This window comes from Microbacterium sp. SLBN-146 (genome assembly GCF_006715145.1).
Lineage (GTDB): Bacteria > Actinomycetota > Actinomycetes > Actinomycetales > Microbacteriaceae > Microbacterium.
Map to the genome: position 1 here is coordinate 2,860,013 of NZ_VFMR01000001.1, position 56,940 is coordinate 2,916,952.

50 protein-coding genes, 4 tRNA genes and 1 other RNA gene (1 of these 55 running past the window's edge) are annotated in these 56,940 nt (G+C 67.3%); 31 read left to right on the forward strand and 24 right to left on the reverse strand.

Annotation, left to right across the window (positions count from 1 at the left end; genetic code table 11):
* Positions 1-344: RNase P RNA component class A (gene rnpB, locus FBY39_RS12780), an RNA gene on the forward strand; it begins 24 nt to the left of the window's first position.
* An 11-nt stretch (positions 345-355) separates the two neighbouring features.
* Here rnpB and ppgK read toward each other — a convergent pair.
* Positions 356-1,117 carry a polyphosphate--glucose phosphotransferase gene (ppgK, locus tag FBY39_RS12785; protein ID WP_141932648.1) on the reverse strand — a complete coding sequence of 254 codons (762 nt, stop codon included), beginning with the start codon at positions 1,115-1,117 and terminating at the stop codon, positions 356-358.
* A gap of 98 nt (positions 1,118-1,215) precedes the next feature.
* On the opposite strand from ppgK, the gene FBY39_RS12790 reads away from it, so the two are divergent.
* The 4 genes from FBY39_RS12790 (at position 1,216) to FBY39_RS12805 (ending at position 6,275) form a co-directional block, all read left to right on the forward strand.
* Positions 1,216-1,431, forward strand: a complete 216-nt coding sequence (locus tag FBY39_RS12790; protein ID WP_141932649.1) for an SPOR domain-containing protein — start codon at positions 1,216-1,218, stop codon at positions 1,429-1,431.
* Positions 1,432-1,433: 2 nt separating this feature from the next.
* A complete protein-coding gene (locus tag FBY39_RS12795; protein ID WP_141934185.1) occupies positions 1,434-2,771 on the forward strand; it encodes a glutamine synthetase family protein in 1,338 nt (445 codons plus the stop codon).
* Positions 2,772-2,781: 10 nt separating this feature from the next.
* Entirely contained in the window at positions 2,782-5,784 is a 3,003-nt protein-coding gene (locus FBY39_RS12800; RefSeq protein ID WP_141932650.1) for a bifunctional [glutamine synthetase] adenylyltransferase/[glutamine synthetase]-adenylyl-L-tyrosine phosphorylase, read from the forward strand.
* Positions 5,785-5,873: 89 nt separating this feature from the next.
* Positions 5,874-6,275, forward strand: coding sequence for a hypothetical protein (locus FBY39_RS12805; protein WP_141932651.1), 402 nt, complete (start codon positions 5,874-5,876; stop codon positions 6,273-6,275).
* Positions 6,276-6,364: 89 nt separating this feature from the next.
* On the opposite strand, the gene glnA is transcribed toward FBY39_RS12805, so the two are convergent.
* Complete coding sequence (glnA, locus tag FBY39_RS12810; RefSeq protein ID WP_141932652.1) at positions 6,365-7,789, reverse strand: type I glutamate--ammonia ligase; 1,425 nt, start codon at positions 7,787-7,789, stop codon at positions 6,365-6,367.
* A gap of 136 nt (positions 7,790-7,925) precedes the next feature.
* Between glnA and FBY39_RS12815 the strand changes: the two genes are divergently transcribed.
* The gene (locus FBY39_RS12815; RefSeq protein WP_141932653.1) at positions 7,926-8,327 is read left to right on the forward strand and encodes an RDD family protein; all 402 of its coding nucleotides are present in this window, start codon (positions 7,926-7,928) and stop codon (positions 8,325-8,327) included.
* 42 nt (positions 8,328-8,369) lie between these two features.
* Here the strand turns inward: FBY39_RS12815 and FBY39_RS12820 are convergent, their stop codons facing one another.
* Positions 8,370-9,077 (reverse strand): DUF4191 family protein, encoded by a 708-nt coding sequence (locus FBY39_RS12820; RefSeq protein WP_141932654.1) that lies wholly within the window; start codon positions 9,075-9,077, stop codon positions 8,370-8,372.
* A 113-nt stretch (positions 9,078-9,190) separates the two neighbouring features.
* On the opposite strand from FBY39_RS12820, the gene FBY39_RS12825 reads away from it, so the two are divergent.
* Positions 9,191-10,501 (forward strand): hypothetical protein, encoded by a 1,311-nt coding sequence (locus FBY39_RS12825; protein WP_141932655.1) that lies wholly within the window; start codon positions 9,191-9,193, stop codon positions 10,499-10,501.
* 6 nt (positions 10,502-10,507) lie between these two features.
* Here FBY39_RS12825 and sucB read toward each other — a convergent pair whose 3' ends face one another.
* The 3 genes from sucB to FBY39_RS12840 all read right to left on the reverse strand — a co-directional run bounded on the left by sucB (position 10,508) and on the right by FBY39_RS12840 (position 15,172).
* Positions 10,508-12,268 (reverse strand): 2-oxoglutarate dehydrogenase, E2 component, dihydrolipoamide succinyltransferase, encoded by a 1,761-nt coding sequence (gene sucB / locus FBY39_RS12830; protein ID WP_141932656.1) that lies wholly within the window; start codon positions 12,266-12,268, stop codon positions 10,508-10,510.
* Positions 12,269-12,332: 64 nt separating this feature from the next.
* Positions 12,333-13,706 carry a dihydrolipoyl dehydrogenase gene (lpdA, locus tag FBY39_RS12835; RefSeq protein WP_141932657.1) on the reverse strand — a complete coding sequence of 458 codons (1,374 nt, stop codon included), beginning with the start codon at positions 13,704-13,706 and terminating at the stop codon, positions 12,333-12,335.
* The gene (locus tag FBY39_RS12840; RefSeq protein ID WP_141932658.1) at positions 13,703-15,172 is read right to left on the reverse strand and encodes a leucyl aminopeptidase; all 1,470 of its coding nucleotides are present in this window, start codon (positions 15,170-15,172) and stop codon (positions 13,703-13,705) included. The genes lpdA and FBY39_RS12840 overlap by 4 nt, the downstream gene beginning before the upstream one ends.
* 86 nt (positions 15,173-15,258) lie before the next feature.
* Here FBY39_RS12840 and FBY39_RS12845 point away from each other — a divergent pair, with 86 nt between their 5' ends.
* The 4 genes from FBY39_RS12845 to FBY39_RS12860 all read left to right on the forward strand — a co-directional run bounded on the left by FBY39_RS12845 (position 15,259) and on the right by FBY39_RS12860 (position 19,832).
* The gene (locus FBY39_RS12845) at positions 15,259-16,179 is read left to right on the forward strand and encodes a proteasome assembly chaperone family protein (protein WP_141932659.1); all 921 of its coding nucleotides are present in this window, start codon (positions 15,259-15,261) and stop codon (positions 16,177-16,179) included.
* A 226-nt stretch (positions 16,180-16,405) separates the two neighbouring features.
* Positions 16,406-17,776, forward strand: a complete 1,371-nt coding sequence (locus FBY39_RS12850; protein WP_141932660.1) for an RNA polymerase sigma factor — start codon at positions 16,406-16,408, stop codon at positions 17,774-17,776.
* The gene (locus FBY39_RS12855; protein ID WP_141932661.1) at positions 17,773-19,080 is read left to right on the forward strand and encodes a MurT ligase domain-containing protein; all 1,308 of its coding nucleotides are present in this window, start codon (positions 17,773-17,775) and stop codon (positions 19,078-19,080) included. Before FBY39_RS12850 ends, FBY39_RS12855 begins: the two co-directional genes overlap by 4 nt.
* Complete coding sequence (locus FBY39_RS12860; protein WP_141932662.1) at positions 19,077-19,832, forward strand: type 1 glutamine amidotransferase; 756 nt, start codon at positions 19,077-19,079, stop codon at positions 19,830-19,832. Before FBY39_RS12855 ends, FBY39_RS12860 begins: the two co-directional genes overlap by 4 nt.
* Before the next feature lie 48 nt (positions 19,833-19,880).
* Here the strand turns inward: FBY39_RS12860 and FBY39_RS12865 are convergent, their stop codons facing one another.
* Positions 19,881-20,105 (reverse strand): hypothetical protein, encoded by a 225-nt coding sequence (locus FBY39_RS12865; RefSeq protein ID WP_141934187.1) that lies wholly within the window; start codon positions 20,103-20,105, stop codon positions 19,881-19,883.
* Positions 20,106-20,275: 170 nt separating this feature from the next.
* On the opposite strand from FBY39_RS12865, the gene FBY39_RS12870 reads away from it, so the two are divergent.
* A complete protein-coding gene (locus FBY39_RS12870; protein WP_260837969.1) occupies positions 20,276-22,345 on the forward strand; it encodes a type IIA DNA topoisomerase subunit B in 2,070 nt (689 codons plus the stop codon).
* Positions 22,346-22,374: 29 nt separating this feature from the next.
* On the opposite strand, the gene FBY39_RS12875 is transcribed toward FBY39_RS12870, so the two are convergent.
* The gene (locus tag FBY39_RS12875; protein ID WP_141932664.1) at positions 22,375-24,828 is read right to left on the reverse strand and encodes a DNA topoisomerase (ATP-hydrolyzing) subunit A; all 2,454 of its coding nucleotides are present in this window, start codon (positions 24,826-24,828) and stop codon (positions 22,375-22,377) included.
* Between the two features lie 69 nt (positions 24,829-24,897).
* On the opposite strand from FBY39_RS12875, the gene FBY39_RS12880 reads away from it, so the two are divergent.
* The gene (locus FBY39_RS12880) at positions 24,898-26,013 is read left to right on the forward strand and encodes an alkaline phosphatase family protein (protein ID WP_186336953.1); all 1,116 of its coding nucleotides are present in this window, start codon (positions 24,898-24,900) and stop codon (positions 26,011-26,013) included.
* 2 nt (positions 26,014-26,015) lie between these two features.
* Here the strand turns inward: FBY39_RS12880 and sepH are convergent, their stop codons facing one another.
* Positions 26,016-27,044, reverse strand: coding sequence for a septation protein SepH (gene sepH / locus FBY39_RS12885; RefSeq protein WP_141932665.1), 1,029 nt, complete (start codon positions 27,042-27,044; stop codon positions 26,016-26,018).
* A gap of 206 nt (positions 27,045-27,250) precedes the next feature.
* Here sepH and FBY39_RS12890 point away from each other — a divergent pair, with 206 nt between their 5' ends.
* Complete coding sequence (locus FBY39_RS12890) at positions 27,251-27,544, forward strand: DUF4193 domain-containing protein (protein WP_141932666.1); 294 nt, start codon at positions 27,251-27,253, stop codon at positions 27,542-27,544.
* A 19-nt stretch (positions 27,545-27,563) separates the two neighbouring features.
* On the opposite strand, the gene FBY39_RS12895 is transcribed toward FBY39_RS12890, so the two are convergent.
* The gene (locus FBY39_RS12895) at positions 27,564-28,046 is read right to left on the reverse strand and encodes a DUF3093 domain-containing protein (RefSeq protein WP_141932667.1); all 483 of its coding nucleotides are present in this window, start codon (positions 28,044-28,046) and stop codon (positions 27,564-27,566) included.
* An 18-nt stretch (positions 28,047-28,064) separates the two neighbouring features.
* Between FBY39_RS12895 and dut the strand changes: the two genes are divergently transcribed.
* From dut to dxs, 5 genes are all read left to right on the forward strand, one after another.
* A complete protein-coding gene (gene dut, locus FBY39_RS12900; RefSeq protein ID WP_186336954.1) occupies positions 28,065-28,514 on the forward strand; it encodes a dUTP diphosphatase in 450 nt (149 codons plus the stop codon).
* Complete coding sequence (locus tag FBY39_RS12905) at positions 28,511-29,107, forward strand: DUF3710 domain-containing protein (protein WP_141932668.1); 597 nt, start codon at positions 28,511-28,513, stop codon at positions 29,105-29,107. The genes dut and FBY39_RS12905 overlap by 4 nt, the downstream gene beginning before the upstream one ends.
* On the forward strand, positions 29,104-29,889 hold the full coding sequence (locus tag FBY39_RS12910; protein ID WP_141932669.1) for a DUF3159 domain-containing protein: 786 nt from the start codon (positions 29,104-29,106) through the stop codon (positions 29,887-29,889). Before FBY39_RS12905 ends, FBY39_RS12910 begins: the two co-directional genes overlap by 4 nt.
* A 141-nt stretch (positions 29,890-30,030) precedes the next feature.
* Positions 30,031-32,865, forward strand: coding sequence for an aconitate hydratase (locus FBY39_RS12915; RefSeq protein ID WP_141932670.1), 2,835 nt, complete (start codon positions 30,031-30,033; stop codon positions 32,863-32,865).
* A gap of 95 nt (positions 32,866-32,960) precedes the next feature.
* On the forward strand, positions 32,961-34,919 hold the full coding sequence (gene dxs, locus FBY39_RS12920) for a 1-deoxy-D-xylulose-5-phosphate synthase (RefSeq protein WP_141932671.1): 1,959 nt from the start codon (positions 32,961-32,963) through the stop codon (positions 34,917-34,919).
* Between the two features lie 18 nt (positions 34,920-34,937).
* Here dxs and FBY39_RS12925 read toward each other — a convergent pair whose 3' ends face one another.
* From FBY39_RS12925 to FBY39_RS12950, 6 genes are all read right to left on the reverse strand, one after another.
* Positions 34,938-35,471, reverse strand: coding sequence for a hypothetical protein (locus tag FBY39_RS12925; RefSeq protein ID WP_141932672.1), 534 nt, complete (start codon positions 35,469-35,471; stop codon positions 34,938-34,940).
* The gene (locus FBY39_RS12930) at positions 35,468-36,151 is read right to left on the reverse strand and encodes a TetR/AcrR family transcriptional regulator (RefSeq protein WP_141932673.1); all 684 of its coding nucleotides are present in this window, start codon (positions 36,149-36,151) and stop codon (positions 35,468-35,470) included. The genes FBY39_RS12925 and FBY39_RS12930 overlap by 4 nt, the downstream gene beginning before the upstream one ends.
* A 154-nt stretch (positions 36,152-36,305) precedes the next feature.
* Positions 36,306-38,447, reverse strand: a complete 2,142-nt coding sequence (locus FBY39_RS12935) for a 3-hydroxyacyl-CoA dehydrogenase NAD-binding domain-containing protein (protein WP_141932674.1) — start codon at positions 38,445-38,447, stop codon at positions 36,306-36,308.
* 9 nt (positions 38,448-38,456) lie between these two features.
* On the reverse strand, positions 38,457-39,662 hold the full coding sequence (locus tag FBY39_RS12940) for a thiolase family protein (protein WP_141932675.1): 1,206 nt from the start codon (positions 39,660-39,662) through the stop codon (positions 38,457-38,459).
* 74 nt (positions 39,663-39,736) lie between these two features.
* Entirely contained in the window at positions 39,737-40,936 is a 1,200-nt protein-coding gene (locus FBY39_RS12945) for an HRDC domain-containing protein (RefSeq protein ID WP_141932676.1), read from the reverse strand.
* Positions 40,929-41,519: a DUF3000 domain-containing protein gene (locus FBY39_RS12950; RefSeq protein ID WP_141932677.1), complete on the reverse strand. Its 591-nt coding sequence runs from the start codon at positions 41,517-41,519 to the stop codon at positions 40,929-40,931. Before FBY39_RS12950 ends, FBY39_RS12945 begins: the two co-directional genes overlap by 8 nt.
* A gap of 25 nt (positions 41,520-41,544) precedes the next feature.
* On the opposite strand from FBY39_RS12950, the gene FBY39_RS12955 reads away from it, so the two are divergent.
* On the forward strand, positions 41,545-42,750 hold the full coding sequence (locus FBY39_RS12955) for a S9 family peptidase (protein ID WP_141932678.1): 1,206 nt from the start codon (positions 41,545-41,547) through the stop codon (positions 42,748-42,750).
* Here FBY39_RS12955 and FBY39_RS12960 read toward each other — a convergent pair.
* Complete coding sequence (locus FBY39_RS12960; RefSeq protein WP_141932679.1) at positions 42,747-43,187, reverse strand: SufE family protein; 441 nt, start codon at positions 43,185-43,187, stop codon at positions 42,747-42,749. The genes FBY39_RS12955 and FBY39_RS12960 overlap by 4 nt on opposite strands.
* 31 nt (positions 43,188-43,218) lie before the next feature.
* The gene (locus FBY39_RS12965; RefSeq protein ID WP_141932680.1) at positions 43,219-44,121 is read right to left on the reverse strand and encodes a sulfurtransferase; all 903 of its coding nucleotides are present in this window, start codon (positions 44,119-44,121) and stop codon (positions 43,219-43,221) included.
* A gap of 119 nt (positions 44,122-44,240) precedes the next feature.
* Between FBY39_RS12965 and zapE the strand changes: the two genes are divergently transcribed.
* From zapE to FBY39_RS12980, 3 genes are all read left to right on the forward strand, one after another.
* The gene (gene zapE, locus FBY39_RS12970; protein ID WP_141932681.1) at positions 44,241-45,269 is read left to right on the forward strand and encodes a cell division protein ZapE; all 1,029 of its coding nucleotides are present in this window, start codon (positions 44,241-44,243) and stop codon (positions 45,267-45,269) included.
* A 191-nt stretch (positions 45,270-45,460) separates the two neighbouring features.
* A complete protein-coding gene (locus FBY39_RS12975) occupies positions 45,461-46,711 on the forward strand; it encodes an ammonium transporter (RefSeq protein WP_141932682.1) in 1,251 nt (416 codons plus the stop codon).
* 72 nt (positions 46,712-46,783) lie between these two features.
* A complete protein-coding gene (locus tag FBY39_RS12980) occupies positions 46,784-47,299 on the forward strand; it encodes a type II toxin-antitoxin system PemK/MazF family toxin (protein WP_141932683.1) in 516 nt (171 codons plus the stop codon).
* On the opposite strand, the gene FBY39_RS12985 is transcribed toward FBY39_RS12980, so the two are convergent.
* Positions 47,258-47,746, reverse strand: a complete 489-nt coding sequence (locus FBY39_RS12985) for an Lrp/AsnC family transcriptional regulator (protein ID WP_141932684.1) — start codon at positions 47,744-47,746, stop codon at positions 47,258-47,260. The two genes, FBY39_RS12980 and FBY39_RS12985, sit on opposite strands and share 42 nt — an antisense overlap.
* 71 nt (positions 47,747-47,817) lie before the next feature.
* On the opposite strand from FBY39_RS12985, the gene FBY39_RS12990 reads away from it, so the two are divergent.
* A complete protein-coding gene (locus FBY39_RS12990) occupies positions 47,818-48,447 on the forward strand; it encodes a hypothetical protein (protein ID WP_141932685.1) in 630 nt (209 codons plus the stop codon).
* Positions 48,448-48,462: 15 nt separating this feature from the next.
* On the opposite strand, the gene FBY39_RS12995 is transcribed toward FBY39_RS12990, so the two are convergent.
* The 3 genes from FBY39_RS12995 to FBY39_RS13005 form a co-directional block, all read right to left on the reverse strand.
* On the reverse strand, positions 48,463-49,710 hold the full coding sequence (locus tag FBY39_RS12995; protein ID WP_222115691.1) for an RNA polymerase sigma factor: 1,248 nt from the start codon (positions 49,708-49,710) through the stop codon (positions 48,463-48,465).
* Complete coding sequence (locus FBY39_RS13000) at positions 49,707-50,057, reverse strand: YciI family protein (RefSeq protein WP_160133128.1); 351 nt, start codon at positions 50,055-50,057, stop codon at positions 49,707-49,709. The genes FBY39_RS12995 and FBY39_RS13000 overlap by 4 nt, the downstream gene beginning before the upstream one ends.
* A 178-nt stretch (positions 50,058-50,235) precedes the next feature.
* Positions 50,236-50,311 (reverse strand) — tRNA-Val (locus tag FBY39_RS13005).
* Positions 50,312-50,461: 150 nt separating this feature from the next.
* On the opposite strand from FBY39_RS13005, the gene FBY39_RS13010 reads away from it, so the two are divergent.
* The 7 genes from FBY39_RS13010 to FBY39_RS13040 all read left to right on the forward strand — a co-directional run bounded on the left by FBY39_RS13010 (position 50,462) and on the right by FBY39_RS13040 (position 54,679).
* Positions 50,462-50,534, forward strand: a tRNA-Gly gene (locus tag FBY39_RS13010).
* A 53-nt stretch (positions 50,535-50,587) separates the two neighbouring features.
* Positions 50,588-50,658: transfer RNA gene (locus FBY39_RS13015), tRNA-Cys, on the forward strand.
* A gap of 28 nt (positions 50,659-50,686) precedes the next feature.
* Positions 50,687-50,758, forward strand: a tRNA-Val gene (locus FBY39_RS13020).
* Between the two features lie 98 nt (positions 50,759-50,856).
* On the forward strand, positions 50,857-51,360 hold the full coding sequence (locus FBY39_RS16475; RefSeq protein ID WP_160133130.1) for a hypothetical protein: 504 nt from the start codon (positions 50,857-50,859) through the stop codon (positions 51,358-51,360).
* Between the two features lie 30 nt (positions 51,361-51,390).
* On the forward strand, positions 51,391-52,071 hold the full coding sequence (locus FBY39_RS13030) for a DNA alkylation repair protein (RefSeq protein WP_141932687.1): 681 nt from the start codon (positions 51,391-51,393) through the stop codon (positions 52,069-52,071).
* A gap of 56 nt (positions 52,072-52,127) precedes the next feature.
* On the forward strand, positions 52,128-54,134 hold the full coding sequence (gene thrS / locus FBY39_RS13035) for a threonine--tRNA ligase (RefSeq protein WP_141932688.1): 2,007 nt from the start codon (positions 52,128-52,130) through the stop codon (positions 54,132-54,134).
* A gap of 29 nt (positions 54,135-54,163) precedes the next feature.
* A complete protein-coding gene (locus FBY39_RS13040) occupies positions 54,164-54,679 on the forward strand; it encodes an HIT domain-containing protein (RefSeq protein ID WP_141934195.1) in 516 nt (171 codons plus the stop codon).
* Between the two features lie 15 nt (positions 54,680-54,694).
* Here FBY39_RS13040 and pdxY read toward each other — a convergent pair whose 3' ends face one another.
* Together pdxY and FBY39_RS13050 are read right to left on the reverse strand one after the other, a co-directional pair.
* Positions 54,695-55,546: a pyridoxal kinase PdxY gene (gene pdxY / locus FBY39_RS13045; protein ID WP_141932689.1), complete on the reverse strand. Its 852-nt coding sequence runs from the start codon at positions 55,544-55,546 to the stop codon at positions 54,695-54,697.
* A gap of 7 nt (positions 55,547-55,553) precedes the next feature.
* On the reverse strand, positions 55,554-56,888 hold the full coding sequence (locus FBY39_RS13050) for an aminotransferase class I/II-fold pyridoxal phosphate-dependent enzyme (RefSeq protein ID WP_141934197.1): 1,335 nt from the start codon (positions 56,886-56,888) through the stop codon (positions 55,554-55,556).
* Positions 56,889-56,940: the final 52 nt, after the last annotated feature.

The following is a 56,940-nucleotide window of genomic DNA, read 5'->3' on the forward strand; positions in this document are numbered from 1 at the left end:
CGGGTGGTTTCCGCTCGTACCGAGGAACGTCCGGGCTCCATAGGGCAGGGCGGTGGGTAACACCCACCCGGAGCAATCCGCGAGACAGTGCCACAGAGAGCAGACCGCCAGGACGCGAGTCCCGGTAAGGGTGAAAGGGTGGTGTAAGAGACCACCGGGTTCGCGGTGACGCGAACCGCACGGCAAACCTCGCCCGGAGCAAGGCCAGACAGGGGATGCAGACGCTGCCCGCCGAGTCCCCGGGTAGGCCGCTAGAACGGCATGGCAACGTGTCGTCGAGAGAGATGACCGTCCACGAAGCGCGAGCTTCCGGACAGAACCCGGCGTACAGGTCGACCCATTCGCCGCCCTCGCGTCAGCTCAGTGCGAGGGCCGCCGCGCCGATGATGCCGGCGTTGTTGCGGTGCACTGCCGGCACGATCTCGGTCTTGAGCTTGAGCAGTGGCAGGAACTTGTCGGCATGCTTCGACACGCCGCCGCCCACGACGAACAGGTCGGGGCTGAAGAGGAACTCGATGTAGTCGTAGTACCACTGCAGCCGCTCGGCCCATTTCTCCCACGAGAGCTCGTCGCGCTCCATGGCGGAGTACGCGGCATAGGCCTCGGCGTCCTTCCCATGCTTGGCCCGCTGGACGTGACCGAGCTCGGAGTTCGGGATCAGCACGCCGTTGTAGAGAAGCGCCGATCCGATCCCCGTCCCGAGCGTCGTGAGGATCGTGAGCCCTTTCCGGCCCTTCGCCGCCCCGTAGCGCACCTCGGCGACCCCTGCGACATCAGCGTCATTGGCGAAGTGGATGTCACGACCCAGACCGTCTTCGAAGAACTTCTCGGCTTCGAATCCGATCCACTTCTTCGAGACGTTGGCCGCCGACAGCGTCTGACCGTTCTTCACGATCGCGGGGAACGCGACCCCGAGCGGGATCGCATCGTCGGCGATCTCGAGACGGTCGAGTACTTCGCGCACGGCGCCGAGGACGTCGGGCGGCTCAGCGCCCTCCGGGGTGAACACCTTGACGCGATCGCTCAGCAGGATCCCCTTCTCGAGGTCGACGATGCCCGCTTTGATGCCCGTACCGCCGATGTCCACACCGACCGCGCGTGTTGCCTCTGTAGCCATGCGCCCAGCCTATCCAGCACGCACCTCCGGATCAGTAGGATCGTGGTGGCGGGATCATCCGCAGGCCCGCGACGCGGGCACCCCAGGGAGGAGACACGGTGTCCGGCGACAGCGAGAAGTACTGGTACAACCTCACGACGGGTGAAGTGGAGAAGGGCTTCGCGTCGCCGGCAATCGACCGCGCCGGCCCCTTCGACACGGCTGAGGAGGCCGCCAAGGCGCCCGAGGTTCTTCGGGAGCGCTCGCGGGCATGGTCGGAGGACGAAGCACGCGACGACAACTGGGGCGCGGGCGACGCCGGTACGGAGCGATGACGATGGACAAGCAGCGCGATTTCGTCCTCCGCACGATCGAAGAGCGCGGCGTCAAGTTCGTCCGCTTGTGGTTCACCGATGTCATCGGAACCCTGAAGTCGGTCGCGATCGCGCCCGCCGAGGTGGAAGGCGCCTTCACGGAAGGCCTCGGGTTCGACGGATCGGCGATCGAGGGCCTCACTCGCTCCTACGAGTCGGACCTGCTCGCCCACCCCGACCCGACGACGTTCCAGACGCTGCCGTGGCGCGGAGAGATCGATCCGACCGGTCGCATGTTCTGCGACATCACGACACCGGACGGTCAGCCCGCCGTGGCCGACCCCCGGCACGTCCTGAAGCGCTCGCTCGCGAAGGCGGCGGATGCGGGCTTCACGTTCTACACGCATCCCGAGATCGAGTTCTATCTCCTGAAGTCGTCGGCCTACGGTCAGGAAGGCCCCGAACCGGTCGATTCCGCCGGGTACTTCGACAACGTCCCTGGCGGCACTGCGCACGACTTCCGGCGCAGGTCGGTGCGGATGCTGGAAGACCTCGGCATCTCCGTCGAGTTCAGCCACCACGAAGGCGGCCCCGGTCAGAACGAGATCGACCTGCGATACGCGGATGCGCTCGCGACGGCCGACAACATCATGACCTTCCGCACCGTCATCAAAGAGGTCGCGATCGAGCAGGGTGTGTACGCCACTTTCATGCCCAAGCCCCTCAGCGGAAAGCCCGGCAGCGGGATGCACACGCACATGTCGCTTTTCGAGGGCGACCAGAACGCGTTCTACGAAGAGGGCGCGCAGTACCAGCTCTCCAAGATCGGGCGCCAGTTCATCGCGGGTCTGCTTCGTCACGCCAACGAGATCTCGGCCGTCACGAACCAGTTCGTCAACTCCTACAAGCGCCTCTGGGGCGGGGACGAAGCACCGAGCTTCATCTGCTGGGGCCACAACAACCGCTCGGCTCTCGTCCGCGTGCCGATGTACAAGCCCAACAAGGGACAGTCTTCCCGTGTGGAGTACCGGGCCCTCGACTCGGCGGCGAACCCGTATCTGTCGTACGCACTGCTCCTGGCCGCTGGGCTCAAGGGCATCGAGGAGGAGTATGAACTCCCCGCCGAAGCCGAAGACAACGTCTGGTCGTTGACGGACGGCGAACGACGCGCACTCGGGTACGCACCCCTGCCGCAGAGCCTCGACCACGCCCTCAGCTTCATGGAGGAGTCGGAACTCGTCGCCGAGACGCTGGGGGAGCAGGTCTTCAACTACGTTCTGCTCAACAAGCGGCGCGAGTGGCAGGAGTACCGCTCGCAGGTGACGCCGTTCGAGCTCAAGAGCAACCTCGAGATGCTCTGAAGCAGACAGCATGACAGCGACCGAACGAGCGAGTTCCCTCACCCACCTCGCTCGTCTCGGGTTCAGTCAGCTCACCGAGACCGAGGCTCTCGCACAAGAGCTGGAGGAGACGACGGGATCCCGCCGGGACGACCTTCTCGCCCCGGCATCCGTCGCCGCTGACCCCGATTCCGCTCTGGAATCGCTGGTCAGGATCGCACGTCGCAATCCGGAAGCGGTCATCGGGCTCCTGTCCGACGCGCCGGGTTGGCGCGCGCTGTGGGCGCTCCTGGGAGCATCGACCGGGTTCGCAGACTTCTACTTCCGGCATCCCGAAGAGCTGGAGCACCTCGCGGGCGGTGCAGCACCGCTCCCGACCCCCGAGGAGTCGCTGGCGACGCTGCACGAGTCTGTCGGGGTGGAGGACGGTTTCGCCGCAGACGGCGGGGAGGGTTCCTGGGTCGCTTTGCGCGTCCGGTATCGCCGGCTGCTCGCCCGCATCGCCGTGCACGATCTTCTGAGCACCGATCCCGTCGATCGCATCGCGGCCGTCTCAGCGAGCCTTGCGGATGCCGCGGGTGCGGCGCTCGACGCATCGCTCTGCGTCGCGCGGACGCGCGTGTCGGGGGGCATCGCGGGTGCGGGGATGTTCCCGCGCGAGCACGTCGCACGTACGCGGCTCGCCGTCATCGGGATGGGGAAGACCGGCGCACGCGAATTGAACTACGTCAGCGATGTCGACGTCATCTTCGTCGGCGGTGCCGATGAAGGCCTCGCGGACGACGTGGGCGAGAGCCGTGTCGTCGACATCGCGACGCGCCTCGCCGTGCAGATGATGCGCGGGGTATCCGGCGTCGAGATCGAGCCGCCGCTGTGGGAAGTCGACCCGAACCTGCGGCCCGAAGGCAAGCAGGGTGCCCTCGTGCGCACGCTTGACTCGCACCTGTCGTACTACGACCGGTGGGCGAAGAGCTGGGAGTTCCAGGCGCTGCTGAAAGCCCGCCCGATCGCCGGAGATGAGGAACTCGGCCGCGCGTACGTCGCCGCCGTGCAGCCCAAGGTCTGGACGAGCGCGGCCCGCGAGAACTTCGTCGACTCGGTTCAGCGCATGCGAGAACGCGTCACCGATCACATCCCGCCCGCCGAGGTGCAGTACCAGCTCAAGCTCGGGCCAGGAGGAATCCGCGACATCGAGTTCACGGTGCAGCTCCTGCAGCTCGTCCACGGACTCTCGGATGATCGGATCCGCCAGCGCGGTACCCTCGCGGCGATCGACGCGCTCGTCGCCGAGGGATACATCGGGCGTGCCGAAGCGGCGGCCTTCTCGCGGGACTACCGCGAACTGCGCCTTCTCGAGCACCGCGTGCAGTTGCGCCATCTCAGCCGCACCCACCTCATGCCCTCGCGTCCGGAAGAGCTTCGCGTGCTCGCGCGGTCCTCAGGACTCGCTGAATCCGGCGACACCCTTTGGCAGCGCTGGGAGGGCGTCAAACGCGAGGTGCGTGACATCCACGTCCGGCTCTTCTATCGTCCGCTTCTGTCCGCGGTCGCGGCGCTCCCGGCCGATGAGCGCGCGCTCTCCACGGCGCAGGCTCACGACCGGCTCGCGGCGATCGGATTCACCGACCCGGCGGGCGCGCTGCGACACATCGCCGCGCTCACGACGGGGCTGAGCCGCAAGGTCACGATCCAGCGCCACCTCATGCCCGTCATGATCCGCTGGTTCGCCGACGGGGTCGATCCGGACTACGGCCTGCTGACGTTCCGCCGACTCAGCGAGCGGCTCGGCGACACACCGTGGTTCCTTCGGATGCTCCGCGACTCGTCCGGCGCCGCGGAGCGCTTGACGATGGTCCTCTCGGGATCGCGCTACATCGGCGAGCTCATGGAGTGGATCCCGGAATCTGCGGCGTGGCTCGACGACCCCGAACTCCTGCGTCCCCGCACCGGTGTCTCACTCCAAGCGGAGGCACGTGCCATCCAGACCCGGCACACCTCGATCAACGATGCGATGCGCGCCGTGCGGGCCCTGCGACGGCGGGAGCTGCTGCGGATCGCGATGTTCGCGCTCGTCGACGACACGTCGATCGACGAGGTGTCCGAGGCGCTGACGACCGTCACAGAAGTGACGATCCAAGCGACCCTCCGCGCGGTCCGCCGCGACATCGTCCCCGAAGAGGACAGGGCACTGGACTTCTCCGTCATCGCGATGGGGCGGTTCGGGGGGAGCGAGCTCGGGTTCGGCTCCGACGCGGACGTCATGTACGTGTACCGACCAAATGGCGTCGACCCGCAGCGCGCTCACCAGTACGCACTCAAGCTGGTCGCCGCGCTCCGCGACCACTCCGAGGATCAGCGCGTCCCTCTCGATCTCGACGCGGGTCTTCGACCCGAAGGCCGCAACGGTCCGCTCGCGCGCTCGCTCGACGCCTACGCCGAGTACTACCGCCGTTGGTCGCAATCATGGGAGGCGCAGGCGCTCCTTCGGGCGCGCGGCGTCGCGGGGAGCGTCAAGCTGATCCGCGAGTTCATGGCTCTCGCCGACGAGGTCAGGTACCCCTCGTCCGTCGATGCGAACGCCCTGAGAGAGATCAAGCGCATCAAGGCCCGGGTCGAGAACGAACGACTGCCCCAGGGCACCGACCCCGCCCGCCATCTCAAGCTCGGACCCGGTTCGTTGAGCGACGTCGAGTGGCTCGTCCAGCTTCTCCAACTCGAGCACGCGCATGCCGTTCCCGGCATGCGGACCACGTCGACGCTGACAGCACTCGCGCACGCGAGGGATGCCGGCCTCGTTCCGGCATCCGCCGCGGATCGACTGGAAGCTGCCTGGCGCCTCTCGAGCCGGTTGCGGTCGGCGAACACCCTGCTCTCGGGCCAGACGAGTGACGTCCTGCCCTTCGACCGCAGAAAGCTCGACGGCATCGGACGCCTTCTGGGCTACCCTCCGCGATCGGCGACTCAGGTCGAGGAGGATTACCTCGGCACGACGAGACGATCCCGACGCGTGTTCGAGAAGCTCTTCTACGGCTGAGCGGCGTGCCTCGTTTCGCCGTCGTGGCTGCGCTGGGAGAGTGTGCGCAAAGCGCCGACCTTCGGCGGCTCTGACAAAGGGGTCAACTCATGGCAGGTAATCGACCGGGCGGTGTGACACTCGTCGCCGTCCTCGCGTGGATCTCAGGCGTGCTCAATGTCCTCGGCGGCATTCTTCTGCTCATCGGTGTGGGCGCCGGGGAAACGACCGTCGACGGCATGGACGTCGGAGGCGGGGTGGGAGCGGCTGCGGCCTGGATCTCGATCATCATCGGCATCCTCACGATCGCTGTCGGGCTCGGGCTCCTCCGCGGCGCCAACATCGCCCGCATCATTGCGGCGATCGTCTTCATCTTGAACGTCATTTCCGCGGTCTACCTGCTCGTGACGCAGGGCGTCGGCAACTGGACCGCGATCATCTCCGGGATCCTTGCCGTCATCGCGTTGATCCTGTTGTTCTCCCCGAAGGCCAACGCCTTCTTCCGCTCCTGACTTCTTCTCCTCTGAACGGAGAGACCCCCGAGCCGCAAGGGCTCGGGGGTCTCTCCGTTCAGAACTCCTCGTGAGGAGTGCTGCCGACGTCAGACGCCGAAGTACAGCTCGTACTCGAACGGGTGCGGGCGCGCGTTGAGCGGCTGGATCTCGTTCTCGATCTTGTACTCGATCCACGTCTCGATGAGCTCAGGCGTGAACACGTTGCCGCGCGTGAGGAACTCGTGGTCGGCGCGGAGCGCCTCGAGCGAGTCGAGCAGCGAGTTCGGAACCTGCGGGATGTTCTTCGCCTCCTCGGGGGGAAGCTCGTACAGGTCCTTGTCGACCGGCTCGTGCGGCTCGATGCGGTTGATGATGCCGTCAAGACCGGCCATCATCTGGGCCGCGAAGGCGAGGTACGGGTTGCCCGAGGCGTCGGGCGCGCGGAACTCGATGCGCTTTGCCTTCGGGTTGGATCCGGTGATCGGGATGCGCACGGCAGCCGAGCGGTTACCGGCCGAGTAAACCAGGTTGACAGGTGCCTCGTAGCCCTTGACGAGGCGCTTGTACGAGTTGAGCGTCGGGTTGGTGAACGCGAGCACTGCGGGTGCGTGCGCGAGCAGGCCACCGATGTACCAGCGCGCGAGGTCGGAAAGTCCGCCGTAGCCGGCCTCATCGTAGAAGAGCGGCTTGCCCTCGAGCCACAGCGACTGGTGCGTGTGCATTCCCGAGCCGTTGTCGCCGAAGAGCGGCTTGGGCATGAAGGTCGCGACCTTGCCCCACTCGTTCGCCACGTTCTTGACGATGTACTTGAACTTCAGGATGTCGTCGGCCGCGTGCACCATCGTGTCGAAGCGGTAGTTGATCTCCTGCTGCCCACCCGTGCCCACTTCGTGGTGCGCACGCTCGAGGTGCAGACCCGACTCGATGAGGCGAAGCGAGATGTCGTCGCGGAGGTCTGCCGTCTTGTCGACGGGGGAGACGGGGAAGTAGCCACCCTTGTAGGGCGTCTTGTTGGAGAGGTTTCCGTCCTCTTCTTCACGCCCGGTGTTCCAGGCGCCTTCCTCGGAGTCGACCGAGTAGAAGCTCGAGTTCTGCTTCACTTCGTAACGAACGTCGTCGAAGATGTAGAACTCCGCCTCGGGGGCGAAGAACGCCGTGTCGGCGATACCGGTCGACGCGAGGTACTTCTCGGCCTTCTTGGCGACCTGACGCGGGTCCTTCGCGTAGATCTCACCGTTGCGCGGGTTGTAGATGTCGAAGACCATGATCAGCGTCTTGGCCTCGCGGAACGGGTCGACGTACGCCGTCGTCACGTCCGGAATGAGCTGCATGTCGGACTCGTGGATGTTCGCGAACCCACGGATCGAGGAGCCGTCGAACAGCTGACCGACGGTGAAGAACTCCTCGTCGACCGTCGACGCCGGGATGTTGAAGTGCTGCTGCACACCAGGAAGATCCGTGAAACGGATGTCGAGGAACTTGACGTCCTCGTCCTTGATGAATGCGAGCACCTCGGATGAATCTTTGAACATTGCGGCTCCAGAGGTAGGGCATCGGGAACTGCCGACGCACGAGCGTCAGCTTGTTTGGCACGGTACCGTGAGGGCATTGCCCTTCAGTGACACCATTGTTTCCGGCATGTTACGCGGCCGCCGTTAGGCTGGTGGAATGCCAGAAGTCGTACCCCCAGGAGCCTACCCTGGCGAGCGGCTCGGCCTGCCTGAAGAGGGTCGGGGCAGCATTGCGAAGCTCGGCCGCCGATTCGCGGCGATCGCGATCGACTGGGCATGCGCCGTCGTGATATCGGTCGCGTTCTTCGACTACGCGGCCCTCGCGACGACGATCGTCTTCATCGTCGTGCAGAGTCTCTTCATCCCCACGATCGGCGGAAGCCCGGGCCACCGCATCCTCGGACTGCGCGTCATCCGCCTCGGCGGAGGGTGGACGGGACTCTGGCGTCCGATCGTCCGCAGTGTTCTCGTCGCTCTCGTGATTCCCGCGGTGATCTGGGATGCCGACAACCGCGGGCTTCACGACAAGGCAGCCGGCACCGTCCTGGTGCGTGCCTGAACTCAGCGCGGTCGCGGAGCGCTCAGCGCGGTCGCGGAGCGCTCAGCGCGGTCGCGGAGCGCGGACTCGCGTCGGGTCGATCCCCTTCGGGATCGGAAGCGAGGACAGCGACTGCGAGACGGAATCGACCCGCTTGATCACCGCGGCCATCGTCGCGCGGTCGAGCGCCTTCGGCAGGCTCTTGATCGTGGCGGCGAGCTTGCTGATCGGGACCTCGTCGTCGCCGTGGCCGATGTAGAAGACGTGCACGGGAACGCCTGACGCGACGCGCTGGACCTTCATCTTCTCGTCGTTGACCAAGCGTGTGAGCCGACCTCTCGCTCCCTCACCGACGATGACGACACCGCCGCGACCGATCGCACGGTAGACGGCCTCCTGTGTCTTCGGGTTGATGCCGACGGGCATCTCACTCGCCTGCCACTTGCGTCCGAGCGACGTGGAGATGACGTGTCCGGTCGCGCCGGGCATTCCGTCGAGTCGCACGTACATGGCACGCGTCGAGAGACGGGTCATCGTCATGAGCGACCCGAGGATACCGAGCATGAGGCCAGTGACGCCCCAGAGGATGATGCTCCAGATCGCCACCGGCGGGATGAGGAAGCCGATGCCGACTCCGATCCCGATCCCCACCAGGACGAGTCCGACGAGAAGGAACGGAAGCCAGGGGAACGCCTTCTGCGTGAAGGTGTAGAGCGTGCGGAGCTGCGAGAAGAAGCCGGGACGCTTTTCGGGGGCGGAACTGCGGGCCATGGGTCCCAGCCTACCTTTTCGACGTCTCCTCCCCACCCCTGCTATCGCACCATCTCTCCACTGATCTCGTCGGACCGGGGCAGTCCGACCAGGAACAGGAGGAGGCTCGACCCGTGACTGCACACGGCGATCAGCTTCTCGCTCCGTACCATCCAGTGAGGCGGATCGTCGCAGGAACCGAAGCACCGTGGCCGGGTCTCATCGTCCGAACGGACTCGGGCGACACGACCGTCATGATCGATGCAGCGGATCTCCCGTCCGGTTGGGCGGGCTGGTCCGCCGACCCGGAAGGTCACCTGCTGGCGACCCTCGATGTCGTGCGCACCGCTGACGGGCACGCAGTGCTCACCCCGCTGTGCACGACTCGTCTCGATTCCTTCCTCGGCCGACGGGCGGCGCGCCGCGCACTCCTGACCGATGGCGAGATGGTCACACTGGTCGTCAGTATCGCCCGGGGCCTGCGGCAGGCGGAGGCGACGAACACCGAGCACGGCCAGTGGTGGCTCACGGATGCCGGGCGGCCGGTCCTCGCGACCGAGGAGGCGCAGGTCCACATCACCGTGTCTAGCGGCGAGGTCCTCAGCGGACTCCGCGCGGCAGCAGAATCACCCCTCTCGTGGTCATGGCTCGACGCGTGGCCGACGTCGTCGCGCGAGCTTCTCGCACTCGAGGCGCGCGCCTTCGACATCGCGCCGCCCCAGTCCCTCGCGGACGCGCCATCCTCCACGGTGACGCCCTGGCCTCTCGACGACCGCGCGAGCCCCAGGAGCGCCACCGGGCCGACGCCGGCGGATGGCACGAGACAGACGCTCCTGGAACGGATGGGCAGGCATCTCGACTCCGACGTCGCCGATCTGGTGTCGCGATCCCTCACCGGTGTACGGCGTCGTCTTCAGCGCCCTGGCAGGGTGTCGCACAAGCGCCTGGCGATCGTGAGCGTCAGCGTGTGGCTCGCCATCCTTGCGGTAGGCCTCCTCTGGCCGATGGAGGAAGACAGTTCGCCCGCGCAGGCACGTCATCCGACGGCTGACAGCACGCCCCGGGCGTCACCTCACCCTGAGGTCTCCGGCGGTGAAGTCTCCGTGAGCACGGAGCTTACGAACGCGTCCGGCCCTGACACCTCGACCGAGCCCGTCGACATCACAGGCGCCGTCTCCGACCTTCTCAGTCGCCGCACGGCGTGCGAGGGCGACACTGGCTGTCTCGGCGAGGTCATGGTGCGTCCCGCCGCCGACTTCCCGCCCGGGGTCATCGACGCGGCAGAGGCCGACCGTCGCGTAACGCTCGTCGACGACTACGGGGGAGTGGCCGTCGCCCGAGTCGACCCTGTGGCCGACGCGAGCCAACCACCCCTGCTCGTCGTCGTCCAGCGCACAGAAGAAAAATGGCTGCTGCGCGACGTATACGTCACGCAGCAGCCATGATCCGAGTCAGATGCCGAGCTGCCCGTCGAAGTCAGATGCCTCGAGGCGCTTCTTCACCGAGCCGAGGAATCGGGCGGCGTCTGCACCATCGATGATGCGGTGGTCATACGAGAGCGCCAGGAAGACGTACGAACGCGGGGCGATCGCGTCCTTTCCATCCACCGTGACGATGCCGGGCCGCTTGACGACAGCGCCGAGCCCCAGGATCGCCGACTGCGGAAGGAAGACGATCGGCGTGTCGAAGAGCGCGCCTCGCGATCCGGTGTTGGTCAGCGTGAACGTTCCACCGGCCAGCTCGTCGGGCTTGAGCTTGTTGTCGCGCGTGCGAGCAGCGAGGTCGGCGATCTCGCGTGCGAGCTCTGCGATCGACTTGCCCGCGGCGTCGCGAACGACGGGCGTCAGGAGTCCACGCTCGGTGTCGACCGCGATGGAGACGTTCTCGCTGGGCGGGTAGACGATGTTGTCACCGTCGACCGTCGCGTTGATGACGGGGTAGGTCTGCAGCGCCTCGATCGCAGCAATAGCGAAGAACGGAAGGAAGGAGAGCTTGTCGCCCGTCTTCTGCTGGAACTCCGCCTTGACAGCGTCACGATAAGCGGCGAGTCGCGTCACATCGACCTCGACGACCGTCGTGAGCTGAGCGGTGGCCTGCATCGACGCGACGGCACGCTCTGCAATGACCTTGCGCAGGCGAGACATCTTCTGCGTCGTTCCGCGGAGCGGCGACACCTCGACGACGGCCTCGGTCGGCGTCGCGGCGGGGGCGCTCGATGCCTGCGGTGCAGGCGCCTCGGCAGCCTTGAGGACGTCTTCCTTGCGGATTCGTCCTCCGACGCCCGTGCCCTTGACGGAGGCCAGGTCGACACCCTGCTGCTGTGCGAGACGGCGAACGAGCGGCGTGACGTACTGCACCTCGTCGTCACCGGCCACGAGGGTGGGAGCGGGCGCGGCGGCGGGAGCCGGTGCCTCCTGCGCGGGAGCGGCCGGGGCCTCGGCCACCGGAGCGTCGACGGCCGGCTCCTCCTTGGCGACGGGGGCGGGCGCTGCGTCTTCCTTCGCCGCGGCCTCTTCCTTCGGGGCGGGCGCTGCTTCGGCGGGGGCGGGTTCGGCAGGCGCAGGAGCGGCCGCGGCATCGCCGATCCGCGCCAGAGCTGCGCCGACCTCGACGGTCTCGTCCTCATCCACGAGGATCGCCTGGAGGATTCCCGCGACAGGGGACGGAATCTCGGTGTCCACCTTGTCGGTCGAGATCTCGACGAGAGGCTCGTCCACTTCGACCGAGTCGCCGACCTGCTTCAGCCAGCGCGTGATCGTGCCCTCCGTGACGCTCTCACCGAGCTCGGGGAGGACGACGTCCTTACCCTCACCCTGAGCGGCGGGCGCAGCCTGGGCCGCGGGCGCTTCGGCGGGCTTCTCTTCGGCGGCCGGGGCTTCCGGTGCCGCCTGGGGCTCCGGTGCGGCTTCCGGCTCAGCGGCCGCTGCGGGCTCGTCGGCGGACCCGGACACGTCGTCGGAGGATCCCGCTGACGATCCGTCGCCGATCTTCGCCAAGACGGCACCGACTTCGACCGTCTCGTCTTCTTGAACGAGGATCTCTTCGATCACGCCTCCGACGGGCGACGGGATCTCGGTGTCGACCTTGTCGGTCGAGATCTCGAGCAGCCCCTCGTCCGCCTCCACGGTGTCGCCGACCTGCTTGAGCCAGCGGGTGACCGTTCCCTCGGTGACGCTCTCGCCGAGCGCGGGGAGGACCACGGAAGTGCTCATGGGTATGTCTCCTTCAGGATGAAGTTCTCGTGTCTAGCTTAGTGACAGGGCATGGCCTGCGGTTCTACAGCGCGTGCAGCGGTTTGCCCGCCAGGGCGAGGAAGGCTTCGCCGAGTGCTTCGCTCTGCGTCGGGTGCGCGTGGAGGAAGGGGGCGATGTCCTCGGGGTGCGCCTCCCAGCCCACGGCGAGCTGCCCCTCCGTGATGAGTTCTCCCACGCGATCACCCGCGAGGTGCACGCCGATGACAGCGCCCTCCTTCTTGCGGATGACCTTGACGATGCCGCTCGTGCCGAGGATCTCGCTCTTGCCGTTGCCCGCGAGGTTGTACTCGTAGGCCACGATCCCGTCGGCGCCGAACTCCGCCGTCGCCTGCGCCTCGGTCACGCCCACGGAGGCGAGCTCCGGTCGCGAATAGGTGACCTTCGGAATCTGGAGGTCGGGAACGAGCACGGGCGACAGCCCCGCGATCTCCTCCGCGACGAAGATGCCCTGCTGGAAGCCGCGGTGCGCGAGCTGGAGTCCGGGAACGATGTCGCCGACGGCCCACACGTGGGCGACGGCGGTGCGCAGTCGCTCGTCGGTCACGACGAACCCCCGGTCGAGGTGGACACCGGCCTCCTCGTAGCCGAGCCCCGCGGTCGCCGGGCCGCGGCCCACCGCGACGAGAAGGTAGTCGGCGGTGAACGTCTTGCCGTCCTCCAGCGTCACCGTGACGTCGGAATCGGTCTGCTCTGCCGACGCGTACCGGACGCCGAGCGATGTCGCGATGCCGCGCTTCCGGTAGGCCCGCTCCATGGCCTTGCTGAGCGAGATGTCCTCGTTCGGAACGAGATGGTCGAGCGCCTCGATGATGGTGACATCGACGCCGAAGGACTTCCAGACGCTCGCGAACTCGACGCCGATCACTCCACCACCGAGGATCAGGACGCTGTCCGGGATCTCCTGGAGCTCGAGGGCATGCTCGCTCGTGAGGATGCGCCCGCCGATCTCGAGGCCCGGCAATGAGCGGCTGTAGGAGCCGGTTGCGAGGACGACATCAGTGCCCCGGTACAGGTCGTCGCCGACGCGGACGGCGGGACCGGATTCGAGAACGCCTTCGCCAGCGACGACCGTGATCCCGCGAGCCTTGATGAGGCCCTCGAGTCCCTTGAACTTCTTCGCGACGATCCCCTCGCGGTAGGCGCGCACGCCGTCGGGGTCGATGCCGTCGAGCGTCGCCCGGATGCCGATCGTCGCGGCGTCCCGAGCAGTGTCGGCAACCTCCGCGGCGTGCAGAAGCGCCTTCGTCGGAATGCACCCGCGATGGAGGCACGTGCCCCCCACCTTGTCCTTCTCGACGATCGCGACGCTCTTCCCCAGCTCTGCGGCGCGGAGTGCGGCGGCGTAGCCTCCACTGCCTCCGCCCAGGACGACGAGGTCGAAGGTGTGCTCGGTCATCGTTGACCTCCAGAGATGAATCGGATGAGCGACCGGACGGTGGCGGCGGTCGGCCCCTTGTCGGTGAAGCCGAATCCAGCGCCCTTGTTCATGCCGACACCTGCGATGTCCAGGTGCACCCACGGAATACGGGGCGCACCGTCGTCGTCGGACTGACGACCGACGAAGCGCTGAAGGAAGAGCCCTGCGAACAGCGACCCTCCCGCCGGATCGCCGATCTTCGCGTTCTGCATGTCGGCGATCGGGGAATCGAGGTCGTCCGACATATGAACGGGAAGCGGGAGGGGCCACGCGAGCTCACCGACGGCGTCCGCTGCCGCAAGGTACTCCTCGACGGCGGCTTCGTCGCCCATGACACCGGTATGACGGTTACCCAGCGCGATCGTGATGGCGCCGGTCAGCGTGGCGACGTCGACGATGACGTCAGGATGCCGGCGACTCGCGGCCACCAGTCCGTCCGCGAGGACGAGACGCCCTTCGGCATCCGTGTTGGTGACCTCGACCGTCGTTCCGTCGAGGATCCGCAGAACGTCTCCCGGGCGGGTCGCCCGCCCCGACGGCATGTTCTCGGCGATGCAGAGCCACGCGCTCACGTGCACGGGCAGACCCATCGTCGCGACGGCGCGCACCACGGCCAGCGCCGTCGCGGCGCCGCACATGTCGTACTTCATCCCGACCATGCCGGCGGCGGGCTTGAGCGAGAGTCCGCCCGTGTCGAACGTGATGCCCTTGCCGACGAGCGCGACGTGGCGGTTCGCCCCTTCCGGCGCGTAGTCGAGCCGGACGAGTCTCGGCGGACGGTCCGAGCCCTGCCCGACACCGAGGATTCCGCCATAGCCCCCTTCAGCGAGGGCGGACTCGTCGAGCACCTCGATCTCGACGGGCAGCCCTTCGAAAGCGGAGACCGCCCGCTCGGCGAAGTCGGACGGGCCCAGCCACTCGGCGGGGATCGAGACGAGATCCTTCACGAGCGCGGCGGCATCGGCGGTCGCGATGATGTCGGCGAGAGCGCCCGGAGCCTCGTCGGCATCGGAATGGACCACGACACGAGCGGCGCGCGCCTTGGGGGGGTCTGACTTGTAGCTGTCGAACCGATAGCCGCCGAGCGCAGCGCCCTCGGCGAGAGCCGTCCACAGTTCGGGATCGGCGAGCGGCGCGCCGAGCGAGATCGTCTCGAATCCGGTCAGGGTGCGCAGTGCGACTCCTGCGGCGTCACGGAGCGACGCCGCATCTCCGCCGGCGCCGGTGCCGACGACCGCCAAGGGGAGCGACGTGCTCTCCGGCGCATAGACCCGGTGAACGGATCCGGGAGAGCCCGTGAACCCGATCGCCGCGAGAGCTTCTGCGAGCCCGGGCCAGTCGTGCAGCGAATCGTCGTCTTCGAGCGGCGGAAGCGCCAGCACGATGGCGTCGGCGTCGGTGTCTCGGATCGGATCTGTGCGGTGGACGACGTCGGGAAAAGACATGGCCTCCATCCTACGGATGCCTTGTTCGCTCTGAGCGGGATGCGCCCATCACCCCTGGGCCCGACGTCACTCGTAGCATGGAGGACATGCCCTCCCTCGGTCCGCTCTTCGAACGCTCGGTGTCGGCCCCACCCGTTCCCCGCGGCCTCCCACTCGTCATCACCCTGACGGGCTTCACGGATGCCGGAAGTGCCGTCGCGCAGGTCATCGATCACTTCCGCAGCGACCTGGAGCCGATCCCACTCGTCGTCTTCGACAACGATGCGCTGCTGGACTACCGCGCACGCCGGCCGATCGTCGCGTTCGACCAGGATCACCTCACCGACTATCGCCCGCCGAGACTCGAGCTCTCGCTCGCACACGACGCCCTCGGACAGCCGTTCCTGCTCCTCGCCGGATACGAGCCCGACTTCGCGTGGGAGTCGTTCACCCGCAGCATCCTCGCGCTCACCGACGAGTACGACGTCGCGACGGTGACCTGGGTTCACGCCATCCCCATGCCGGTCCCGCACACGCGGCCGATCGGCACGACGGTCAGCGGCACCCGTGCCGAGCTGACCGCGGCCCACTCGGTCTGGAAGCCGCACACCGAGGTGCCCGCGACGGCGGGGCACCTCCTGGAGTATCGGTTCGCACAGGCGGGGGCCGCCGTCGCGGGCTTCGTCCTGCTGGTGCCTCACTACCTGGGGGACACCGAGTACCCCGCTGCCGCCCTCGCCGCGCTCGACAGCCTCACGGTTGCCACCGGCCTCGTCTTCTCGGGAGACGATCTCCGCGAAGAGAACCGCGAGTATCTCGAGAAGGTCGGCGAGCAGGTGAGCGGCAGCGACGAGCTCTCGCGCATGGTCGAAGGGCTGGAAGAGCGCTACGACGCCTACATGGCAGGGTCGACACTGGCGACACCGATGATCCACACGGGTGATCTGCCCAGTGCGGACGAACTGGCCGCTGAGCTGGAGCGATTCCTCGCGAACCGGGCGCCGGGCGAGGACGACAAACGCGTCTGAGGGGAATGCCCTGGGTCGCGCCGCGGTTGTAGAGGGAGGCGCCAGTCGATCGACCTCTCGCCGCTGTGCTGTTGTGCGAGGTCGAGTGTGCGATACTGGATGCCACGACCCGTTGTCAACCGCAGTTTCAGTTCGCGCTGAGCCACTCGGACTTGACAAGGGTCTTACTAGTGTCCGAATTCCCCCGACTCAGCGATGGGATCGCTCGGTCGGTGAAAGGCAGAACGTGACTCCAGGCACCAAGACCAAGGCCACCGCCGCCCCTCAGGACGCCGACCTCGATGAGGCGACCCCGGCGGCGGCGAAGGCTGCCGTCAAGGCCCCGGCGAAGAAGGCTCCTGCGAAGAAGACCGCGGCGAAGGCGCCGGCGGCTTCGAAGGCCGCCGCGAAGAAGGCTTCGAAGGCGAGCTCCGCGGACGGCGACGACGAACCCGATGAGGACATCGAGGTCGAAGACGACGTCGACATCGACGACGCGGACGACACGAGCGACGACGACGAGACCACTCCCGCGGTGACGCGCGAGAAGGCTCCCGCCGCGAACGCATCAGAGTCGTCCGACGACGATGACGACGAGGAGAGCCCCAAGCCGGCTTTCACCGAGCCGCTTCCCACGGGCGCGATCGTCATCACATCGAGCGACGAGGACGACGTCCCCGTTTACTCGACGCAGATCACCGGCGCGACCGCCGACCCCGTCAAGGACTACCTGAAGCAGATCGGCAAGGTTCCGCTGCTGAACGCGGCGGAAGAGGTCGAGCTCGCGATGCGGATCGAGGCGGGTCTGTTCGCCGAGGAGAAGCTCTCGCACATGTCCGGTGCCGAGAAGTCCTCGCAGCTCGGACTCGACCTGCAGTGGGTTGCTCGCGACGGACAGCGCGCGAAGTCGCACCTGCTCGGGGCGAACCTCCGACTGGTCGTCTCGCTGGCCAAGCGCTACACCGGCCGTGGCATGCAGTTCCTGGACCTCATCCAGGAGGGCAACCTCGGCCTCATCCGCGCTGTCGAGAAGTTCGACTACACGAAGGGCTTCAAGTTCTCCACGTATGCGACGTGGTGGATCCGGCAGGCGATCACTCGCGCGATGGCCGACCAGGCGCGGACCATCCGCATCCCGGTCCACATGGTGGAGGTCATCAACAAGCTCGCTCGTGTCCAGCGGCAGATGCTGCAGGACCTCGGGCGCGAGCCCACGCCCGAAGAGCTGAGCCGCGAACTCGACATGACCCCTGAGAAGGTCATCGAGGTGCAGAAGTACGGCCGCGAGCCGATCTCGCTGCACACGCCTCTCGGCGAGGACGGCGACAGCGAGTTCGGAGACCTGATCGAAGACACCGAGGCAGTCGTCCCCGCAGACGCCGTGGGCTTCACGATGCTGCAGCGTCAGCTCGAGTCGCTGCTCGATTCGCTCTCCGAGCGCGAAGCAGGCGTCATCCGCATGCGCTTCGGACTCGGCGACGGCCAGCCCAAGACCCTCGACCAGATCGGGGACACGTTCGGGGTGACGCGCGAGCGGATCCGTCAGATCGAGTCCAAGACGATGGCGAAGCTGCGGCACCCGTCGCGTTCGCAGTCGCTCCGGGACTACCTCGAGTGACCCGCGCGAAGGGCAGCGGTCTCCGGTACGTTCCGGCGATCGTCGCAGGCAAGCTCGCGCGGTTCGCGACGAGGTTGCGCGGGGGAGGCTCAGCCTTCCCCGGGTATGTCGCGAACCGACTCGCGCCGTCGTTGCTGAGCACGCTCGGCGGCCAGTTCCCGGATGGCGTCGTCTTCGTCCTCGGCTCTAACGGCAAGACCACGACGACCCACATGGTCAGCGAGATCCTTCGGGCGCACGGACTCAAGGTCTTCACGAACCCGACGGGCGCGAACCTCCCGCAGGGAGTCACGAGCGCGTTGCTCGCCGACGCCACTCTCACAGGGCGCGTGCGCGCCGATGTCGCGGTGCTCGAGGTGGACGAGGGATTCGCCGCGGAACTCGCGGACATCCTCGCTCCGCGCGTCATCGTGGCACTCAACGTGCAGGTCGACCAGCTCTACCGGTTCTACGAGACCGAGCGCGTCGCCGACATGATGCTCGACGCGGCGACGCGCGCGTCCGTGCGTGTCGTCGTCAACGCCGATGATCCGTACCTGAGCAAGATCGACGACACGACTCTCCGTTCCGAGGCCTCCTTCTTCGGTGCGTCACCCGCGGTCGTCGCGGCATCCGCGCACGGGCTCGTCAACGCCGTCGATACGCGAAGCGGCGACGCCGGAACACGTCAGCGGCACCTCGAGACGGAGGTCGTCTCGGCGTCCGGGCGTGCGGTCGAGCTTTCGCTGGACGGAACGGTCTTCTCGATCACGCTCCCCGCGCGGGGTCTGCACTACGCCGTCGACGCCGCCGCCGCCGTCAGCGCTGCTCGACACATCCTGAGCGGCCGGTTCGACACGGAGGCCGCCGCGCGCGGGTTCTCGCAGATGACCCCCGCCTACGGCCGTGGCGAACTCGTCCCGCTTCGCCGTGATCCCTCCGGAGAGCAGGTGGAGTTCGTCATGTTCAAGAACGGACCGAGTCTGCAGCTCAACGTGGACGCCCTCGACGCGGCTCCCGAACGGGTTCTGATGGCGATCGACGAAGGCACGCCGGACATCTCCTGGATGTACGACGTCGACCTGTCGCGTTTCGATCACGTCGATGTCGTGACGGGGGAGAAGGCACACCAGATCGCGACGAGGCTCGCCTATGCCGGCATCCCGATCGGCACGGTCGAACCGGATGTCGAGAAGGCCGTCGAGATCATGCGGCGCTTCCCGCAGACCCGCGACGGCCGACAGACGTGGTTCGTGAACTATGAGCTGATGATGCTGGGCCGCCGCATCCTCGGCTACGGCGATCAGGAGGTGGCCCGACGATGACCGATCTCCAGATCGTCCAGCTCTACCCGGATCTGCTCGGGGTCACAGGTGACCGGGGCAATGTCGACGTCCTCGCGACCCGAGCGCGTCTTGCTGGCCTCGACGCCGCGATCACCTCGATCGGAATGGCGGATGCCGCCGAGCCCGACGCCGACGTCATCGTGATCGGCAACGGTCCGCTGTCGGCGCTGCGTACGGTTCGCGACGATCTCTTCGGCCGGAGGGCCTGGCTCTCCCGTCAGCGTGAGGCGGGAGCGGTGATCTTCGCCGTCGGCGCCGGGGCGGAGCTCCTCGCGGCGAACGTGCGGGTTCTCGACGGACCCGACATCGAGGGCCTCGGTCTCGTGCCGGCGACCGTCGCGCGCACGCGAGACCGGCGTGTGGGCTACATCGTGGCGGAGACGCGCGACGGCCGACTCGTCGGATTCGAAGATCACGCATCGGTCTGGACGCTGCAGCCGGGCGCAGACCCCGCAATCCGATACGGCACCGTCGTCGCCGGCCGCGGTAGCCTCGACCCCGCCGGTGAGACAGTCGTCGTCGACGGCGTCTACGCAACAAATGTGCAGGGTCCCGCGCTTCCGCTCAATCCTCAGCTCGCCGACGCGATCCTGCGGACCGCCGTCGCGAAGCGCGGGGGCGAGTACGACACTGGCGCCGCCCACGCACAGATCGACGACTATGCGCGCCACGCCCGCGCCGAGATCGAACGACGCGCCGCCAGCAAGCACTTCACGGCGATCCAGCTCTGACAACGAAGAATGCCCCCGTCGATGACGGGGGCATTCTCGTGCTGTGTGTCAGCGAGCTTCGTGGAGTCGCGCGGTCTCGTCGTGCCACGAGGTGGCGACGGAGCGGAGCTTCTCTTCGTACTTCCGCCCGTGGTGAGCGCAGAAGAGCAGTTCGCTGCCATTGACCTCGGCGGCGATGTACGCCTGGGCTCCACAGGAGTCGCAGCGATCCGCCGCGGTCAGGCGGTGCTCGAGGACGGCCGTGTTCTCGTCGGGTGTCGTGAGCGTGTTCATCTCGGGTGCCTCCTCGTAACGTTCGAGTGCGTTGCAGGTCATGAAATACAACCACGGCGATGTTTCGAGAATGCCGCGAACCTGGTCCCGTTCGCTCTCCGCGTACGAGTGCCCTGCCGCCCCGTGTGTCCCGGGGCCCGACTCCTCGCGCGAGATTACGCTTGAGGTTTGTGACCGCCGAGTACTCAGCCCATCATCTCCAGGTCCTCGAGGGTCTCGAGGCGGTCCGCAAACGACCCGGAATGTACATCGGTTCGACGGATTCGCGCGGTCTCATGCACTGCCTGTGGGAGATCATCGACAACTCGGTCGACGAAGCTCTCGCGGGGCACGGATCGCGTATCGACATCCTGTTGCACGCTGACGGCAGCGTCGAGGTGCGCGACCGTGCCCGCGGCATCCCCGTCGACATCGAGCCGCGTACCGGTCTGTCGGGTGTCGAAGTCGTCTTCACGAAGCTGCACGCCGGCGGCAAGTTCGGCGGTGGTTCGTACGCGGCGTCCGGCGGCCTCCACGGCGTGGGAGCCTCGGTCGTCAACGCGCTCTCCGAGCGACTCGACGTCGAGGTCGACCGCGGCGGCAAGACCTGGGCGATGTCCTTCCACCGGGGTGAGCCCGGGAGATTCTCGGGACCTGAGCCGACGTCCACGTTCACGCCGTTCGAGAAGAGTTCCGAGCTGGCATCGATCGGTCGCGCCCCCAAGGGTGTCACCGGCACACGCATCCGCTATTGGGCCGACACCCAGATCTTCACGAAGGACGCGCAGTTCAACCTGGAGGAGCTCGAGCAGCGTGCGCGCCAGACGGCGTTCCTCGTCCCCGGTCTCGAGATCGTGATCCGCGACGAGCGCGGCGCCGAACCGGCGGAGGCGTCCTACCGCTTCGACGGTGGCATCTCCGAGTTCGTCGAGTATCTCGCTCCCGATTCCGCCGTCACCGACACCTGGCGCCTGAACGGCACGGGAACCTTCACCGAAACCGTTCCCGTCCTGCAGGCATCGGGGGCGATGGTGCCGACGGAGCTCGAGCGCGAGTGCCAGGTCGACATCGCCCTCCGCTGGGGCACGGGATACGAGACGGTCCAACGCTCGTTCGTGAACATCATCGCGACCCCCAAGGGCGGCACGCACCAGGCCGGTTTCGAGCTCGGCCTCATGAAGGTCATTCGCGCGCAGGTCGAGCAGAACGCGCGCCGACTGAAGGTCGGCAACGACAAGCTCGAGAAGGACGACATCCTCGCCGGCCTTACCGCCGTGCTCACAGTGCGGCTCCCCGAACCGCAGTTCGAGGGGCAGACGAAGGAAGTCCTCGGCACGCCCGCAGTCCGCCAGATCGTCGCCAACGTCGTGACCAAGGAGCTCACGAGCCTCTTCACCTCGACGAAGCGCGACGACAAAGCGCAGACGGCGCAGCTCCTCGACAAAGTCGTCTCCGAGATGAAGGCGCGGATCTCCGCGCGGACGCACAAGGAGACCCAGCGGCGAAAGAACGCTCTCGAGTCGTCGTCGCTGCCGGTCAAGCTCGCCGACTGCCGCACGAACGATGTCGCCGCGTCGGAGCTGTTCATCGTCGAGGGCGACTCCGCGCTCGGTACGGCGAAGCTGGCCCGCAACAGCGAGTACCAGGCGCTTCTGCCCATCCGCGGAAAGATCCTCAACGTCCAGAAGGCCTCGGTCTCGGACATGCTCGGCAACGCCGAATGCGCCGCGATCATCCAGGTGATCGGCGCGGGATCCGGACGATCGTTCGATCTCGACAGCGCACGCTACGGCAAGGTCATCCTCATGAGTGATGCCGACGTCGACGGGGCGCACATCCGCACGCTTCTCCTCACGCTGTTCTTCCGCTATATGCGCCCTCTCATCGACGACGGACGCGTCTACGCCGCCGTGCCGCCTCTCCACCGCGTCATCGTCATGAACCCCGGTTCGAAGCCCAACGAGACGATCTACACGTACTCCGAGAAGGAACTCCACACTCTGCTCGCGAAGCTCACGAAGGCGGGCAAGCGCTGGCAGGAGCCGATCCAGCGCTACAAGGGTCTCGGCGAAATGGATGCCGACCAGCTCGCGACGACGACCATGGACCGTGCCGGGAGACTGCTGCGACGTGTGCGCATGCAGGACGCCGAGGCCGCGGCATCCGTCTTCGAGCTCCTCATGGGAAACGACGTCGCCCCCCGCAAGGAGTTCATCATCGACTCGAGTGACAGCCTCGCCCGGGAGCGCATCGACGCCTGACCGGTCGCCTCAGCGCCGGGCGGCGCGCGTCAGCGGATGCTCGTCCCGATCGCTCCGATGACGGCATCGAGGGGCACACCCGATGCGTCGCGCCGTGCGCCGGTCTCCGGCAGCGTGCGCACGGCACCGTCCGCGCCGATCGCCCTTGCAAGAGGTCCGACCCAGGCGAGGGTGAGAACATCCTCACCCTTCAAGAAGCGCTGCGCGCGCACGCCGCCCGTCGCGCGTCCCTTGGGAGGGAACTCCTCGAACGCGGTCACCTTCGCACTGCCGGGTTCTGCGCCCGTCAGGGCATTCGAGCTCCCCGCGAGGGTGACGACGGACACATCGGATGCCGCGGGGTCCACGACCCCGAAGAAGATGGCGGTCGCACCGTCAGAGATCCTCATGCCCGACATTCCGCCTGCCGCGCGCCCCTGCGGCCGCACGCTCGAGGCATCGAAGCGCAGGAGCTGCGCGTCGGAGGAGACGAACACGAGCTCGGTGCCGTCGGGAGCAGGCGAAGCGCCGACGACACGATCGCCGGGCTTGAGCGCGATGATCTCGATGTCATGCTTCTGCGCGAGCTCGCTCGCCGCGACGCGCTTCACGACCCCCTGCGCCGTCCCGAGCGCGATCGGCGGATCGGCGACGAGGGCGACGAGAGAGACGACGTGCTCCCCGGTGCCGAGACCCAGGTACTGGTCGGCGCGGGTTCCCGCAGCGAGCTGAACGGAGTTCCCCGGGACAGAGGGCAAGTCGACAGGGGAGAAGCGGACGAGTCGACCCGCGCTCGTGACGGCGCCGACGTCACCGCGTGTCGTCGTGTCGACTGCGGCGCGGATGGCGTCGTGCTTCGCGCGACGTGTCGGCGGGACGATACCGGTGGACTCCTCACCGAGTTCCGCGCGAACCATGCGACCCGTCGCCGAGAGGAACACGCGGCACGGGGCGTCGGCGATCTGGAGGTCTGCCGCGGCGGCCGCCGCACGCGAGCGCGGCGCGACGGGTCCGCCATTCAAGAGGAGGGTACGCCGCGGAGTGCCGTACGCCTCAGCGGCGGCATCCAGTTCGCGGGCGACCTGAGCGCGAAGGAGGACATCGCTTGCGAGAAGCTCTTCGAGCTGCGCGATCTCAGCCTTGAGACTGTCGCGTTCCGCCTCGAGCTCGATGCGCGAGAAGCGCGTCAGTCGACGCAGGCGCAGTTCGAGGATGTACTCCGCCTGAAGCTGCGAAAGATCGAACACCTCTTGCAGCCGTGTACGCGCCTGCTCACCGTCGTCGGAGGTGCGGATGACCTGGATGACCTCATCGATGTCGAGGATCGCGACGAGGAGGCCCTCGACGAGGTGAAGGCGCTCTTTCCGTCGCGCGAGCCGGTGTCGGCTCCGGCGCGTGACCACCTGGACTCGATGATCGAGGTAGACCTGAAGGAGCTCCTTGAGCCCGAGCGTGCGCGGCTGTCCGCCCACGAGGGCGACGTTGTTCATGCTGAACGAGTCTTCGAGCGGGGTGAACCGGTAGAGGTGCTCGAGGACCGCCTGCGGGTCGAAGCCGGTCTTGATGCCGATGACGAGCCGCAGCCCGTTGTGCCGATCGGTCAGGTCGTTGACATCGGAGATGCCCTGGAGCTTCTTCGCCTGGACGGCATCCTTGATCTTCTCGATGACACGCTCGGGGCCCACCAGATACGGCAGCTCTGTCACGACGATCCCCGTGCGCCGTGGTCCGAGGGACTCGATCGACACCTTCGCCCTCGTTCGGAAGCTGCCACGACCCGACGCGTACGCATCCTTGATGCCGTCGAGCCCGACGATGATCCCGCCCGAGGGCAGGTCGGGTCCCGGCACGAACTCCATCAGCTCCTCTACCGTGGCCTCGGGGTTCTCGAGCAGATGCGTTGCGGCGCCGACCACCTCGATCAGGTTGTGCGGAGCCATGTTGGTCGCCATTCCGACCGCGATGCCCGTCGCGCCGTTGACGAGCAGGTTCGGGAAGGCCGCGGGGAGGACCTCGGGCTGCTGGAACTGCCCGTCGTAGTTCGGGATGAAGTCGACGACGTCCTCGTCGAGATTCTCGGTCAGCGCGAGCGACGGCGGAGCGAGCCGTGCCTCCGTGTACCGCGCCGCGGCTGGACCGTCATCGAGGGAGCCGAAGTTGCCGTGTCCGTCGACGAGGGGCACGCGCAGCGAGAAGTGCTGCGCGAGACGAACGAGTGCGTCGTAGATCGGCGCGTCACCGTGCGGGTGGAGCTTTCCCATGACCTCGCCGACGACGCGCGCGCTCTTGACATGGCCGCGATCCGGCCGCAGGCCCATGTCGGACATCTGGTACAGGATGCGACGCTGCACCGGCTTGAGTCCGTCGCGCGCATCGGGAAGAGCACGGGAGTAGATGACGGAGTACGCGTACTCGAGGAAGGAACCCTGCATCTCGGTCGAGACATCGACGTCGTCGATGCGACCGTGGTCTTCGGGGATGCTGGGCGTGCGGGGTGCGGGCATGGTGCGGAGGGGACCTCGGATGTCGGGGAGTCCGGCGGGGCCTTCCGCGGGTGTGCGAGACTGGCCCGGATGTCCCTCAGCCTACCCGTGGAGCCTTCGCGAGCCCGGAGCCTGACCCGTGTCGTCCCGGAGCTTCTGGCTTCTCTCGACGGGCGATCCGAGTGGTTCGCTCCCGCGACCAGCGCCATCGTGTTCGTTATCGACGGTCTCGGTGCCGCCAATCTCTCGGCACGGGCGGGCCATGCGCGCTTCCTCAGCGCATCCTCGACGAAGCGCGACACCGCACGTACGGTTTTCCCGTCGACGACGGCCACGGCCCTCACATCACTTCTCACGGGTGCATCCGCCGGACAGCACGGCATCGTGGGCTACCGCGCGCGCATCCCGGGAACGGATCGCCTCGTCAATCAACTGCGCGGATGGGAGACCGACAGTCTCCCATCCGACTGGCAGCGGGCCGAACGACTCGTCGCGCAGACAGACCGCCCGACCTTCGCGGTGTCGAAGGACGAGTACGCGGGAACGGGGTTCACCGCGGCGACGCTGGGGGAGGCCGAGTTCGTCGGGGTCGACGACCTCACTTCACGAGTGGATCGTGCCGCGGAGCTCGCGGCACAGCATCCCGGCTCCTTCATCTATCTCTACGCGAACGACCTCGATGCCATCGGACACAAGCGCGGGTGGGAATCCGACGAGTGGATCGTCGGCCTGGAGCGGGTCGATGCCGCAGTGCGCGCCCTCGTCACCGGGGGAGCGGCGGGCACCGGCGTCGTGGTCACGTCCGACCACGGGATGATCGACGTGCCGCGGCACCGCCAGATCCTCCTGCACGACGGCGATGATCTCCTCGACGGCGTCGACCTCATCGGCGGAGAACCCCGCATGCTCCACCTCTACGCGGCCCCCGGAGCAGCGGAGCGTGTCCGCGAGGTGTGGCGTGCCGCGGAAGGATCCCGCTCATGGATCCTGTCGCGTGACGAAGCCATCGCCGCGGGCCTGTTCGGCGCCGTCGACGATGATGTGCGGGATCGCATCGGCGACATCCTCGTGGCAGCGCGCTCCGCGATCGCGTACTACGACGACCGGGTGGCCGACAAGGCTCCGCAGAAGATGGTCGGGCAGCACGGTTCCCTTACGAACGAAGAACGCGTCGTGCCCCTCATCCGCCTCGGCGCGTTCGCCTGAGGTCAGTCGTCGCCGCGGGCTCCGAAGACGATCTCATCCCACGACGGCATGGACGGACGCCCCTTACGCCGTCCGGCTCCTTCGGTGATCGACGACGGTGCGGAATCCGTCGACGGGTGCCGCTCTGGCGCGGCCTCGTCGTAACCGGGTTCGAGAGCATCGAACAGGGCGACGGGATTGTGGGGTCGCTCCACCGGTTCCTCGAACTCGGGCAGCGGCTCCCGCTGGCCGCGGCGCCGACGGAGCGCTTCGAGCAGATCGGCGGTCTCGGCCGATGTCGCGGGCGCGTCGGTGGAGCGCTTGATGGCGGCCTGCTGGACGGCGGGGGTGGCCGGTGTCGGGAGATCAGGTGCGGAAAGATCTGCGTCGGGAAGTCGCCGCGGGCCGAACGCACCACTGTCGAAACGCGTGTCGTCCTTGGCCGCGGGCGACGAGTCGAGCGCCCGCAGACGCGGGATCAGACCCTCGGGTAGCGATCCCTGACGTGAGAGCTGGATCGCGTCGGAGTTGAGCGGTGAGAGGATGCCGCGACGGGGGTCGAAACTCCACCGCGCGTCATGATCGATCTCGTTGGCAGTGAACTCCAGCTTCACGAGCCAGCCGGTGGGTTCTTTCCAGCTCGTCCACCGCTCGCCGGTCGCACCGGCTTCAGCGAGCTTGCCCCGGACGGCGCTGCCGAACGTGGGGTGCGGATCGCCGTCGAAGTCGCTTCCGAGAAGGACGGGAACGGCCAGCGCCTGCCCGACGACGTGCTCGCGCTCGGCGAGCACCGGACCTTCGAACCTCACGACGTCCTCGACGCGCGCGTCGAGGAGGACAGCGACCTCCTGCGCCGAGAGACCGGCGCGGATGTGCGCCTGAACCTCGCGCGGGCTCGGACGATTCGACCGCACGTCGGTCTCACGGTCGCGCCGGGCGCGCCGCAGTTCCGCGCGCAGCGCTTCATCGATCGGCAGCGAGAAGCGCTGACCCGTGTCGGTCGCGAGAACGAGGACGTCGTCCTCGGTCCCGATGACTTTGAGCTGCTCCATGCGAAACGCCCTCCACTCCAGGTGTCGGCCCATGCTTGCACGCGTCGCCCCGATCCACGGGAATATCCGGCGCGCGCCGCCGGTTTCACGGATCGCACGGCGGACCCGACAACCGCGGCATTTGCCAAATCGCACCCCGTCATGCAAACTATCGCCGCCCGAAGGGGCGCACGCACCCCCACACCCGGAAGTAGAGACGTTCACGCATGGCCACCGATTACGACGCCCCCCGCAAGACCGAGGACGACAGCGAGTCGATCGAGGCTCTCAAGGAACGCGTTCCCGACAAGCTCTCGGGCTCGGTCGACGTCGACGACTCCGACAACCCCTCCGGCTTCGAGCTGCCGGGGGCCGACCTCTCCGACCTCGAGCTCGATGTCGTCGTCCTCCCCGCGCAGGAAGACGAGTTCACCTGCGTCAACTGCTTCCTCGTGAAGCACCGCTCGCAGGTCGACCACGAGGACAACGGCGGCTACGTCTGCAAGGAGTGCTCCGCCTGACGAGAGCCCTCCGTCATCGCTACGGCGCTGCGACCGCGTGAGCGCGGCGCAGCGCCGCTGTCAGTCTCTCGGGCGTGCGCGTCGAGATGACCCAGCTCGGCGCGGGATCGTCGACGTCGAGGATCGGGACGACGACGACGCCGTCGATCCCGCCACGGATCAGATGCCACGAGCGCGGATCGAGACCCGATCCCCGCGCGTGTCGAGCGGCTTCGCCGACGAAGACGGCGGGATCTCCGACATAGCGGAGCTCGATCCGCGCGCGACCGGCGCGGAGCATCCCCCCGCTCACCTTGACGACCGGCGACCACACGATGAGCAGCAGGACGAGGATCACCGCGACGGCGCCGCCGACGATGAGCGCGAGCGTCGTATCGACGGGCGTCACGACGAGGGCGGCCATCGGCCCGCAGAGCGCCGCGGCGACGAGAACCCACAGCGAAGGGCTCAATCTCTCGCGGTAGTGGGGTTGATCCCCTCCGCCGCCGTTCAGCGATGCCATCTGCATTACCCTCGATGCGTGACCGAAACCGTGGACGTTCCCATTATCGCGCCCGAGATCCCCGTCTACGCGCACCCGGGCGACGCGGGCGCCGATCTTGTGGCATCCGAGAGCATTCGACTCGAACCGGGACAGCGTGCACTCGTGGGGACAGGAGTGCGGATCGCCCTACCCGAAGGCCACCTCGCTTTCGTCGTGCCACGCTCGGGTCTAGCCGCCAAGCACGGCATCACGATCGTCAATGCTCCGGGGACGGTCGACGCGGGATACCGTGGCGAGATCAAGGTCGCGCTCCTCAACACCGACACCCAGAACGCCTACGACGTCGTCGCGGGGGACCGTATCGCGCAGCTCATCGTGCTGCCGGTTCCGCGCGCACGCTTCATCCCGGTCGACGAACTCCCCGACAGCCCGCGTGGCGAGGGCGGCTTCGGATCGACCGGCTATCAGAACGGAGTCCAGGCATGAGCGATGGAACCCCCAACGCCGGCGCAGAAAGCGCCGCACCGAACGACCGAGCCCAGGAAGGCCCCTTCGACGAGTCGGAGGCGAACCCCGTCCGGCCGTACATCGACCTCGGCGGCATCAAGATCCTGCCGCGCGAGGGGCTGAACCTGCGCCTCGAGGTCGAGGAGCAGTCGAAGCGGATCGTCGCGGTCGGTCTCGACTACGCCGGCTCGACGCTGCAGGTCCAGCCGTTCGCAGCTCCGCGCTCCACGGGCCTGTGGGAGGAGACGCGCGAGCAGATCCGCCAGCAGGTGCGCCAGCAGGGCGGCCGCGTCGAGGAGCGTGAAGGACCGCTCGGCCCCGAACTCCTCGCAGAAGTCCCCGTTTCGGGTCCCGACGGCGCGTCGGGCAAGCGCTTGGCCCGCTTCGTCGGGGTCGACGGCCCCCGCTGGTTCCTTCGGGGCGTCATCGGCGGTGCCGGGACGACCGATGTCGAGGCCGCGGCGAAGATCGAGGAGCTCTTCCGGTCGATCGTGGTCGTGCGCGGAGGCACGCCGATGCCGCCGCGCGACCTCATCCCGTTGCGCATGCCGGCGACCCCGGGAACGGCGTGACCGAGCGCTCTTCGGCCGGCGACGACCGGCCTGCACTGACTCCGCCTCCTGACGAGGCGGGAACTCCCAGCGCTTCGGAAGCCCTCGGTGCGGCACTCGGAAGCGCCGCACGACGCGCGGGACTCGATCCCGCCGAGGGCAAGAGCACGGGACACGTCGTCTGGGGTGCGATGGGGGGATTCCGCGGCATCCTCGAATCCGTTCTCCCGGGGCTCGTTTTCGTCGTCACCTGGACGCTCACCTACGACGCGGCGTCGGGGACGGCGAATCTGCCCCTGAGTCTCGGGCTGTCGGTGGGTCTCGCGCTCGTCTTCACTGTCGTCCGCCTGATCCAGCGCACACCCCCGAGCGCCGCGATCGGCGGGCTCGTCGCGACGGGTGCCGCCGCCGCACTCTCGCTCCTCACCGGCCGTGGCGAGGACAACTTCATCCCGGGCTTCATCACGAACGTCGCCTACGGATCCGCTCTGCTCATCTCGGCGCTCGTCGGCTGGTCGCTCATCGGTCTGGCCGTCGGATTCCTCATGGGCGAGGGGACCGCGTGGCGTCGCGACAAGCGCAAGCGCCGCGTGTTCTTCTGGTTGGCCATCGCTTGGGCAGCACTGTTCGCCGCACGCCTCATCGTTCAGGTCCCGCTCTATTTCTCGGGCGACGTGACGGCGCTGGGAACCCTCAAGCTCGTCATGGGCCTGCCGCTGTTCGCGCCCCTCGTCGCGGTCACGTGGCTCGTCGTCCGCGCCTTGTACCGCACCGTGCCGGAAGAGTCAGATTCGGCGGCGTAGTGCTACATTTATCTTGACGTCAAGATAAATCCCCCAGCGCGCACTCTTAGGTCGCCCTCACTAGCCAGGGTCCTGCAGCAGGGGAAAGATGGGGGTTGCGCGCGTGTGCGCCGCGCTTCGCAGCCGATGAAGGAGAGCCACGTGTCCACCGTTGACAGCTTCGGTGCCAAGAGCACCCTGACAGTCGGCAGCACCGACTATGAGATCTTCCGCGTCGACACGGTCGCCGGCTACGAGAAGCTCCCGTTCAGCCTCAAGGTGCTGCTCGAGAATCTCCTCCGCACCGAAGACGGCGCCAACGTCACGAGGGCGCAGATCGAGGCCCTCGGGTCGTGGGATCCCAACGCACAGCCCGACACCGAGATCCAGTTCACGCCGGCCCGCGTCGTGATGCAGGACTTCACCGGAGTTCCGTGCATCGTCGACCTCGCCACGATGCGCGAGGCTGTCACAGCCCTCGGCGGAGATCCCAACCGGATCAACCCGCTGTCGCCGGCCGAGATGGTCATCGACCACTCCGTCATCGCAGACCTCTTCGGTTCCGAGAACGCCCTCGAGCGCAACGTCGAGATCGAGTACGAGCGCAACGGAGAGCGTTACCAGTTCCTCCGTTGGGGCCAGACCGCCTTCGACGACTTCAAGGTGGTGCCCCCCGGGACCGGCATCGTGCACCAGGTGAACATCGAGCACCTCGCGAAGGTCGTCTACGACCGCCAGGTCGACGGTGTCCTGCGCGCGTACCCCGACACGTGCGTCGGCACCGACTCGCACACGACGATGGTCAACGGACTCGGCGTCCTCGGCTGGGGCGTCGGCGGCATCGAGGCCGAGGCGGCGATGCTCGGTCAGCCCGTCTCGATGCTCATTCCGCGGGTCGTCGGCTTCAAGCTCAGCGGCGAGATCCCGGCCGGAGTCACGGCGACGGACGTCGTGCTCACCATCACGGACATGCTCCGCAAGCACGGGGTCGTCGGCAAGTTCGTCGAGTTCTACGGCGAGGGCGTGGCATCCGTCCCGCTCGCCAACCGGGCCACGATCGGCAACATGAGCCCCGAGTTCGGTTCGACCGCGGCGATGTTCCCGATCGACGACGTCACGCTCGACTACCTGCGGCTCACGGGGCGCGACGAGCAGACCGTCGCACTCGTCGAGGCGTACGCCAAGGAGCAGAAGCTTTGGCACGACCCCGCTCGCGAGCTCGCCTTCAGCGAGTTCATGGAGCTCGATCTGTCGACCGTCGTCCCCTCGATCGCCGGACCGAAGCGTCCGCAGGACCGCATCCTCCTGACCGACGCGAAGACTCAGTTCGAGCACGACATCCTCAACTACGCATCGAGCCAGACCTCGGACGACATCGTCGATCTGGAGTCGAAGCACTCGTTCCCCGCGTCCGACCCTGGTGCAGCGCCGGGCGATGAGCACGAGGAGACGCGCGAAGTCCACATCTCGAGCGGAGGACCCGCCGCGGCATCCAAGCCCGTCAAGGTCACGACGCCCGAGGGAACGAAGTACATCCTCGACAACGGTGCAGTCACGCTGGCGGCGATCACGTCGTGCACGAACACGTCGAACCCCTCGGTCATGCTCGCCGCGGGACTGCTCGCCCGCAACGCACTCGACAAGGGCCTGAAGAGCAAGCCCTGGGTCAAGACGACGCTCGGCCCCGGCTCCAAGGTCGTCACCGACTACTACGAGAAGTCGGGTCTCGACAAGGCTCTCGAAGGCCTCGGCTTCTTCACTGTCGGCTACGGCTGCACGATCTGCATCGGAAACTCCGGCCCGCTCATCGAAGAAGTTTCCGCCGCGATCAACGAGCACGATCTCGCCGTCACGGCGGTGCTCTCGGGCAACCGCAACTTCGAGGGCCGCATCAGCCCCGACGTCAAGATGAACTACCTCGCCTCGCCGCCGCTCGTCGTCGCTTACGCGCTGGCCGGCTCGATGCACTTCGACTTCGAGACCGACCCGCTCGGCAAGGACTCGGACGGCAATGACGTGTTCCTCCGTGACATCTGGCCGGCGCCCGACGAGGTACAGGAAGTCATGGACTCCTCGATCTCGCGCGAGCAGTTCATCAAGCAGTACGCGACCGTGTTCGACGGCGACGACCGCTGGCGCAACCTACCGACGCCGACGGGACCCGTCTTCGAGTGGGATGCCGACTCCACCTACGTCCGCAAGGCACCGTACTTCGACGGCATGACGATGGAGCTCACTCCGGTCGCCGACATCCACGGTGCCCGCGTCATGGCGACGCTCGGCGACTCGGTCACCACCGACCACATCAGCCCGGCTGGAAACATCAAGGCGGGCACGCCCGCCGCCCAGTATCTGACCGAGCACGGCGTCGCGCAGAAGGACTTCAACTCGTTCGGATCGCGCCGCGGCAACCACGAGGTCATGATTCGGGGCACGTTCGCCAACATCCGACTCAAGAACCTCCTCGTCAGCGCCGTGAACGACGGCGCCGTCGTGGAGGGCGGCTACACCCGCGACTTCACGCAGGAAGGCGGGCCGCAGTCGTTCATCTACGATGCGAGCCAGAACTACCAGGCCGCCGGCGTTCCCCTCGTCATCTTCGGAGGCAAGGAGTACGGATCCGGTTCGTCGCGCGACTGGGCGGCCAAGGGCACGAGCCTCCTCGGCGTCAAGGCGGTCATCACCGAGAGCTTCGAGCGCATCCACCGTTCCAACCTCATCGGCATGGGTGTCGTTCCGCTGCAGTTCCCCGCCGGTGAAAGCTGGGAGTCGCTCGGCCTCGATGGAACCGAGATCGTCTCGATCACGGGACTCGAGCAGCTGAACGAGGGCACGACCCCGAAGACCGTCAAGGTCACCGCGGCACCGAGCGAGTTCTCGCCCGAGGGCAAGCAGACGATCGAGTTCGACGCCGTCGTGCGCATCGACACCCCCGGCGAGGCGGACTACTACCGCAACGGCGGAATCCTCCAGTACGTCCTCCGTTCGCTCGTCTGAGCAGGAGACACGAAGGGGCCGGGCACGCAAGCCCGGCCCCTTCGCAGTTCTCCCGAATAGACTTGACCGACTTGACGCGATAGAAGGGAGCGGAGATGTCTCTCCTGTCATCGATCGCTGGGCCGCGTGACCTCGATGAGCTCACACCAGACCAGCTCGTGGAGCTCGCCGCCGAGATCCGGGGCTTCCTCGTCGAGAACGTGTCCCGCACAGGGGGTCACCTCGGCCCCAACCTCGGCGTCGTCGAACTCACGATCGCCATCCACCGGGTCTTCGATTCTCCGAACGATCCCGTCATCTTCGACACCGGCCACCAGTCGTACGTCCACAAGCTCCTCACGGGCCGTCAGGACTTCTCGCGCCTTCGCGCCCGGGGCGGACTCGCGGGGTACCCGCAGAGGTCGGAGAGCCCCCACGATGTCGTCGAGTCCTCGCACGCGTCGAGCTCGTTGAGTTGGGCGGACGGCGTTTCGCGCGCACTGACGCGCACGGGCCGAAAAGACCGCCACGTCGTCGCCGTCGTCGGTGACGGCTCGCTCACGGGCGGAATGACGTGGGAGGCCCTCAACAACATCTCGGACGACAACGATCGAAACCTCGTGATCGTCGTGAATGACAACGGTCGCTCGTACGCCCCCACGATCGGCGGCATGGCGCGCTACCTGAACCGGGTGCGCACGGCGGACGCCTACCGCAATCTCCACGAGGGATCGGCGAGCCTGTTCGGCAGGCTCGGACCCGCCGCGCGTGCCGTATACCGCGGAGTGCGCGGGGGAACGCACGGATTCCTGTCCCGTTTCGTCAACAACACCGAGCTGTACTCGAACCTCGACATCAAGTATCTCGGCCCCGTGGACGGACACGACCTGACAGCCCTCCTCGAGACCCTCGCACTCGCGAAGTCGTACGGCGCACCCGTCATCGTGCACGCCATCACCGAGAAGGGTCGCGGCTATCAGCCCGCCCGCGACGACGAGGCGGACCAGTTCCACGCTGTCGGCAAGATCGACCCCCTGACGGGCAAGAACGTGGGGGGAGCCTCCACCGCTGAGGCGTGGACCGACGTGTTCGCGAACGAGCTCGTCTCCGTGGGAGAGTCGCGCGACGACGTCATCGCGATGACCGCGGCGATGCTCCGGCCGACGGGACTCCTGCCGTTCGCGCAACAGTTCCCCGACCGTGTCTACGACGTCGGGATCGCCGAACAGCACGCTGTCGCCTCGGCCGCGGGTCTCGCGTTCGGGGGACTCCACCCCGTCCTCGCCATCTACGCGACCTTCATGAACCGCGCCTTCGACCAGGTGCTCATGGATGTCGCGCTCCACCGCGCCGGCGTGACATTCGTCCTCGACCGGGCAGGCGTGACCGGTCCGGATGGCCCGAGCCATCACGGCATCTGGGACCTCGCGATGCTTCAGATCGTGCCGCACATCCGGATCGCCGTGCCGCGCGACGGGATCCGACTCCGCGAAGAACTGCGCGAAGCGGTCGCCGTCGACGATGCACCCACGGTCGTCCGTTTCCCCAAGGGCACGGTCAGTCCTGAGCTTCCCGCCATCGAGCGGCTCGACGACGGTGTCGACGTCCTGGTCCGTTCGGAAGCGCAGGATGTGCTCCTGATCGGCATCGGCCCCATGGCCCACACGGCCGTCGACGTCGCCGAGCGGCTGCGCGCGCAGGGGATCGGGGCGACGGTCGTCGACCCGCGCTGGGTCATCCCGGTGCAGCCGTCGATCGTCGAGCTCGCGGCATCCCACCGTCTCGTCATCACGATCGAGGACGGCATCCGCGTCGGCGGAATCGGGACGCGGGTGCGTCAGGTACTGCGCGAGGCCGGCGTCGACACCGCCGTGGACGAACTCGGCGTTCCGGATGAGTTCATCGACCACGCGAGCCGTGAAGAGATCCTGGAAGACGCCGGGCTGACACCGGCACGGATCGCGCAGGACGTCGTCTCGCAGGTGCTGGGGATTCGCATCCCGGTGGCGCGCGCCGCGACTCCGGAGATCACCGACGTCGCGGAATGGGTGCGCACGCGCTCCGTCGAATCCTGAGACCCGCCGGCTGGACGCTCAGACCGTCGATGAGGCGCGCGACGCCCGTTCGCGTCGCGCTGCCCGAGAAGCTCGCCACCACCCGACGACGGGGGACACCGCGCAGATCACGACGGTGAGGAATGGCACGGGGCTCTCCTCGACGATGTATGCCCGCCCTGTCCCATCCCGCACGAGGGTCGCGACCAACACCGCGACAACGCCGATAGAGGCCCCCAAGAGGGCGTAGACGGCGATGTGGACGGGTATACGGTCCACGCGGCGGAGGGCTCGCGCGATGAGCGCCACGATCGGCAGGCAGCAGAACATCACGATGAGCGATATCCCACCGCCGAGAACAAGAGCGAATCCCAGTATCAGCACCCACCATCCGAAGCTCTCCGCCAGCAGCGCCCCCGGCGTGGGTGACGTCGCAATCGGGACAGCGAGGCTCACCAGGAGCGCCACGAGCATCAGGCCGACGAAGGTCAGCCAGGACCAGAATCCACCCGCCCACGTCTCGTCGGCCGTGAACGCCATCGGCTCGGCATCCGTCCGGATCGACGTCTTCATGATCCTGCGCGGACATCGGCGATCAGCGCGAGCAGCTGTCGGACGGGCGCGCGGAGCATTGGAACCCTGGTGAGCGGCAGGACGAGCTTGAGCAGTCGGAGTCCCTGCTCCACGAGCGCACGAGTCCGGCGCTGACCCGGGGAGGAGTCGTACACCCAGAAGAGCGCCAGCAGGAGATGCGCGAGAACGAGGGCGTGGGGGAGAGCGCTGCGGACGTCCGACGGAAGTGTGTCGCCGGCCCCTTCGACCGCGTCGCGGAAGAGCCCCTCCACGATCGCCAGCGCGGGCGCCGACTCGGCGGAGAGAGGGTTGATCGGCGACCGCGGCGAGACGGCAGCGGACAGGAACTCCGGCGCATGCGCGTGATACGGCGCAAGTTGGTCGATGCCGGTCCGATAGACGACCTCGAGCCGATCGATCAGCACCTGCGCATCGGCGAGAAGCGGCATTGCGGCATCCCGATGCTGCCTCTGCACGTCGAGGTAGAGCTCCTGCACGAGGTTGTTCTTGCTCGCGAAGTGGTAGTTCGTCGTCCCGACCGACACACCCGCTTCTTGCGCGATGAGCCTGATCGTCGTGGCGTCGTAGCCGCGTTCACGAAAGGACGCGAGGGCGACCTCTCGGATGTGGGCGCGCGTACGGTCGCTCTTGGTCGCAGGTGGCTTCTCAGAACTGAACACGTTCGAAAACGTAGCATTCTCTGTTCACTTGTCGCGAATGGTGGGCCGGCGTCAGCCGAGCCCACCATTCGCGACAAGTGAACGAAGGAACGGCCCCACGCATGCGCGGGGCCGTTCCTCACGATCGCGCGAGATCCTCGACGAAAGGATGCCGCTAGGAGGCGATGCCCTTGATCACGGGGGAGTGGAACGTCGCACCGAAGACACGCTCCGACGCTCCCTCTCGATCGAGGTACGGGGATGCACCACCGTCGATGAACGGCCAGCCCGCACCGAGGATGAGGCAGAGATCGATGTCTTCGACCTCGGGCACGACACCCTCGTCCAGCATGATCTTGATCTCCTGAGCGAGCCCGTCCTGGACGCGCCGGAGGATCGCGTCGGCAGACGCCGGATTCTTCCCGACATGCCCCTTGAGGACCTTCTCCGCGGACTTGGTGAAGCCGGTGACGCGGCCTCCCTTGTCCTTCTCGACCACGTCGCTGAGTTCTGCGAGAGCGTGGAAGTTCTCGTTCGCGTAGAACCGATCAGGGAAGGCGCGCACCATCGTGTCCTGCACGTGAGCGGCGACCTTCCAACCGACGAGGTCGATGAGCTGGAACGGTCCCATCGGAAGCCCGAGCGGCGCGAACGCCTTCTCGACGTCTTCGACGGGGGTGCCCTCGTAGACGGCTCGCGCCGCCTCGCCCATCACCTTGGCGAGGAGCCGGTTGACGACGAAGCCCGGCGCGTCCGCCGTGAGCACGGCGTTCTTTCCGAGGCCCTTGGCGACGACGAACGCCGTCGACAGCGCAGCATCCGCCGTCTGAGGCGTCTTGACGATCTCGATGAGGGGCATGACGGCGACCGGGTTGAAGAAGTGGAACCCGACCAGTCGTTCGGGGTGCCGCAGCTTCGATCCGATCTCCTCGACGGAGAGCGAAGACGTGTTCGTCGCCAGGATCGCGTCCTCTGCGACGATCGCCTCGATCTCGCCGAACACCGCCTGCTTGACACCGACCTCTTCGAACACGGCCTCGATGACGAAGTCGCAGTCCGCGTAGAGGCTCTTGTCCGTGGTCCCTGTCACGAGCGAGCGGAGCCGGTTGGCCGCGTCGCCGTCGAGGCGCCCCTTCGCTTCGAGCTTGCCGATCTCCTCGTGGATGTAGGCGACGCCCTTGTCGACGCGCGCCTGGTCGAGATCCGTGATGAGCACGGGCACCTGGAGCTTGCGCACGAACAGCAGCGCGAACTGGCTCGCCATGAGGCCCGCACCGATGATGCCGACCTTCGTGACCTTCTTGGCGAGCTCCTTGTCGGGGGCTCCGACGGGGCGCTTCGCCCGCTTCTGAACGAGATCGAAGGCATACATGGATGCCGCGAACTGATCGCCCGTCACCAGCTCGGCCAGTGCTTCGTCCTCGCGCGCGAACCCTTCCGCCTTCGTACCGCTCTTGGCCTTCTCGAGCAGTTCGAGCGCGACGTAGGGGGAACGCGGGACGGTGCCGATCTTGGACTCGAGCATGCCGCGCGCCATCTTGATCGCAACGGGCCACTTGACGGCCCGCTCGATCTTGCCGGGCTCGTTCTTGCGCTCGACCTTGGCGCCGCCCAAAACACCGTCCGCCCAGCGCAGCGAGTCTTCGAGGAAGGCCGCGGCGGGGAAGATGGCGTCGACGATGCCGTAGTCGAAGGCTTGCGCCGGCTTGAGCATCCGGTTCTGCTTGAGCGGATTGGAGATCACGACCTCGAGAGCGTTCTCGATCCCGATGAGGTTCGGGAGCAGATACGCGCCGCCCCAGCCGGGGATGATCCCGAGGAAGACTTCCGGGAGGGCGATCGCCGCCGCCGAGGCGTCCACCGTGCGGTAGGTCGAGTTGAGGGCGATCTCGAGACCGCCGCCCAGCGCGAGACCGTTCACGAAGGCGAACGACGGCACGCCGAGCTCGCTGAGCTTGCCGAGCACCTTGTGCCCGAGCTGTGCGATGAGTCGGGCGTTGTCCTTCGAACCGACGCGCGAGATATCCGACAAATCGGCGCCCGCCGCGAGGATGTACTGCTTGCCGGTGATGCCGACCGCGTGGATCTCACCCTGCGCGGCACGCTCCGCGAGTCCGTCGAGCGTCCGACCGAGCTCCGTCAGCGTCGCTGGCCCGAGCGTGTTCGGACGATTGTGGTCACGCCCGTTGTCGAGTGTGATGAGCGCGAGCACCTTGCCGGAGGGGAGGCGGATGTCACGCACGGGGGAGTGCGTCACGACCTCGCCATCGGCGAGGGCCTGGATGGGCGAGAAGTCGATGTCGTCGTAGTTGGTCATACCCCTGCCCTACTTGCGCTTCTTGCCGTCGAAATGCGGGTTCTCCCAGATGACCGAGCCACCCTGACCCAGCCCCACGCACATGGCCGTGAGGCCGTAGCGCACGTCGGGCCGCTCCGCGAACTGTGCCGCGAGCTGGATCATGAGGCGGACACCGGATGCCGCGAGGGGGTGTCCGAGAGCGATCGCTCCGCCCCACTGGTTGACCCGCGGGTCATCGTCGGCGATGCCGAAGTGATCGAGGAGCGAGATGACCTGGATCGCGAACGCCTCGTTGAGCTCGAACAGACCGATGTCGTCGATCGTGAGTCCGGCCTTCTTGAGAGCCTTCTCCGTCGAAGGAATCGGCCCGATGCCCATGATCTCGGGCTGCACGCCCGCGAACGCGAACGAGACGAGCTTCATCTTGGGGGCCAGCCCCAGTTCCTTGACGGCGCCGCCGCCCGCGAGGAGGGACATCGTGGCGCCGTCGGTGAGCGGCGACGACGTGCCGGCCGTCACGCGCCCGTGCGGGCGGAACGGGGTCTTGAGTGCCGCGAGGTCTTCCATCGTCGTCTGCGGACGGCGTCCCTCGTCTTCGGTCGCGAGTCCCCACGCGCCGTCGGCGTCCTTGATCGCCACGGGCACGAGGTCGGGCTGGAACTTGCCGGCCTCGTAGGCGGCCTGCGCCTTCTGCTGGCTCCGCATGCCGTACCGGTCGCTGCGCTCCTTCGTGAGGTGCGGGAAGCGATCGAAGATGCGCTCCGCCGTCACACCCATGTTGAGTGCTCCGGGGTCGACCATCCGCTCCGCGACGAAGCGCGGATTCGGATCGGCGTTGCCTCCGATCGGGTGGTGTCCCATGTGTTCGACACCACCGGCGAGGGCGACGTCGTACATCCCGACGCCGATCGACCCTGCCATGGTCGTGACGCTCGTCATGGCGCCCGCGCACATGCGGTCGATCGCGAAGCCGGGGACGGTCTGCGGGAGGCCCGCGAGGATCGCCACCGACCGGCCGAGGGTCAGGCCCTGGTCACCGGTCTGCGATGTCGCAGCGATCGCCACGTCGTCGACGCGATCCTTGGGGAGCCCGGGGTTGCGCTCCATGAGTCCGATCGTCGCCTTGACGGCAAGGTCATCCGATCGCGTGTTCCAGTACTGTCCCTTTTCGCCGGCGCGCCCGAAAGGTGTGCGCACTCCATCGACGAAGAAGACGTCCGAGATCTCGGCCACTCTGCCTCCAGATAATTGGGTTACCGCAAGCCTAGGAAGCGACGCGAAGCCGGGAAGAACCGGGTGGGGGATTCCTACGAAGCGTCTTCCACCGCACTCACGGGCTCTTGCACGGAATCGACAAAGGCTTGGCTGATCAACTGTGCAGTCTCGGCAATCTGCCACGGACGCGCACCGAGCGCTGCGAGGGCTGATCCGATGGTCTCCTCGGTCGCCGGTGAGGGCGGCGCCCACGCCACACGACGGAGGAGGTCGGGCGTCAGGAGGTTCTCGGTGGGCATCCGCAGCTCTTCCGCGCGGGCTTCGACGCGCGGGCGAGCGACCTTCAGTCGCGCATCCGCAGCGGGGTTGCGGTCGCCCCACGCACGCGCCGGCGGGATCGATTCGCCGGACGACACGCGCTCCAGCGGCAGGTCGGTCGACGCGCGACCCTCGACGATCGCCGCCCACCAGCGATCGAGCTGCGCACGGCTTGCGCGTCCCGTGAAGTCCTTCACCGCAGCGAGATCGTGCTTGCTCGCCGGGTTGGCGTGGACGGCGGCGATGAGCGAGCGGTCGGGCACGAGCCGTCCGGGCGAGATGTCCTGCTCGCGCGCATAGTCTTCGCGGGCGGTCCACAGCGCCCGCGCGACGGCGAGGTTCTTCCGGCCACGCACCGTGTGCAATCCGCTCAGACGGCGCCACGGCTCGTCGCGGGGCGGTTTCGGCTCGCGCTCGAGGGTCGCGAGGAACTCCTCCTCCGCGAAACCGGTCTTGCCCTGCTCGAGCAACTCCGCGGCAAGGGCGTCGCGAACATCCACGAGGTGGATGACATCGAGCGCGGCGTACTCGAGCCACGATTGCGGAAGGGGGCGCGTCGACCAGTCCGCGGCCGAGTGCGCCTTCGCGAGCGTGATCCCGAGCGTGTCTTCGACGACGGCACCGAGGCCGACACGCTCATGCCCGAGGAGACGCGCGGCGAGCTCCGTGTCGAAGAGCGTTCGCGGAACGAGCTCGATGTCGCGCAGGGAGGGGAGGTCCTGACTGGCAGCGTGCAGGACCCACTCTTCGTCGCCGATGGCCGCGCGCAACGGCGCGAAGTCGCCGATGGGCGGCGGATCGAACAGGAAGACTCCGGCACCGCGGCGGAAGACCTGCACGAGGTAGGCGCGTTGCGAGTAGCGGAAGCCCGACGCGCGCTCGACGTCGACCGCGACAGGCCCGTGACCTGCCGCGAGGGTCTCCGCTGCGGCGGCCAGCCCCGCGGCATCCTCGATCACGGTGTAGTCAGCCACGTGCCGACCTGCGCGCAGCGAGCATTGCGATCCCTTCAGAACCAGGCGGGAGTCCCGCCAGCATGCAGACGAGTTCGGCCCAGGCCTCGACGTGGGGCGTCAATGGGCCTTCGGGCGACCATGAGGCTCGCAACTCTATCTGTGCACCGTCGCCCTCAGCGGCGAGTGACCCGAAACCTTTCGAGAGCGTTTTGGTCGCCGTGCCCGACTCGGAGTGGAACACCGCCCCACGTGACGCGAGAGCATCCGTCAGCCACGCCCAGGCGACGTCGGCGAGGAGTGGATCTGTACCGATGTCGGGCTCGAGCGGCGCTTGCGCGAAGCAGACGATCCGCCATGGCCCGTTCCACGGACTCGGCTCGTCCGGGTCGTGGAGCAGGATGAAACGGCCCGTGCCGTAGGCGGACTCGCCATCCTCCGCTTCCGGCCGGACATCACCCGCGAGCGCGATCGCATCCGAGGCGAGACCCGCGGGCGCCGGGATCTCGCGAACGGTCAGATCATCGCGAAACAGGGTCGCGCGAACCTCGTCCGCCGCCGACTCGAACGCAGGCGGAGACGCGGGGGGACGCTGGTCTGCCACGCGGACAGACTAGAGTGAGCCCTCGATGGACGCTCCCAGGCGCGCCGCGAAGACGGCCGCATCTTCTGACCTGATCGCAGGCCTCCGGGTGGCGATCTCGCTCCTCTCGGCGGCGCTCGGCGGCGTGCTGGCTCTGCTGGCGTTCTCGTCGGCACGCATGGCGCGGAAGGTCGTGACGCCCGCTTCGCGGCTCCCCGACACGCAGATCGTCGCCCTCGACACGGCGGCGCAGACGATCACCCTCACCCGAACGCCCGATACCGAACTGCCTGGTCGGTACGGCCTGTTCACCACCGGCACGTCGGGCTACGTCAAGCTGGGCTCGGTCCTCTCCGAAGACGCTGCGACCGTCAAGCGCAAGCTCCTCACGCATGTCGCACCGAACTCCCGGCTGGGCACGAACGCAGCCTTCAGCGGCTGGTACTTCGAACGTCCCGACGAACTGCACCTGCCCTACACGCCCGAACTCATCGGCTCGGCCGTCGGCCCGTGCCCCGCGTGGCTCTTTCCCGCGGGCGACTCCACGACGTGGGTCATCCAGATCCACGGCCGTGGCACGACCCGCTCCGAGTGCTTGCGCGCCGTACCCGTGTTCCACGCGCTCGGCATCAGCTCCCTCGTCGTCTCGTACCGCAACGACGGCGAGGCGCCGCGAAGCCGCGCGGGGACCTACGCGCTGGGTGCGACGGAGTGGCGCGACGTCGATGCCGCCGTCGCCTTCGCGCGACGCCGCGGTGCGCGACGCGTCATCCTCATGGGCTGGTCGATGGGCGGGGCGATCGCTCTGCAGGTGTCGCTCAACTCCGCACATCGGGATCTCATCGTGGGACTCGTGCTCGAGTCGCCCGTCATCGACTGGCGGCTCGTCCTGGAGTATCAGGCGAAGCTGATGCACGTTCCGACGGCGGTGACCGGGCTTGCGCTCGAAGCACTCCGTCACGACTGGGTGGCCGCGGGCGGAGCGATCCCCTTCGATCGGCTGGATGTCGTCGCGCGCGCAGAGGAGCTGCGGCATCCCATGCTCATCCTCCACTCGGACGACGACGGTTACGTGCCGTCGGACGCCTCGCACCATCTTGTCGACGCACGCCCGGACCTCGTCGACCTGGAGGTCTTCGAGGTCGCGCGGCACACGAAGCTCTGGAACTACGACCAGGAGCGGTGGAGCACCAGCATCCGCTCCTGGCTCGCGACGCACGGCCTCTCGAACGAAGCGGCCGCCGAGGGTTAGGCGGGGCGCTTCTCGCGCACGAGTCGCTTGACCCGCAGCAGCATTCCGGTCATCCCCGCGATGCGGAGCGGCGAGACGGCGCGGGTCAGACCGATGCTCTGGGGATAGTCATCGGGTATCGCGAGCACCTCGTCCGCGGAGAGTCCCGTGATGCCCTGCGCAAGGATGCTGGCGAAGCCGCGGGTCGTCGGGGCTTCCGCCGGGGCCGTCGCATACATCACGACCTCGCCATCGGAGTGGACGTCGACGATGATGAAGACCGGCGACTGGCACTCCACGACGCGCTCACGAAGCTCCGGCCGCCCCTCGTACTCTTCGGGCACCGGCGGCAGTTCGCGTGAATACTCCAGCAGGAGTTGCAGTCGGTCGGGCTCCGCGAGCTCGAGGAACTCCTCACGGGTTTCGGCGAGCCGGTCGGGGAGAGCAGTATGTGTCATCGTTCCGATTGTCCCACGACGACGATCTGAGTCAGCGCGAGGGTACCGCGCCCGGCTCGTCGCCCGTCACGATCGGCACGCGCACGGCGCTTCCCCACTCGGTCCAGGAGCCGTCGTAGTTCCGCACGTTCTCGAAACCGAGCAGGTGCTTCAGCACGAACCACGTGTGGCTCGACCGCTCGCCGATGCGGCAGTACGCGATGACGGGGTCACCCTCCTGAAGCCCCTTCTCGTCGCGGTAGATCGCATCGAGTTCGGCGCGGGACTTGAATCCGCCGTCCTCCGCGACCGCTCGCCCCCACGGGACGCTCTGGGCCGAGGGGATGTGACCGGCGCGGAGCGCGCCCTCTTCCGGGTACGCGGGTGCCGTCGTGCGCGAACCGTTGTACTCCTCGGGGGAACGGACATCGATGATCGGGCTCCCGAGGTGAGCGAGCACGTCTTCCTTGTATGCGCGAAGGATGCTGTCATCGCGCTCCACGACGGGATAGTCGGTGGCCGCACGAGAGGATGCGTCGGTCGTCAGCGGCCGCCCCGCCGCGATCCACGCGTCGCGGCCGCCGTCGAGGAGGCGGACGTCCTCGTGCCCGAAGAGGGAGAAGACCCAGAGGGCGTAGGCAGCCCACCAATTGTTCTTGTCACCGTAGATCACGATCGTGTCGTCGCGCGAGATGCCCTTGCGCGACATCAGGGCGGCGAACCCCTCACCGTCGACGTAGTCGCGCACAACGGGGTCGTTGAGTTCGGTGTGCCAGTCGACCTTGACCGCACCGGGAATGTGTCCCGTCTCGTAGAGCAGGACGTCTTCATCGGATTCGACGACGACGAGCCCCGGTTCGCCGAGTCGAGCCTCGAGCCAGTCGCCGGTGACGAGTCGGCCGGGGTCCGCGTAGTCGGCGAACTTGGTGGATGAGGTGTCGAACTCGACGGTCACGGAAGGCTCCTCGGGTCGGGGATGTCGTGGGGACGGCTTAGTGTTGAACCCGCCGTTTCGACCCTAGATTCCCTGGCGGGGGAGTGCATCCGTTCCGTCAGACTGTTACGAGGATCAGCATGACCACCACGACCACCGGGATCGTCCACCTCGCGGAGCGGACGCCTCAGCTGAGCGGCCCGGAGATGGTGGCAGCGCTCGTCCCTCCGCCGCAGTTCGCCGACGCGACATTCGAGTCCTACCGGGCAGATCCTGCCTATCCGTCGCAGCAGGAGGCGAAGGACACGCTCATGGCGTTCTCGGGCCTGCGCCCACCCGAGGCGCGGGGCGGATTCTTCCGTCGTGCGAAGAAGGTTCCTGAGACGAAGCCCGGGGTCTACCTCGACGGCGGCTTCGGCGTCGGCAAGACCCACCTTCTCGCATCCGTCTTCCATGCGATGCCCGTGCGCAGGAAGTACTTCGGGTCGTTCATCGAGTACACGGCGCTCGTCGGCGCCCTGGGCTACCAGAAGACCGTCGAGCTGTTCCGTGGCTCCGATCTGCTGTGCATCGACGAGTTCGAGCTCGACGATCCCGGCGACACGATGGTCATGACGAGACTCCTCGGAGAACTCGTCTCCTCGGGCACCCGCCTGGCCGCCACGTCGAACACGCCGCCGAACGCCCTCGGTGAGGGACGCTTCGCCGCTCAGGACTTCCTCCGCGAGATCCACGCGATGGCCGCGAGCTTCACGACGCTGCGCATCGACGGCACCGATTATCGGCACCGCGCCGTCGACGGACACGCGGCCGTCCTCTCCGAGTCGGAGTACGACATCGCGATCGCGGATGCCGCGACCACGGCGCTCGTCTCCGACGACGACTTCACAACGCTCGTCGCGCACCTCGCGCGCGTGCACCCCTCGCGCTACATCCGCATCATCGGCGGCATCTCGACGGTGGGCCTGCGTGACGTCGCGCCGTTCACGGATCAGTCGGCCGCGCTGCGCTTCGTCGCTTTCATCGACCGTGTCTACGACGCACAGCTTCCGATCCGCGCGACGGGAACCTCGCTGGACCTCGTCTTCCCCGAGGAGATGCTCGCCGGCGGATACCGCAAGAAGTACCTGCGCGCCACCTCTCGCCTCGTGGCTTCCACCCTCGCCTGAGCCGATTCGCAGATTCCGGTCGGTGGCCCGAAACCTGATGTTTACCTCACGGGTACTCCCGTAACCGACGCGAAACACGGTACGCACGCCGGGTGAAACCCGCGGTCGACACACTGTCGTCTGTACGAGGCCGCTGAGTTCATCGAGGCGACCTCGCCCCTGTCACCAGACCCGATGCGAGGTAACACCCAATGGACGCACCCGGAAACATCGCCTGGGGGGTCACTGCGACCGCCCTGGTTCTTCTCATGACGCCCGGAGTGGCGTTCTTCTACGGAGGCCTCGTCAAGGCCAAGAGTGTCGTCAGCATGATGATGATGAGCTTCGGTGCTCTCGGACTCGTCAGCGTGCTGTGGATCCTCTTCGGCTTCAACATGAGCGCCGTCGACTCCACGTGGGCGTTCGCCGGAAATCCCTTCAGCGACATCGCGCTGTCGGACCTCTCCTCCGGTGACGACGCGAACGTCGGACTGATCGGTGTCGCCTACGGCGCGACCTTCGCGATCATCACCGTCGCCCTGATCTCCGGCGCGATCGCCGATCGCGCGAAGTTCGGATCGTGGATGATCTTCGCGGGCCTCTTCGCCGCGCTCGTGTACTTCCCCGTCGCCGCATGGGTCTGGGGCGGTGGCTGGGTCTACAACCTCGGCTCGACGATCTTCGGCGAGGACAGCGGCGTCGCCGTGATCGACTACGCCGGTGGAACGGCCGTGCACATCAACGCCGGTGCGGCAGCACTCGCGCTCGCCATCGTCCTCGGCAAGCGCATCGGCTTCCAGAAGGGCATCCTCAAGCCGCACAACGTGCCGCTGACGCTCCTCGGTGCGGCGATCCTGTGGTTCGGATGGTTCGGCTTCAACGCCGGCGCTGAGTGGCTCGCCGAGGACATGGGCGGTGTCGGACTCATCGCGATCAACACGATCGGTGCGACCGCTGCCTCCGTCATCGGCTGGATCATCATCGAGAAGATCAAGGACGGCAAGCCCACGTCCGTCGGTGCTGCTTCCGGCGCCGTCGCGGGTCTCGTCGCCATCACCCCCGCCTGCGCCAACCTCACGCCGGGCTGGGCTCTGCTGCTCGGCCTCGTCACGGGTGTCGTCTGCGCCTTCGCGATCGAGCTCAAGTTCAAGCTCGGCTTCGACGACTCGCTCGACGTCGTCGGCATCCACCTCGTCGGTGGCCTCATCGGAACCATCTACCTCGGCTTCTTCGCGACCGAGACGGGTCTCCTCCTCGGCGGCGGTGTCGAGCAGCTGACCGTTCAGGTCATCGCGGCGCTGGGCGTCATGCTCTACTCCCTCGTCGTCGCCTTCATCCTCGGCTTCGCGATCGAGAAGACCATCGGCTTCCGCGTCAAGAACGAAGACGAGATCGCCGGTGTCGACACCGTCGTGCACGGCGAAGAGGGCTACCTCCTCGTCGAGGAGCGCGAGCGGGTCTGACCTTCGCAGAACACGAGTGAGGGCGTCGCGGCGGAGCCGCGGCGCCCTTGCCGTATGTGGCATCGTTGCGGGATGGCATCCCGCAACGGCATCCTGAGCTTCCTCACCGGCCTGTTCAGGCCGCAGAGAGGCACACAGACCCGTACCGCACAGGTCACACGGGGCCGGGCCAACACGGATGCCACGATCGAAGTCGCGCCACCGCCGCGGAACGGACTCCGAATAACCTACGCACCCCACAAAGACGGCGACCCCGACGCGGGCGAGATCGTCTGGACCTGGGTTCCCTACGTCGAGAACGACGGACGCGGCAAGGATCGACCCGTCCTCGTCATCGGGCGGGAGAGCGATGACCGCGTGTACGCCGTCAAGCTCACGAGCCGACCCCACGAAGGCCAGCGTGACTTCTTGCCGCTGGGTGCGGGGGAGTGGGACGCGAAGGGCAGACCGTCGTGGGTCGACATCGACCAGCTCTACAGCGTGCACACGCGAGGCATGCGGCGCGAGCCATCCGTTCTCGATCTCGACCGCTTCACGCGCGTAGCATCAGCGCTGCACCAGCGATACGGCTGGCCCGTCGGGAACTGACGACGACGAGTCGCGGGGGACTTCGGTGGGGCGGAGTGCGAGCCGTGTCTGCGTCTGCGCAGCGCCGCCGTCGTTCTTCAGCCTCCGGAGCAGGCGATCGAGCACCGCGGTGTCGCGTGCTCGCACGTGGATCAAGTAGTCGTAGGGGCCGGTGACGTGGACGGCGTCGAGAACTTCGTCGACAGTGTCAGCCCAGGCGAGGAAGCCCTCGGAGTCCTGGTTCTGGTCGAGGCGCACGTCGATGAACGCTTCGAGACCTCCCGGATGTTCCGGTACGTCGGTTCCGAGAATGGCCTGATATCCGCGAATCACGCCGGTGCGTTCCAGTCTGCGCACGCGCGCGACGACGGCGTTGGTGCTCAATCCGACTTCGCGGCCGATGGCACTGAACGAAGCCCTGCCGTGGCTGCGCAGGATGCCGATGATCTTGTCGTCCAAGTGGTCCACGTGGCGAATCCTCTCACACCCACAGCACAATCGCTCAGTCCGTCAGGACGCCCTCGGGAACACTGCTCCCTATGGACTACTTCGCTGCGCTCGGTGCAGGGCTGCTTACGGGATTTGCGCTTGTCGTCCCGCTCGGGGCCATCGGGGTTTTGGTCATCCGAGAGGGGACGACCCGCGGCCTCGCGAGGGGGATCCCCGCCGCTGCCGCCGTCACCAGTGTGGATGTGCTCTGCTGCACCGCCGCGTTGGTGGCGGGGTCGGTCCTCGCGCCCCTCGTCGCCGGATGGATGCCGTGGCCGCAGGTCGTCGGTGGAGCAACCCTCGTCGCCATCGCAGTGTTCGGGATCATCCGCACGACGCGGCAGCCAGCCGATGCATTCGTCACGGGAGGTGTCGAGGGCGGACCGCACGGGCGTCGCTACGCCCTGTTCTTCGGACTGACCGCGAGCAACCCTGCGACGCTGATCTACTTCGCGGCCGTTGTCACAGGTCTCTCCTCCGTCGCCAGCTCTCCCGTGACGATCGCTCTGTTCGTGACGGGCGTCGCGATCGCCTCGGGCGTGTGGCAGATCCTGCTCGTGGCGGCGGGCGCCGCTCTCCGATGGAAGTCCGGCGCGCGGTTCCGACGGGTCACTTCCCTCGTCGGCAACGGAGCCGTCGCCGTCCTCGGTGCGGTCATGATCGCCGGTGCCGTCTTCTGACACCCCCTCTCCGACTCAGCGGCGACCTGCGGCGTGCGCGATGCGGCGATCGAGGTGGCGCTGCTCCGTCGGGTTGGCCGCGAGCGCGCGGGCGCGACCGAGCGCGTCGCCTGCGGCATCCACCCGTCCTGCTCGAAGCAGCAGCTCTCCTCGAGTGGACCAGTACAGGTGGTAGCCGTCCAGGGCGGCGATCTCATCGAGGGCGACGAGTCCCGCCTGCGGGCCGTCTGCCATCCCGATCGCGACCGCCAGGTTCACCGAGATGACCGGCGACGGCGTCATGGACTGGAGTCGTCGGTACAGCGACACGATCATCGACCAATCCGTGTCGGCGAACTCGCGCGCGTTCGCGTGACACGCGGCGACGGCGGCCTGCAGTTGATAGGGACCGGGCTGATTCCGGCTGGCAGCAGCGCGGAGCACGCGATTCCCCTGCTCGATGAGGGAGAGATCCCAGCGTGTCCGATCCTGATCCTCCATCAGAACGATCTCGTCCGACGCGAAGCGCGCGTCGTTGCGCGCCTGCGTGAACAGCTCCAGTGCGAGGAGCCCTTCCGTCTCGGGATCGCGCGGGTGTTCGCGCAGCAGCATCGCGGTGAGCCGTGTCGCTTCGGCCATGAGGTCGATCCGGGCGCCGTTGCCTCCCGCTCGGGCGAGATACCCCTCGTTGAACGTCAGGTAGAGGATGCTGCGGAGTGCGTCGACCCGCTCAGCGAGCGACGACGGCAGCGACAGGGGGATGCCGGCATCCCGGATCTTGCGTTTTGCCCGCACGATCCGCTGCGCGAGTGTCGCCTCGGGGAGGAGGAACGCAGCGGCGATCTCCGCGGTCGTGAGCCCACCGACGAGCCGGAGCGTCAGGGCGACCTGCGCCTCTGTCGATAGCGCCGGGTGACAGCAGAGCAGCATGAGTCGGAGACGCTCGTCTCCCACGCGATCGTCGTCCACGATGAGCTCCACCTCCTCCTGGTCGTGCAGTTCGTAGGCGTGCGGTTCCGTCACCGCCAGATCGACGGCGACCGAACGCTCACGTCGCTGAGCCGCGGCGCGGCGACGAATCCGATCGATCGCACGATTGCGCGCCACGGTGTAGAGCCACGCGGCGGGATTGTCCGGCACGACCGTCCAATCGAGCGCTTCGATGAGTGCCTCCTGCACGGCATCGTCGGCGAGGTCGACCCCGAAACGCACCGCGAGGAGAGCGAGCACCCGCCCGCTCTCCTCGCGCGCGAGCCTTGTGAGCTCCCGAGAGAACTCGGTCACACGGCAAGGCCTTCCGGCAGGGGACGCACTTCGATCGAGCCGGCGGGAAGCGGAATGTCACGGGCGACGGCGAGGGCGGCATCGAGGTCGGGCACGTCGATGATGTAGTAGCCGCCGAGCACCTCCTTCGTCTCCGCGAAGGGTCCGTCGACGATCGTGTCCTGCCCTTCCGCAACGCGCCTGATCGTCGTGGCCGTCGAGCTGGGCGCGAGGGCGTTCCCCGCGACGATGACCGCCTCGTGCGCCTCGCTGAACGCCGCCCACGGGGCCATGTACTCCTCGAAGCCTGGGTCTTCGGGGCCCGGCTCGGGGTACTCCTCACCGAACAGCAGAACCATGTATTGCATCGTCTCTCCTTCGAACATCAGGTGCCGAACGGGCAGATGCGAGCCGCACCCGCCTTCACGTGTATGACGCAGCGGCGTGTGCAGATCGACAGCATTCGCGAGAATTTTCTCGTGTGTCGGCCGGAAAGGCGAGGTCGTCGCAGGCTGAACAGAAGAATGCCTGACGAACGAGGAGTTGTGGTGGGCGATGCCGGACTCGAACCGACGACCTCTTCCGTGTGAAGGAAGCGCGCTACCAACTGCGCCAATCGCCCATGACCGCGAGCGGTCGAGAGTCGATGCTACCGGAAACGCGCGACCCCGACGAACGCCGAACCGTGTGACACGCGCGGCACGCTCTCGGTTTGGCACGACGCAGGGGATCAGCTAAAGTCATTCAAGCGCCCGGAGGAATCCGGGAGCATGCGGATGTAGCGCAGTTGGTAGCGCATCACCTTGCCAAGGTGAGGGTCGCGAGTTCGAGTCTCGTCATCCGCTCGAGTGCAGAGGTCTCCCTTCGGGGGATCACGGCACGTGGGGTCAAACCACACGGTGGCGTGGCCGAGCGGCTAGGCACCGGCCTGCAAAGCCGTTTACACGGGTTCGAATCCCGTCGCCACCTCTCAGCCATAACTGAATAGCCCATACGGGCGCGATTGGCGCAGCGGTAGCGCGCTTCCCTGACACGGAAGAGGTCACTGGTTCGATCCCAGTATCGCGCACAGATAGAAGCCCTCGGTTCGCCGGGGGCTTCTTCATTCCCCACTCATGTGGAGATACCGTGGCCATGAAAGCCGCCGACGACACCGGGAGACACGACGTGAGAATCACCAAGATCGCACCAGCCCTGCTTCTGGCCGTCGGCCTCGGGATCGTGAGCCTGACGGGATGCACCGCCGGCTCGGCACCCGCCTCCAGCGCAGCCCCTTCCACGTCGACGTCTCAGGAGTCCTCGGCAGCTGAGGAGACAGAGGACCAGCCCGTCGCCGCGGCGTGCGCGACGGCTGTCGAGTCGGTGTCCGACATCCAGGCAGGACTGACGGACGTGTCGACGGACGCGAGCGAGGGCAACTTCGCCGCGGTGGCGGAGAAGCTCGGCACGCTGCGCGAGCGCATGGAGACTGCCGCCGGCGCCGTCGGCAATGCCGACGTGGAAGCCGCGCTCGCGACGATGGCCGAGAAGGTCGGTGCCTTCGCCGACGTCTTCGCCGGAGTTCCCGACGGTGACCTCGCCGCCCTGGGTGCGAAGGCCGAGGAGATCCAGAGGCTGTCGCAGGAAGTCGCCGACGCAGGCCAGGCGCTGAGCGAAGTCTGCACCGGCTGAGGCCTGTGACGCGCGGAGGACCATCCGCCCATGGACGCTGACGGCACCGAACTCATCGCGGTGATCCGACACCGGCTTCGCGGCGCAGCCGACCCGTCGCGAGCGGCTGGTCAGCAGGCCTACATGAAGTCAGAGATGCCGTTCCTCGGCGTGGGCGTTCCCGAGGTGCGGCGGATCACGCGAACAGTGCTCCAGCCCGACGCAGACGTCGACCACCTTCGAACGGCCGCGCTGGCGCTGTGGGACGAAGCCACGCATCGCGAGGAGCGCTACGCCGCGATGGCAATCCTCGACGCCCGCCAACTGCGAGGATCGTGGACACTCGTGCCCGTCATCGAGCACATGGTGCGAACGGGTCGATGGTGGGACTACACGGACGAACTCTCCCACCGCCTTGCCGACCTCCACGATGCTTTCCCGGCCGAGACCGCAAGCCTGGTGCGGGAGTGGAGCACCGACGATGACATGTGGATGCGGCGGATCGCGATCATCTCTCAGCTCGGACGCCGCGACCGCGTCGATGCCGAACTCCTGGCATCCGTCATCGACCCGAACCTCTCCGACCCGCAGTTCTTCGTGCGGAAGGCGATCGGCTGGGCGCTGCGCGAGTACGCGCGTGTCGCACCCGATTGGGTCTCGGAGTACGCGGCGACGCACGCGCTCAGTCCGCTGAGCCGACGCGAGGCCCTCAAGCACCTCCCGGGCGTGTGATCCGGCGATCACCGACGCCGGTAGCCTTGTCACCAAGCCACCAACTGGAGTTTTTCGTGACAGACGCCGCCCGCCCGTCCGACGTGGAGTATCCCGCCGACGGCTTCGCTCTTTTCCCCGATCGATCCGTCGTCGCCCTGCGCGTCAACGGCGAGCTCAAAGACCTCGCCACAACGGTCACCGAGGCCGACGCGCTCGAACCCGTCACGATCGACAGCCCCGAGGGCCTGTCCATCCTGCGTCACTCGGCGGCGCACGTCCTGGCCCAGGCGGTGCAGCGGATCAACCCGCAGGCGAACCTCGGGATCGGCCCCCCGATCACCGACGGCTTCTACTACGACTTCGGGGTCGAGCACCCGTTCACGCCCGAAGACATCAAGGCCATCGACAAGGAGATGCAGCGCATCGTCCGCGAGGGCCAGCGATTCGTCCGCCGTGTCGTCACCGACGACGAAGCACGCGCGGAGCTCGCCAACGAACCGTTCAAGCTCGAACTCATCGGCCTCAAGGGCGGCGCGTCGTCGACGGAAGGTGCATCGGTCGAGGTCGGCGCGGGCGAGCTCACGATCTACGACAACGTCAATCGCGACGGCGAGGTCGTGTGGAAGGACCTGTGCCGCGGCCCGCACCTGCCGAGCACCCGGATGCTCGGCAACGGCTGGGCCCTGCAGCGGATCGCCGGCGCGTACTGGCGGGGGAGCGAGAAGAACCCCCAGCTTCAGCGCATCTACGGTACGGCGTGGCCCACGAAGGACGAACTGCGCGCCTATCAGCAGCGCCTCGAGGAGGCCGCCAAGCGCGACCACCGCAAGCTCGGTAAGGAACTCGATCTCTTCTCGTTCCCCGACGAGATCGGCTCGGGCCTGTCGGTATGGCACCCCAAGGGCGGCACCGTCCGGGGTGAGATGGAGCAGCACGCACGCCGCCGTCACATCGAGGGCGGCTACACCTACGTCTACACGCCGCACATCTCGAAGCAGGACCTCTTCTTGCAGTCGAACCACCTCGTGACGTACAAGGAGGGCATGTTCCCGCCCATCGTCATGGACGAAGAGCGGGATGCCGACGGCAACGTCACGAAGCAGGGCCAGGACTACTACCTGAAGCCCATGAACTGCCCCATGCACATCCTGATCTTCAAGGAGCGCGCGCGCAGCTACCGCGATCTGCCGATGCGTCTCGCCGAGAACGGCACCGTCTACCGCAACGAGCTGTCGGGCGCCCTACACGGGTTGACGCGCGTCCGCGGCTTCACTCAGGACGATTCGCACCTGTTCGTCACGCCCGAGCAGCTCGAAGGCGAAGCCACCCGCGTTCTCGAGTTCGTCATCTCGATGCTCCGTGATTTCGGTCTCGACGACTTCGAGCTCGAACTTTCGATGCGCGACGACGAGAAGTCGAAGTGGATCGGCTCCGACGAGTTCTGGGAGTACTCGACCAACGCCCTTCGCAACGTCGCTCTCGCGAGTGGACTGAAGCTCACGGAGGTTCCTGGCGAGGCCGCGTTCTACGGCCCCAAGATCGACCTCAAGACGAAGGATGCCATCGGCCGCACGTGGCAGCTGTCGACCGTGCAGGTCGACCCGAACCTGCCCGAGCGCTTCGAGCTCGAATACACCGATCGCGACGGTCAGAAGAAGCGGCCGATCATGATCCACCGCGCCCTCTTCGGCTCGATCGAGCGGTTCTTCGCGATCCTGCTCGAGCACTACGCGGGCGCGTTCCCCGTGTGGCTCGCGCCCGTCCAGGTCGTCGCGATTCCTGTCGCCGAAGAGTTCGCGGACTACCTCCAGGAGATCGTCGCGCAGCTCTCCGTCGCGGGGGTCCGCGCAGAGCTCGACCACAGCGCCGAGCGGATGCAGAAGAAGATCCGCACGCACACGACCCAGAAGGTGCCGATCATGCTCATCGCGGGCGAGCAGGACCGCTCGGCCGGCACGGTGTCGTTCCGCTTCCGCGACGGAACGCAGGAGAACGGCATTCCCGTGGCCGACGCCGTCCGTCGCATCCGCGAAGCCATCTCGGCGCACACGCTCGTGAACACCGCGGAGGACCTCGCGTGACGCCGGGGGAGGACTCCACCCCCGAACTCATGGAGGGTCTCGCCGGCGTGCCGGACGGGTTCCAGCGCCTGTGGACGCCGCACCGGATGGCCTACATCAACGCCGGCGCGCAAGTGCTCCGCGACGCGTGTCCGTTCTGCGCCGCGCCGCAGAAGAGCGACGAAGACGGACTCATCGTCGCGCGCGGCGAAACCGCGTACGTTCTGCTGAACCTCTTCCCGTACAACTCAGGCCACCTGCTCGTGTGCCCCTACCGCCACGTCGCGACCTACGATCAGGCGACGCCGGAAGAAGTCGCCGAGATCGGCGCCTTGACACAGCAGGGCATGCGCGTCCTCCGCCGGGTCTCACGGTGCGACGGCTTCAACATCGGCATGAACCAGGGCGCCGTGGCCGGGGCGGGCGTCGACGAGCACCTGCATCAGCACATCGTTCCGCGATGGAGCTCCGACGCGAACTTCTTCCCGATCATCGCGCAGACGAAGGCGCTCCCTCAGCTCCTCGGAGACGTCCGCACGACGGTCGCCGACGCCTGGAACGACTGATCCGGATGCCGGTGCTCAGCGTACGCGCGTGATGTCGAACTGCAGTCGGGGATGGGCGTACGCCTCCTGCGACTCGACGAGCTGAAGCTCGCGCTCGCCTGACCGCCACGTGTTCTCGAGGAGGTCGAAGACGCTCGACGCCGTGCGGGCGAGCGCCGTCTCGGCATTCTTCGTCTGTACGTAGTGCGCCGTGAAGAGAGCTGCGGTCACATCGCCCGAGCCGTTGGCCTTCATGGGGAGGAGCGGCGTCTGCACGATCCACGCACCCTCGTCGTTCACGACCATCATCTCGATCGTGTCGGGATCGCGGTCAGGGCGCTCGACGCTCGTGACGAGCACCGTCGAGGGGCCCATGGCACGCGCGGCATCCGCGGAGTCGAGAGTCGAGGCGATCGTGTCGGGTTCGGTGCCCGTCAGGAAGCCCAGCTCGAACTGGTTCGGCGTGATGATGTCGGCCACCGGCACGACCTTCTCGCGCAGCAGGATCGGGATGGCCGGGGCCACGAAGCATCCCGACTTCGCGTTCCCCATGACGGGGTCGCACGCGTAGACCGCGTCGGGGTTGGCGGCCTTCACACGCGCGACGGCGTCGATGATCACATCGCCGATTCCCTCCGAGCCCTGGTATCCCGAGAGCACGGCGTCGATGCGCGGGAACGCCCCGCGCTCCTCGATGCCCGTGATGACATCGGCGACGTCGGATGCCGGGATGAGCGGCCCGCGCCATGCGCCGTAACCCGTGTGGTTGGAGAAGTTCACCGTGTACACCGGCAAGACCTCGACGCCGATGCGCTGGAGGGGGAACACCGCCGCCGAGTTGCCGACGTGCCCGTAGGCGACGGCTGACTGGATCGAGAGGATCTTCACCGGTCGATCATCCCACTTCGCGAAGGGCTGCCCGCCCTCGGGCCGCATCGACGGACGCGAGGAGGTCATCGGCGAGTTGCTCGGCCGCGTCGTCGTCCAGGTCGTGCACTGTCACACGGAGGCGTCTCGACGCCTCGAGCTCCGAGAGCACGAAGTCCTCGCCGCTGCGCGCAAGCCACCCGCGGCGCATGAGCTGCTCCGACACTGCTCGGGCGGGAGCGGGGAGAGGCACCCACAGGCTGAGGCCGTCTCCCGGTGAGACGGGGAGACCGCGCGCAGTGAGGATCTCGGCGAAGGCGTCGTTGCGATCAGCGTAATGTGCTCCCGCCGCGGAGATCTGATCAATGACGTCGCGGTCCGTCACGAGGGCGTGCACGAGGCGCTGCAGCAGATGGCTGACCCACGTTGTGCCGGGTGTGAGCCGCATCGCCAGCCGGTCGGCCGTTTCGGGATCGGATGCGGTGACAGCGAGGCACATATCGGGCCCCAAGAACTTGGACACCGACCGCACGACCGCCCACCGTCGGTGATCGGGTCCGATGAGCGACTGGTAGGGCATGCGCGACAACATCGAGAAGTGATCGTCCTCGATCACGAGGACGTAGGGATGATCCACGAGAACCGCCCGCAGCGCCGCCGCGCGCTCGGGCGTGAGACTCGCTCCCGTGGGATTCTGCGCGCGGGGAGTGCACACGACGGCACGGACGCCCTGATCGATCGCTGCGCGGAGGCCGGCGACTGTCATCCCCTCATCGTCGACGGCGACAGGAATCGCGCGGTAGCCGCCCAAACGCACCGTGTGGATGCTCGTGAGGAAACACGGATCTTCCAGAGCCACAGCGTCGTCGCGCGTGAGCGCCTGGGCGAGAAGGCGCTCGACAGCGTCGGCAGCACCGCTCGTGATCGTGAGGCGACGGTCCGCGGGGGAGTCCGACATCCACTCCTGCGCCCACGTCTCCAGGCCCGGATCGATGACCGGCTCGCCGTAGAGGACGGGCCGCCCGCCCATGCGAGCCAGCGCAGAGGACGGATCGGGGATGAGGTCAGGGTCGGGGTTCCCCGTGCCGACATCGCGCAGGACGCTGTCCCACGCGAAGCCTTCCTGCGCGACGGGGGTCGCACCAGAGACGCGCGTGCCCCCGCGCCCGCGCGTTTCGACGAGGCCCGCTTGCGTCAGCTGCCGGTAGGCGGCGACCGCCGTGTTGCGGTTGACCCCGAGCTCGTCCGCGAGCGACCGGACGGACGGCAGCGCGTCGCCGGGCCGGAGCGCACCGCGCTGCAGCAGATCGCGCAGGCTGTCGGCGATCTCCGCCGCCGTCGTCCCCGTGATGTCGAGCGCCATGCGAGTCCTCTCCACAGGCCGATCCTACGTACCGGCACATGATATCTTTTGG

Bases quoted from the DNA above. Each gene is read 5' to 3' on its own strand.
- ppgK (WP_141932648.1), bottom strand. From the start codon at position 1,117: ATGGCTACAGAGGCAACACGCGCGGTCGGTGTGGACATCGGCGGTACG.
- FBY39_RS12795 (WP_141934185.1), top strand. From the start codon at position 1,434: ATGGACAAGCAGCGCGATTTCGTCCTCCGCACGATCGAAGAGCGCGGC.
- FBY39_RS12800 (WP_141932650.1), top strand. From the start codon at position 2,782: ATGACAGCGACCGAACGAGCGAGTTCCCTCACCCACCTCGCTCGTCTC.
- FBY39_RS12805 (WP_141932651.1), top strand. From the start codon at position 5,874: ATGGCAGGTAATCGACCGGGCGGTGTGACACTCGTCGCCGTCCTCGCG.
- glnA (WP_141932652.1), bottom strand. From the start codon at position 7,789: ATGTTCAAAGATTCATCCGAGGTGCTCGCATTCATCAAGGACGAGGAC.
- FBY39_RS12815 (WP_141932653.1), top strand. From the start codon at position 7,926: ATGCCAGAAGTCGTACCCCCAGGAGCCTACCCTGGCGAGCGGCTCGGC.
- FBY39_RS12820 (WP_141932654.1), bottom strand. From the start codon at position 9,077: ATGGCCCGCAGTTCCGCCCCCGAAAAGCGTCCCGGCTTCTTCTCGCAG.
- sucB (WP_141932656.1), bottom strand. From the start codon at position 12,268: ATGAGCACTTCCGTGGTCCTCCCCGCGCTCGGCGAGAGCGTCACCGAG.
- lpdA (WP_141932657.1), bottom strand. From the start codon at position 13,706: ATGACCGAGCACACCTTCGACCTCGTCGTCCTGGGCGGAGGCAGTGGA.
- FBY39_RS12840 (WP_141932658.1), bottom strand. From the start codon at position 15,172: ATGTCTTTTCCCGACGTCGTCCACCGCACAGATCCGATCCGAGACACC.
- FBY39_RS12845 (WP_141932659.1), top strand. From the start codon at position 15,259: ATGCCCTCCCTCGGTCCGCTCTTCGAACGCTCGGTGTCGGCCCCACCC.
- FBY39_RS12860 (WP_141932662.1), top strand. From the start codon at position 19,077: ATGACCGATCTCCAGATCGTCCAGCTCTACCCGGATCTGCTCGGGGTC.
- FBY39_RS12865 (WP_141934187.1), bottom strand. From the start codon at position 20,105: ATGAACACGCTCACGACACCCGACGAGAACACGGCCGTCCTCGAGCAC.
- FBY39_RS12875 (WP_141932664.1), bottom strand. From the start codon at position 24,828: ATGCCCGCACCCCGCACGCCCAGCATCCCCGAAGACCACGGTCGCATC.
- FBY39_RS12880 (WP_186336953.1), top strand. From the start codon at position 24,898: ATGTCCCTCAGCCTACCCGTGGAGCCTTCGCGAGCCCGGAGCCTGACC.
- sepH (WP_141932665.1), bottom strand. From the start codon at position 27,044: ATGGAGCAGCTCAAAGTCATCGGGACCGAGGACGACGTCCTCGTTCTC.
- FBY39_RS12890 (WP_141932666.1), top strand. From the start codon at position 27,251: ATGGCCACCGATTACGACGCCCCCCGCAAGACCGAGGACGACAGCGAG.
- FBY39_RS12895 (WP_141932667.1), bottom strand. From the start codon at position 28,046: ATGGCATCGCTGAACGGCGGCGGAGGGGATCAACCCCACTACCGCGAG.
- FBY39_RS12905 (WP_141932668.1), top strand. From the start codon at position 28,511: ATGAGCGATGGAACCCCCAACGCCGGCGCAGAAAGCGCCGCACCGAAC.
- dxs (WP_141932671.1), top strand. From the start codon at position 32,961: ATGTCTCTCCTGTCATCGATCGCTGGGCCGCGTGACCTCGATGAGCTC.
- FBY39_RS12925 (WP_141932672.1), bottom strand. From the start codon at position 35,471: ATGAAGACGTCGATCCGGACGGATGCCGAGCCGATGGCGTTCACGGCC.
- FBY39_RS12935 (WP_141932674.1), bottom strand. From the start codon at position 38,447: ATGACCAACTACGACGACATCGACTTCTCGCCCATCCAGGCCCTCGCC.
- FBY39_RS12955 (WP_141932678.1), top strand. From the start codon at position 41,545: ATGGACGCTCCCAGGCGCGCCGCGAAGACGGCCGCATCTTCTGACCTG.
- FBY39_RS12960 (WP_141932679.1), bottom strand. From the start codon at position 43,187: ATGACACATACTGCTCTCCCCGACCGGCTCGCCGAAACCCGTGAGGAG.
- zapE (WP_141932681.1), top strand. From the start codon at position 44,241: ATGACCACCACGACCACCGGGATCGTCCACCTCGCGGAGCGGACGCCT.
- FBY39_RS12975 (WP_141932682.1), top strand. From the start codon at position 45,461: ATGGACGCACCCGGAAACATCGCCTGGGGGGTCACTGCGACCGCCCTG.
- FBY39_RS12980 (WP_141932683.1), top strand. From the start codon at position 46,784: ATGGCATCCCGCAACGGCATCCTGAGCTTCCTCACCGGCCTGTTCAGG.
- FBY39_RS12990 (WP_141932685.1), top strand. From the start codon at position 47,818: ATGGACTACTTCGCTGCGCTCGGTGCAGGGCTGCTTACGGGATTTGCG.
- FBY39_RS13000 (WP_160133128.1), bottom strand. From the start codon at position 50,057: ATGCAATACATGGTTCTGCTGTTCGGTGAGGAGTACCCCGAGCCGGGC.
- FBY39_RS13030 (WP_141932687.1), top strand. From the start codon at position 51,391: ATGGACGCTGACGGCACCGAACTCATCGCGGTGATCCGACACCGGCTT.
- FBY39_RS13040 (WP_141934195.1), top strand. From the start codon at position 54,164: ATGGAGGGTCTCGCCGGCGTGCCGGACGGGTTCCAGCGCCTGTGGACG.
- FBY39_RS13050 (WP_141934197.1), bottom strand. From the start codon at position 56,888: ATGGCGCTCGACATCACGGGGACGACGGCGGCGGAGATCGCCGACAGC.